At 63.7% G+C, this 57,671-nt stretch carries 48 protein-coding genes (1 of these 48 running past the window's edge); 11 read left to right on the forward strand and 37 right to left on the reverse strand.

Annotated elements, in window-relative coordinates; all coding sequences use genetic code 11:
* The 9 genes from XpruCFBP8353_RS19730 to XpruCFBP8353_RS19765 form a co-directional block, all read right to left on the reverse strand.
* On the reverse strand, window positions 1-225 hold a 225-nt coding region (locus XpruCFBP8353_RS19730; RefSeq protein WP_133125681.1), incomplete at its 3' end, for a hypothetical protein.
* A gap of 161 nt (window positions 226-386) precedes the next feature.
* The gene (locus XpruCFBP8353_RS23535; RefSeq protein ID WP_133126108.1) at window positions 387-740 is read right to left on the reverse strand and encodes a hypothetical protein; all 354 of its coding nucleotides are present in this window, start codon (window positions 738-740) and stop codon (window positions 387-389) included.
* Window positions 737-2,023 (reverse strand): hypothetical protein, encoded by a 1,287-nt coding sequence (locus XpruCFBP8353_RS19735; RefSeq protein ID WP_133125683.1) that lies wholly within the window; start codon window positions 2,021-2,023, stop codon window positions 737-739. Before XpruCFBP8353_RS19735 ends, XpruCFBP8353_RS23535 begins: the two co-directional genes overlap by 4 nt.
* 7 nt (window positions 2,024-2,030) lie before the next feature.
* The gene (locus XpruCFBP8353_RS19740; RefSeq protein WP_101364753.1) at window positions 2,031-2,237 is read right to left on the reverse strand and encodes a hypothetical protein; all 207 of its coding nucleotides are present in this window, start codon (window positions 2,235-2,237) and stop codon (window positions 2,031-2,033) included.
* A 96-nt stretch (window positions 2,238-2,333) separates the two neighbouring features.
* Window positions 2,334-2,729 (reverse strand): hypothetical protein, encoded by a 396-nt coding sequence (locus XpruCFBP8353_RS19745; RefSeq protein ID WP_101364754.1) that lies wholly within the window; start codon window positions 2,727-2,729, stop codon window positions 2,334-2,336.
* The gene (locus XpruCFBP8353_RS19750; protein WP_101364755.1) at window positions 2,729-16,132 is read right to left on the reverse strand and encodes a LysM peptidoglycan-binding domain-containing protein; all 13,404 of its coding nucleotides are present in this window, start codon (window positions 16,130-16,132) and stop codon (window positions 2,729-2,731) included. The genes XpruCFBP8353_RS19745 and XpruCFBP8353_RS19750 overlap by 1 nt, the downstream gene beginning before the upstream one ends.
* A gap of 99 nt (window positions 16,133-16,231) precedes the next feature.
* The gene (locus XpruCFBP8353_RS19755) at window positions 16,232-17,041 is read right to left on the reverse strand and encodes a glycosyltransferase family 9 protein (RefSeq protein ID WP_243391174.1); all 810 of its coding nucleotides are present in this window, start codon (window positions 17,039-17,041) and stop codon (window positions 16,232-16,234) included.
* Window positions 17,038-17,424: a hypothetical protein gene (locus XpruCFBP8353_RS19760; protein WP_101364756.1), complete on the reverse strand. Its 387-nt coding sequence runs from the start codon at window positions 17,422-17,424 to the stop codon at window positions 17,038-17,040. The genes XpruCFBP8353_RS19755 and XpruCFBP8353_RS19760 overlap by 4 nt, the downstream gene beginning before the upstream one ends.
* A gap of 3 nt (window positions 17,425-17,427) precedes the next feature.
* Window positions 17,428-17,988 (reverse strand): tetratricopeptide repeat protein, encoded by a 561-nt coding sequence (locus tag XpruCFBP8353_RS19765; RefSeq protein ID WP_101364757.1) that lies wholly within the window; start codon window positions 17,986-17,988, stop codon window positions 17,428-17,430.
* Between the two features lie 294 nt (window positions 17,989-18,282).
* Between XpruCFBP8353_RS19765 and XpruCFBP8353_RS19770 the strand changes: the two genes are divergently transcribed.
* Window positions 18,283-18,879 (forward strand): OmpO family porin, encoded by a 597-nt coding sequence (locus tag XpruCFBP8353_RS19770; RefSeq protein ID WP_101364758.1) that lies wholly within the window; start codon window positions 18,283-18,285, stop codon window positions 18,877-18,879.
* A gap of 326 nt (window positions 18,880-19,205) precedes the next feature.
* Here the strand turns inward: XpruCFBP8353_RS19770 and XpruCFBP8353_RS19775 are convergent, their stop codons facing one another.
* From XpruCFBP8353_RS19775 to XpruCFBP8353_RS19800, 6 genes are all read right to left on the reverse strand, one after another.
* Window positions 19,206-20,231, reverse strand: coding sequence for an NAD(P)H-dependent glycerol-3-phosphate dehydrogenase (locus XpruCFBP8353_RS19775; RefSeq protein ID WP_101364759.1), 1,026 nt, complete (start codon window positions 20,229-20,231; stop codon window positions 19,206-19,208).
* A 16-nt stretch (window positions 20,232-20,247) separates the two neighbouring features.
* Entirely contained in the window at window positions 20,248-20,763 is a 516-nt protein-coding gene (secB, locus tag XpruCFBP8353_RS19780; protein WP_055853720.1) for a protein-export chaperone SecB, read from the reverse strand.
* 109 nt (window positions 20,764-20,872) lie between these two features.
* Window positions 20,873-21,307 (reverse strand): rhodanese-like domain-containing protein, encoded by a 435-nt coding sequence (locus XpruCFBP8353_RS19785; protein ID WP_101364760.1) that lies wholly within the window; start codon window positions 21,305-21,307, stop codon window positions 20,873-20,875.
* Window positions 21,308-21,382: 75 nt separating this feature from the next.
* The gene (locus tag XpruCFBP8353_RS19790) at window positions 21,383-21,805 is read right to left on the reverse strand and encodes a hypothetical protein (RefSeq protein ID WP_101364761.1); all 423 of its coding nucleotides are present in this window, start codon (window positions 21,803-21,805) and stop codon (window positions 21,383-21,385) included.
* Between the two features lie 28 nt (window positions 21,806-21,833).
* Window positions 21,834-22,304, reverse strand: coding sequence for a YiiD C-terminal domain-containing protein (locus XpruCFBP8353_RS19795; protein ID WP_101364818.1), 471 nt, complete (start codon window positions 22,302-22,304; stop codon window positions 21,834-21,836).
* Between the two features lie 250 nt (window positions 22,305-22,554).
* Complete coding sequence (locus XpruCFBP8353_RS19800; protein ID WP_101364762.1) at window positions 22,555-23,364, reverse strand: glycosyltransferase family 25 protein; 810 nt, start codon at window positions 23,362-23,364, stop codon at window positions 22,555-22,557.
* Between the two features lie 204 nt (window positions 23,365-23,568).
* On the opposite strand from XpruCFBP8353_RS19800, the gene XpruCFBP8353_RS19805 reads away from it, so the two are divergent.
* The 3 genes from XpruCFBP8353_RS19805 (at window position 23,569) to XpruCFBP8353_RS19815 (ending at window position 26,688) form a co-directional block, all read left to right on the forward strand.
* Window positions 23,569-24,345: a uroporphyrinogen-III synthase gene (locus XpruCFBP8353_RS19805; protein WP_243391173.1), complete on the forward strand. Its 777-nt coding sequence runs from the start codon at window positions 23,569-23,571 to the stop codon at window positions 24,343-24,345.
* A gap of 103 nt (window positions 24,346-24,448) precedes the next feature.
* The gene (locus tag XpruCFBP8353_RS19810) at window positions 24,449-25,426 is read left to right on the forward strand and encodes a uroporphyrinogen-III C-methyltransferase (RefSeq protein ID WP_101364764.1); all 978 of its coding nucleotides are present in this window, start codon (window positions 24,449-24,451) and stop codon (window positions 25,424-25,426) included.
* Complete coding sequence (locus XpruCFBP8353_RS19815) at window positions 25,423-26,688, forward strand: heme biosynthesis protein HemY (RefSeq protein ID WP_101364765.1); 1,266 nt, start codon at window positions 25,423-25,425, stop codon at window positions 26,686-26,688. The genes XpruCFBP8353_RS19810 and XpruCFBP8353_RS19815 overlap by 4 nt, the downstream gene beginning before the upstream one ends.
* Window positions 26,689-26,744: 56 nt before the next feature.
* On the opposite strand, the gene XpruCFBP8353_RS19820 is transcribed toward XpruCFBP8353_RS19815, so the two are convergent.
* Both XpruCFBP8353_RS19820 and XpruCFBP8353_RS19825 read right to left on the reverse strand, forming a co-directional pair.
* A complete protein-coding gene (locus XpruCFBP8353_RS19820) occupies window positions 26,745-27,287 on the reverse strand; it encodes a hypothetical protein (RefSeq protein ID WP_162301128.1) in 543 nt (180 codons plus the stop codon).
* A 122-nt stretch (window positions 27,288-27,409) separates the two neighbouring features.
* Complete coding sequence (locus tag XpruCFBP8353_RS19825; protein ID WP_101364767.1) at window positions 27,410-28,705, reverse strand: acetyl-CoA C-acetyltransferase; 1,296 nt, start codon at window positions 28,703-28,705, stop codon at window positions 27,410-27,412.
* An 88-nt stretch (window positions 28,706-28,793) separates the two neighbouring features.
* Here XpruCFBP8353_RS19825 and XpruCFBP8353_RS19830 point away from each other — a divergent pair, with 88 nt between their 5' ends.
* From XpruCFBP8353_RS19830 to XpruCFBP8353_RS19840, 3 genes are all read left to right on the forward strand, one after another.
* Window positions 28,794-29,678 carry a hypothetical protein gene (locus tag XpruCFBP8353_RS19830; protein WP_165786182.1) on the forward strand — a complete coding sequence of 295 codons (885 nt, stop codon included), beginning with the start codon at window positions 28,794-28,796 and terminating at the stop codon, window positions 29,676-29,678.
* Window positions 29,679-29,907: 229 nt separating this feature from the next.
* Window positions 29,908-30,147: an energy transducer TonB family protein gene (locus XpruCFBP8353_RS24670; protein ID WP_407071319.1), complete on the forward strand. Its 240-nt coding sequence runs from the start codon at window positions 29,908-29,910 to the stop codon at window positions 30,145-30,147.
* A gap of 318 nt (window positions 30,148-30,465) precedes the next feature.
* Entirely contained in the window at window positions 30,466-30,837 is a 372-nt protein-coding gene (locus XpruCFBP8353_RS19840; protein WP_101364770.1) for a hypothetical protein, read from the forward strand.
* Between the two features lie 42 nt (window positions 30,838-30,879).
* Here XpruCFBP8353_RS19840 and XpruCFBP8353_RS19845 read toward each other — a convergent pair whose 3' ends face one another.
* The 7 genes from XpruCFBP8353_RS19845 to glnA form a co-directional block, all read right to left on the reverse strand.
* On the reverse strand, window positions 30,880-31,524 hold the full coding sequence (locus tag XpruCFBP8353_RS19845) for a superoxide dismutase family protein (RefSeq protein WP_101364771.1): 645 nt from the start codon (window positions 31,522-31,524) through the stop codon (window positions 30,880-30,882).
* A gap of 48 nt (window positions 31,525-31,572) precedes the next feature.
* A complete protein-coding gene (locus XpruCFBP8353_RS19850) occupies window positions 31,573-32,175 on the reverse strand; it encodes a superoxide dismutase family protein (protein WP_162301130.1) in 603 nt (200 codons plus the stop codon).
* 166 nt (window positions 32,176-32,341) lie between these two features.
* Window positions 32,342-33,769, reverse strand: a complete 1,428-nt coding sequence (gene ntrC / locus XpruCFBP8353_RS19855) for a nitrogen regulation protein NR(I) (RefSeq protein ID WP_101364772.1) — start codon at window positions 33,767-33,769, stop codon at window positions 32,342-32,344.
* Window positions 33,762-34,817: a two-component system sensor histidine kinase NtrB gene (locus XpruCFBP8353_RS19860; RefSeq protein WP_101364773.1), complete on the reverse strand. Its 1,056-nt coding sequence runs from the start codon at window positions 34,815-34,817 to the stop codon at window positions 33,762-33,764. Before XpruCFBP8353_RS19860 ends, ntrC begins: the two co-directional genes overlap by 8 nt.
* A 267-nt stretch (window positions 34,818-35,084) precedes the next feature.
* The gene (locus tag XpruCFBP8353_RS19865; protein WP_101364774.1) at window positions 35,085-36,527 is read right to left on the reverse strand and encodes an ammonium transporter; all 1,443 of its coding nucleotides are present in this window, start codon (window positions 36,525-36,527) and stop codon (window positions 35,085-35,087) included.
* 22 nt (window positions 36,528-36,549) lie between these two features.
* A complete protein-coding gene (locus tag XpruCFBP8353_RS19870) occupies window positions 36,550-36,888 on the reverse strand; it encodes a P-II family nitrogen regulator (protein ID WP_002808480.1) in 339 nt (112 codons plus the stop codon).
* Between the two features lie 277 nt (window positions 36,889-37,165).
* A complete protein-coding gene (glnA, locus tag XpruCFBP8353_RS19875; protein WP_010379835.1) occupies window positions 37,166-38,575 on the reverse strand; it encodes a type I glutamate--ammonia ligase in 1,410 nt (469 codons plus the stop codon).
* A 222-nt stretch (window positions 38,576-38,797) separates the two neighbouring features.
* Between glnA and XpruCFBP8353_RS19880 the strand changes: the two genes are divergently transcribed.
* Together XpruCFBP8353_RS19880 and XpruCFBP8353_RS19885 are read left to right on the forward strand one after the other, a co-directional pair.
* Window positions 38,798-39,595, forward strand: coding sequence for an undecaprenyl-diphosphate phosphatase (locus XpruCFBP8353_RS19880; protein WP_101364775.1), 798 nt, complete (start codon window positions 38,798-38,800; stop codon window positions 39,593-39,595).
* 136 nt (window positions 39,596-39,731) lie between these two features.
* Window positions 39,732-40,538, forward strand: coding sequence for an META domain-containing protein (locus XpruCFBP8353_RS19885; RefSeq protein ID WP_101364776.1), 807 nt, complete (start codon window positions 39,732-39,734; stop codon window positions 40,536-40,538).
* 56 nt (window positions 40,539-40,594) lie between these two features.
* On the opposite strand, the gene XpruCFBP8353_RS19890 is transcribed toward XpruCFBP8353_RS19885, so the two are convergent.
* The 13 genes from XpruCFBP8353_RS19890 to XpruCFBP8353_RS19950 form a co-directional block, all read right to left on the reverse strand.
* Window positions 40,595-41,605 (reverse strand): zinc-dependent alcohol dehydrogenase family protein, encoded by a 1,011-nt coding sequence (locus tag XpruCFBP8353_RS19890; RefSeq protein WP_101364777.1) that lies wholly within the window; start codon window positions 41,603-41,605, stop codon window positions 40,595-40,597.
* A gap of 83 nt (window positions 41,606-41,688) precedes the next feature.
* On the reverse strand, window positions 41,689-42,300 hold the full coding sequence (locus XpruCFBP8353_RS19895; RefSeq protein WP_101364778.1) for a YbhB/YbcL family Raf kinase inhibitor-like protein: 612 nt from the start codon (window positions 42,298-42,300) through the stop codon (window positions 41,689-41,691).
* Window positions 42,301-42,493: 193 nt separating this feature from the next.
* A complete protein-coding gene (locus XpruCFBP8353_RS19900) occupies window positions 42,494-44,566 on the reverse strand; it encodes a tetratricopeptide repeat protein (protein WP_101364779.1) in 2,073 nt (690 codons plus the stop codon).
* 128 nt (window positions 44,567-44,694) lie between these two features.
* On the reverse strand, window positions 44,695-44,958 hold the full coding sequence (locus XpruCFBP8353_RS19905) for a hypothetical protein (RefSeq protein WP_101364780.1): 264 nt from the start codon (window positions 44,956-44,958) through the stop codon (window positions 44,695-44,697).
* A gap of 14 nt (window positions 44,959-44,972) precedes the next feature.
* Window positions 44,973-45,968 (reverse strand): YheT family hydrolase, encoded by a 996-nt coding sequence (locus tag XpruCFBP8353_RS19910; protein WP_101364781.1) that lies wholly within the window; start codon window positions 45,966-45,968, stop codon window positions 44,973-44,975.
* Window positions 45,969-46,027: 59 nt separating this feature from the next.
* A complete protein-coding gene (locus XpruCFBP8353_RS19915; protein WP_207759694.1) occupies window positions 46,028-46,927 on the reverse strand; it encodes a lysophospholipid acyltransferase family protein in 900 nt (299 codons plus the stop codon).
* Window positions 46,928-46,948: 21 nt separating this feature from the next.
* Window positions 46,949-47,377: a hotdog fold thioesterase gene (locus XpruCFBP8353_RS19920; protein WP_101364820.1), complete on the reverse strand. Its 429-nt coding sequence runs from the start codon at window positions 47,375-47,377 to the stop codon at window positions 46,949-46,951.
* Window positions 47,378-47,639: 262 nt separating this feature from the next.
* Window positions 47,640-49,661 carry a phospholipase D family protein gene (locus XpruCFBP8353_RS19925; protein WP_101364783.1) on the reverse strand — a complete coding sequence of 674 codons (2,022 nt, stop codon included), beginning with the start codon at window positions 49,659-49,661 and terminating at the stop codon, window positions 47,640-47,642.
* Window positions 49,658-50,230: a YceI family protein gene (locus XpruCFBP8353_RS19930; RefSeq protein WP_101364784.1), complete on the reverse strand. Its 573-nt coding sequence runs from the start codon at window positions 50,228-50,230 to the stop codon at window positions 49,658-49,660. The genes XpruCFBP8353_RS19925 and XpruCFBP8353_RS19930 overlap by 4 nt, the downstream gene beginning before the upstream one ends.
* Window positions 50,231-50,233: 3 nt before the next feature.
* Window positions 50,234-50,710 (reverse strand): SixA phosphatase family protein, encoded by a 477-nt coding sequence (locus XpruCFBP8353_RS19935; RefSeq protein WP_003488452.1) that lies wholly within the window; start codon window positions 50,708-50,710, stop codon window positions 50,234-50,236.
* Window positions 50,711-50,725: 15 nt separating this feature from the next.
* Window positions 50,726-51,358, reverse strand: coding sequence for a ParA family protein (locus XpruCFBP8353_RS19940; protein WP_101364785.1), 633 nt, complete (start codon window positions 51,356-51,358; stop codon window positions 50,726-50,728).
* Window positions 51,359-51,706: 348 nt separating this feature from the next.
* Window positions 51,707-52,624, reverse strand: a complete 918-nt coding sequence (locus tag XpruCFBP8353_RS19945) for an AEC family transporter (protein WP_101364821.1) — start codon at window positions 52,622-52,624, stop codon at window positions 51,707-51,709.
* 374 nt (window positions 52,625-52,998) lie between these two features.
* A complete protein-coding gene (locus XpruCFBP8353_RS19950; RefSeq protein WP_101364786.1) occupies window positions 52,999-53,634 on the reverse strand; it encodes a hypothetical protein in 636 nt (211 codons plus the stop codon).
* 195 nt (window positions 53,635-53,829) lie between these two features.
* Between XpruCFBP8353_RS19950 and XpruCFBP8353_RS19955 the strand changes: the two genes are divergently transcribed.
* A complete protein-coding gene (locus XpruCFBP8353_RS19955; protein WP_101364787.1) occupies window positions 53,830-57,537 on the forward strand; it encodes an indolepyruvate ferredoxin oxidoreductase family protein in 3,708 nt (1,235 codons plus the stop codon).
* Between the two features lie 104 nt (window positions 57,538-57,641).
* Window positions 57,642-57,671 carry the 5' portion of a helix-turn-helix domain-containing protein gene (locus XpruCFBP8353_RS19960; RefSeq protein WP_243391172.1) on the forward strand. Its footprint extends 264 nt past the window's final position, so only the first 30 of its 294 coding nucleotides appear in the window; the start codon lies at window positions 57,642-57,644; the stop codon falls past the right edge of the window.

Genomic DNA, 57,671 nt, shown 5'->3' on the forward strand with positions numbered 1-57,671 from the left:
GTTCATCTGCCCCAGCACGTCGGTCTTGCCATCGAAGCGGCCGGCCGCGACGTACTGGCCGTTGGCGAACGCGTACTGCTCGGTGCGCAGGCGCTCGGCATCATCCTGCTCGAACACACCGTTCTTGAACGTGCCCTCGGTGCGGCGCAGGATGTTGCCCTCCGCATCCATCGTGAAATACCGCAGCCGGTCATCGACCTTACCACCCGGCGTGTTCTCGCGCACCGACAGCAGCTTGCCCCAGGCATCGTAGGTGCTGGTGCTGTTGCTGGTTTTGAAGTCCTTGTGCGTGCTGGTGCCGATGACCTGCTGGGTGAGGTAGGTCTCCGCACCCTGGTAGGTGTAGCGGTAGGTGTGGGTGTAGCCCTAAAGAATCGAGCTATTTCTCACTGCAGCGACCAACATTTCAAACGCCCCTCTGCTTCTATTCTTGAAATCAAAGAATCCGAAATGTCAGTTTTCGCACCATCGCCTTGCGGAATTGAAGGTTCGACCATCAATTCAAAGTCATTTGTTTTTTCCTCCCTGAGATCATTCTCTGGAGCGGGAACTCCAAGCAATGCATAGCGGAGACCATCACGCTCAACCACATATGCAGGAAATTCACAATACCGTCCCATGGTGTCTTCGACAAAAATTAAACCACCAAGGACACTACCTAATATTTCCGCTGTCGCGGGCAAATCACCTACCGGCTCTATGCCAACATGTGCAAACTTTTTCATAGAAAAACTCATCATGGCTGGGGCTTAAGAAAGAAAATTTGCGCATCAGGTTTGGCCTGAAGACGCATAATCTCTTGCTGAGTGTATATGCGGAACGTAAACGGTTCTTCGCGAAGGCCTTTAAATGCGGGATTCTGGCGAAGGGAATTATCAATCGAATTCTGAACGCCTGCAACCCCATCAATCTCGGCCCCACTGCGAAAACGCACTCTACTCCCGAATTGGGAAGCCAGCTTGTCGCTCACAATAAAAGCATCAACGTCAAAGTCGCCAGGATTGAATGGCTTTCCGCCCTTGTGCTCACCTTTGAATCCGCGAGCCAAGCTTCCACGGAAGCCAACCAAAGCGTCCGCGTCCAACTTCGAAATAGTCTGGAGATGAGAATCGACTATCTCACCCAGACTACCGACGATACCTTCTCGTGTGACTGCACTTTCCACAACCCTACCAAACCTAACCCCAACACTGCCAGCCTGCGATCGCCCAAGCCCGCTGGCACCAATGTCATCAATCATCACGCCATAGTTGCCGTATCGGTTCATGGCCTTGCCGACCAGCAAGCCGCCGGCAAACTCTCCACCCAAATTCGCGAGAGGACGGTAATCGTTGTCCACAATCGCTGCACCGGCCCCGTTGCCAATCGCGGTGCCCAGACCCACGGTTGCGGCGTACAGCGGATTGTGATCCAGCGCGAACTGGTCCCACGTCTGGCCTGAGCGTTCGTAGTCACGCGACATGCCGCTGTTCATCTCAGGCAGCCAATAGTCACCCTCTTCTCTAAAGAGGTTTGTGGTCACTGCTGCTGCAGCCAGTACCATGTCGCCCACCCGCAGCGGCGTATCGGCAACTTCGCGCCCAACCCCTACAAATGCATTGCCGACGCCCTCAACGAAGGAACCTGCAACTTCCCACCCGCTGATGCTGTTGGGCTCGACCGGAATGGTCTCCCGATTGACCGGCATCGGCGCCACCGGCTGTGCAGTCGCAGGCGCCATGCGTGCGGCGTTGATCGCACCGATATCCAGCGCGTTGCTGCGTTGGAATGCTCCTACGTCAATGGCATTGCTACGGCGACGGTCGGCACGGATGTTCTCCACCGTCTGTGCACCGACCGCAGGCATCAACGCTTGGTCACGGAGTTGCTGATCGCTTGCGCGGATCTCGTTACTGTAGGTAGTGCTGCGTGTGGCCCGCACTTCAACAGTATCCAGCGTTAAATCACCATTACGGTCTCTGACATATCTACCAGGTGCTCCTCCTCCGCTGTTAGATGCGGTTGCGGTGTCAGCATCGAACAAGCCAGTGCTAGGTGTCTGTGTCAGCGAGTTGACCAGCACATTGCTGAAAGCGTCGACTGCCAGATCGGTGTACCTGCCAGCGGCGGCTGCCGTCGGCCTTGCGAGCGTTGTCGGCCCACACCGAGACCACCCGCCCGGCCGCATCCACCTGCTTGAAGGTCAGGGTGCCATCGGCATCGGAGCCGAACGTTTGCCGGCCCCAGGCGTCGTACACGATGGATTCACCGCAGGGGTCTCGGGGCAGCGCCCTGGCCCAAACAAAAAACGCCCGCGCAAGGCGGGCGCTTCTATGACGATGCTTCCCCTGGCGTTACTTCGCCGCAAACAACTGGTAGAACTCCTTGTTCTCCCAGTCATCGTTGAACGCAGCGATGATTTTTTCTAGAGGCCTGCCATTGGCCTTAGGGTTTTCCATTGCGTGAAGCTCAGCTTCCGCCCACCGCCGTACTTCTGGCCATCGCAATTTGTGCATAAGAACCGCGACAGGCTCATCACTCAGCTTTCCACTGGAAAACAATGAGGTGATCAAAGCCACTATTTGTGGGCGCTTGTGCTCTGCATGGCTGATGATTTCCAAGCACCGCACATAGCTAGGCTCCGCTTTTTCAAACGAATATTCCGTATCCAGCACCTTCTCAGCCTTGAGAAGCTCACCTTCAAGCACATCCAGATTTGTCACGACGATTCCTCGCTGATAAGCGTTCATCACCAATTCCGATACTTAAATTTGCCCGCCGCATCCAAGCCGATGCTATTGAAAGCATTCTCTGCTGTTGGCTGCAGGGTCGGACCAAAAGGCCGATAGTGGCCTGAAGAGTTATCGATCCACTTAATGTTGCCGTTGTACAACTGAACTTCGCCGGCCGCTTGAACGTCAGCACCGCCGGTCAGACTAGTGTGCCCGCTCCTGCCCACGACCAGCGAACCGTCCTCTATGACCACGTAGTTGAAGTTACCACTGACTCCAGAGAGTCGATCCTTCGGTACAAACTTGGGGTCTCCAATGGGATCGTTCGGAAACTTGTTGCTAAACAGCACAACATCCTGCTCAGCAGCAGTTACAGCCGGATTGATGCCTGTCGTGTTTGGAACACCCAGATCCTCCCACGAATTAATCCGCGAAGACAAGCCGCCCACGGTCCCTCTCGCCTCAGTCAGCGCACCCAACCGCGAGACCGGTGCCGCCATTCCGACCAGCATGCTGCCGCCGGCCAGGAGCCGCTGCTCATCGGACATGTTCATCCAGCCGTTTGCAGCGCCTCGTATCGTCTCGCCAGGGTGTGTGACCGCATGCGCAGCGCCAAGAATCGCTTGCTTGCGCATCTGCGTGTTGGTCGCGAGACGTACGCCACTCGTGACACCTTCGGTCAGCGCTCCTGCAAGACTCACTACCGCATACGTGCCAGCACCAACTGCGGCCATTGCCGCATTCGGCGCATTGAGGGTGTAGTCCTTGATATCGGCAATCTTGTCCTGCATACCTTCATTGAGCGACCACGGCACCGCATCGATCGCATTGGCAGGGTCAGTGATGGAGAGCACTGACGATTCTTTGCCGTAGATCCATTCCTGCAATTCGTGATTGGCAGACACCCAATCTGCGTACGGTGCATTGACCGATGGCAACAGCACAGGCATGGATATCCCTTGTACTGCCAACCCACGGTTGTATTCCAAGGTATCGAGGATCAGCTGATTGCCGGTGACGTCATCGATGTCGGCATTTGCCGGAACGTAATAGCCAACCGGCCGGCCCTCTGCATCCACTGACTTGGTTGGCAGAAGGCCGCTGCGCTCCCGGACCATACGTTGCATCGCCTCGATTTCCACCAGACCGGCACCAGCGCCTGCTGGGCTGCTTGCAGCCCCATTGCCGTAAAGCCAATCGGCCCGATAATCTGGATCATAGAACGTTGCGCCACTACCACTATCAACGCCACTTGATGCGGTTAGCGCAGAACTGCTGCTTTGCTGCACTCGCGCAGCCTGATCACGCTGCATCAACGAGCCCATCAGCGCATTGCCGAACGCATCAATGGAGACATCGCGATAGTCCACTGCTCCACCAATCAGTCCCTGCCGCACATGCGCGCTGACAACACCGCCCGTAATTCCGGAAACGATGGCCTGCCCGTACTTCATCGTGTCCACACCAATGGACCGCGCAATCGTCGGCGCCAGTTGCTGCGTGATACCCGCAGTCACCGCGCTAGCTGCCACGCTGCGCCAACTGAAGCTCGCCTCGTTACCGACCAATCGATTCGCAAGGTAGTTACTGACATTGCCGACTGCTGCCGTGCTCATCGCACCGACGACGGGGCCCACACTCGCGGACACGGCGGTGCTGAAGCCGGCAGTTGCCGCGCTCGCGATGGAACTTGCCGCCACATTGCGCCAACTGAAACTCGTCTGGCCCATCGCGCTGCCAACGCCCTGACTGGCGATTGATCCTGCTGCACCCGCAACAGCGTAGGTAGCAGCTGAGGCAGCAACTGCACCTGCAGTACTGGATGCCGCGCTGAACGCCGCAGCGAAGTAGCCGCTCGTCGCTCCTGCAGTGAAGTACGTCACCACCACGGCCACAACCACCATGATGATCATCCCCAACGTGCCGCACCCCGCTTCCGGCGGCTTGGGGATGTATGGCAGCGATGGCGTGGTCGAGCCGATCGCCTCGCTGGCATTGAACGGCTTGAACGTACTCGCGTCGTTGGTATTGGCCTTGACGTCCGGCACGTTCAACGTCGCACCGGCCACCAGGCCGCTGTCGTCGTCGATGGCGTTGGCTTCGGCCAGCACGTACCACAGGTTGCTGTTGCCGTAGAGACGTTGCGCCAGCCCGCGCAGCGTGTCGCCGGCCTGCACGGTCACCTTGTAGGTGCCCACATCGGTGCTGGCGTAGGCGCTCATCTGCCCCAGCACGTCGGTCTTGCCGTCGAAGCGGCCGGCCGCCACGTATTGCCCGTTGGCGAACGCATATTGCTCGGTGCGCAGGCGCGCGGCATCGTCCTGGGTGAACTTGCCGCCCTCGAACGTGCCCTCGGTGCGACGCAGGATGTTGCCCTCCGCATCCATCGTGAAATACCGCAGCCGGTCATCGACCTTGCCGCCGGGCGTGTTCTCGCGCACCGACAGCAGCTTGCCCCAGGCATCGTAGGTGCTGGTGCTGTTGCTGGTCTTGAAGGTGGCGTTGGTGCTGGTGCCCACCACCTGCTTGGTCAGGTAGGTCTCCGCGCCCTGGTAGGTGTAGCGGTAGGTGTGGGTGTAGCCCTCCGGCGTGGTCATGCCACTGCCTTGCTCGTTGCGTACCAGCGAGTAGCGATACCCGCGCAGGCGCCCGGCCGCGTCGTAGCCGGTGGCCGCGGTGCCGTCCTGGTAATTGACCACGCTGAGCAGCTGCAGCCCTTCCAGGCCGTCGTCGGGCATCGGCAGCGGGTTGCCTTCCTCGTCCACCGGCTGATACACCCCGCCCATCGGGATGCCGTAGGCGGTCTGGCTGATCAGCCGGCCATCGGCATCGTAGCTGCTGACATCGATGCGCTTGGCAGAGCCGTCATCGGCGTATTGACGCCGCTCCAGCAAGCGCCCGGAGGCATCGTAGCGGCTGGTCTCCAGCAGGCGGGTGACGTTGTCCGGCAGGGTCTGCATGATGCGCACCACCCGGCCCTGGTCGTCGTAGAACACCTGCTGGCGCTTGAGCACCCCGTTGTCGAAGGACTGGCGCAAGGTGACCTTGCCGTCCCTGTCGTAGCTTTGCAGCGAGCTGGTGTCGTCGTTGGTGATGACGATCTGGCCGTTCTGCAACACGCCATTGCTGACCGTGGCGCGGTTTTCCTTGTCGTAGTCGAACCAGTACGCCTTGTCGACCGGCAACTCGTCGATCCCGCTCCGCACCGGCGTATACGTCCACTGGAACTCGTCCACCCACAGCGGGTCGCCGCCGGCGCGCTTATTGGCGCTGGCAGCGATGGACATGAAGGCTGCCCCTGGCGGCGCCGTGGCGGTGACCGAGGACTTGTGCCAGGCACCGCCGGAGCCGCTGTCCACCACGTTGCCGCCGGACCACGATAGATCTTCGCCGCCGGGCAGCATGTTGCCGTCGATGTCGAACCAGACGATCAGCACCCGCGCCGACGCATCGCCGGCGCTGGAGGCGCCCTGCTGCACCATCACGCTGGCGCTGACTTCCTGCCCGGGGACCACCGCAACGCGCTCGCGATTGAGGATGCTCTGGGGGCCTTTGTTGGAGCCGTTGAACTGGGCGCTGTAGCTGCCGGTATAGGCATCGCCGCCAGCGCCTTCCTGACCGATCGTCCAGCCTTCGTCCAGATGCCAGTTGCTGCTGCCTTGCTCCATCCCGGCATTGAGCGGAGCCGGGTTGGGAACGGGACCGATGGTCCATTGGAAGTCGTCCATCCACAGCGAGTTGGAACTGACGCGCTTGTTGGCGTTGCCGGCGATGGCCATGTAGGCCGCGCCGGGGGGCACGGTCGTGGTCAGCTCGGACTTGCCCCAGTTACCCTTCGAACCGCTGTCGACCACATTGCCGCTGGTCCAGGAACGGCCTTCGCCGCCGGTGAGCATATTGCCCGCGGCGTCGTACCAGATGATCAGCACGCACGCAGACGCCTTGCCGGCGCTGGAAGCACCTTGCTGCACCATTGCACTGGCGGTGACGGTCTGCCCTGGGACGACGGCGACCCGCTTGTTGTTGGTGATGCTCTGCGGCCCCTTGTTGGAGCCCTTGAACTCGGCGCCCCAGGTGCCAGTGTTCGCCGCACCACCTGCGCCGCGCTGACTGATCACCCAGCCTTCGCCCGACGTCCAGCCTCGGTTGCCCTCCTCGAAGCTCGCATTGGACGGCTGCTCGCCCGCGGGGTTGAACGCACTGCCCATCTCGACCAGGCGGCGATTACCGACCGCATCATAGGAATAGCGCACGTCCAGCAGACGGCGCTGCGCCACCAGGTCGTCCTGGATCACCCGCTCGATGCGGTTGTGGGCGTCGTAGCTGGTGCGCGTGGCGACCCGCAAAAACTGGTTGTTGGCGTCGTAACTGGCGGTTTCTTCCAGCGTGCGGTTGCCGTTAGCGTCATACTCGTAATAGGTAATGTTGGTCCGTCGCCCGCCACCATCAGAATCGAACGAGCTGCTCGGCTCTTCGATACGCGCGACCAAACCGTCGGCGTTGTAGAAATAATTCCGCTGACTTTCGACATAGCTTGGCGCTGGCGGCGTTGGGTCGCCGGGATCGCTCGGCTCACCTGGCTCGTGTTCCATCTGAGTCGAGCTTTCTAGTGCTCTGAGCAAGCCGCCCGGTCGCTCGCTGATGGAGACAGAGAGCAGCTGGCCCGAGCTCCAATCATACGTGTAGTCATAATCCAGACCACTCAGGTCGTTGTGGTCGATGACGCGGTTGAAGGCGTCGTAGGTCCAGGTCTTTTCGTCGAAGAAGACCTGCTGGCCATCGCGATCGATCTTCCAGTCGCGACCTTCCACCGCAGTGGCGTGGCGCGCGCCCGCCAAGGCATTGCGCTCCAGGATCTTGTTGCCGCGCAAATCATAGGCGTACTCCATCACCACGCCGGTGGCGCTCTCGGAGCGGATCATCCGGCCCTGGCTGTCGTAGCACGCCTTGGTCACCTTGCCGTTGCTGTCGATGCTGACCAGGCGATTGCCATCCTGGTCCAGCACGTAGCTCTCCACCTGCTGCCAGCTACGCTGCCCGTCGGCCTTGTTGCCGTTGTCGGCCCATACCGAGACGACCCGACCGGCAGCATCCACCTGCTTGAAGGTCAAGGTGCCGTCCGCATCAGACGATAGTGTCTGACGGCCCAGTGCGTCGTAGCGGTACCGCTTGATGCCGCCGGTGGCGTCCTCCTCGCTCAGCAGTCGGCCACGGATGTCGTACTGGTAACGACGGCCATTGCCGTTGGCATCTCGCGTGCCCACCAGCTGCCCCATCGCATCGTAGAACCAGCGCATCACCGGACGCTCATACGTCGTCACGCCGCTAGCGGAGACCACCTTGACTTCCGGCGCCGTCTGCGAGATCAGCTGGTTGGTGTCGTTGTAGGCAAAGTCGGTCCTGTTGCCCTTGGCATCGATGACCCAGGTCTGGTTGCCCCAGCGGTCGTACCCATGGCGCGTCACCACATCTTGCGAGATACCGGCAGTCCACGGACCCAACTGCGTGCGTGTGATGACGCGACCAAGAAGATCCAGGTCAAGCGACGTCTCTACATATCGGCCAGCCTGCGACATCCAGTCGGAATTGCCAACATAATGCGATTCGGAAATCTGTCGGTTACCCGCATCGTATCTAAAATTACGTCGCACACCATCGGCGTTGGAAAAGGTGACATTGCCGCGCTCGTCGTAATCGTACTCGATCGAATAATCGACTTCGGATCCGCCGAGGAAGTCTTTGACCGTGATCTCGCCGAAGGCGTTATAGATCACCCGTTCGCTGGCCTCCACCACCTCGCCCAGGCTTTGGCCCCCCGCAAAGCTCTCACGGATTGACTGCTTGCTGAGCTGCTGCCCCTGGTTGTCGTAACTGTAGCGCGTGCTGAGCCACGCCCACTCACCTAGCTCGGCTGCCGCCTGCCAGGTGTAGTTGAACCTGCCGCTTTCCGACTGCGAAAACGTTGCATAGCTGACCCTGCGACGCTCTTCCAGAACGCGGTCGGCGGCATCGAACGTCCGCGTCAACTCGTTGCCGAGTACATCGCGCTGCCAGATATTGCGCCCCTGCCAGTCGTAGCGAAACGTCTGGGTGACCCAACCGGCGCCATCGGCGCCGCTGGATTGTTCCACCAGATTGCCGAATGCGTCGTAACGCATGGTCGTGGTCGGAAGGACGTCTTGATACAGCTTGGCGTCATCGATCCCGGAGACGTCACCGCTCGCTAACAACCCGGACGCTGCGGCACTGACAGCGCCGCGCACAGCTTCTCGCGTCAGCACCATGCGCCCTAGCGCGTCGTAGGCCATATTGACGATCTGATCTTTGATGCGCGACTGGGTGAGGCGACCTTCAGCGTCATAGCTGTAGGTATTGGTCAGCGGGCCGACACTCGCGACCCCGAACCTGTCCTGCGCACGGCGCGTTACCGTTTCTGATGTTTTGCGCCCCAAGGCGTCATAAATGTAGGTGGTGCTGCGATCCCTGTCGGACGGATCGACAGCAGGAATTTTTTCGGCCTCGTCCTCGGGGACCGGGTTGGCATATTCGGTCTGTTTGGAAAGTTGACCGGTGGCGGTGTATTCGTAGGTGGTGACATATCCCTCCGGATCCGTCCGCCGGATCTCGCGGCCATTCGCGTCATACGCGTGGTACGTCAGTGCGTACTTGCCATAGCCGAGATCGGTGTAGTTTCCCCAGTAGTTCCGATCGAGCAGAACCGCTTCTTTCGTCAGATTCCCAAACGCATCGTAGTAGAACGTCGTGCGCGAGGTAGCGCTCCAATCCAGGTCTTGCTCCACCGGCTCTTGGCCCCAGTACGTTGCCTGCACCTGGTCAGATGCTCTTGCCAACGCTGGCACAATCAGATTCATCGTGCCGACGCTGGATTTGCGGCCAGCACGATCATAGAACGTGTAAACCGTTCGATCGCTGGATGAGCCAATCCATTGCAGGTAGCGATCGATCGTTTCCGGATTCTCAGCAGGGCTGTCGGTGGACATGTCCGCCTTGTACGCGTACCGCGTCAATCGCGACTGTTCACCAAAGGCGTTGTACCCATAACCGGTGACATAGCCTTCCGCATCCACATCATAGGTCAGTCGTCCCTCGGGATTGTAGGCCTTGTAACTGTACTTGCCACGCACATCCTTCTGCATGACCGCATTGCCGAACGCGTCATAGGTGACTTCGACGGTTGCGCGCTCGCCGGATGCGACCAGCTGACCTGTGGCATCCAGACGACCGGCATCGGGAAAGATGGTACGGATCTGATTGCCGCGATTATCGTATTCGTAGCTGGTGACACGAGGACGACCACCGTCGGCATCCTCGATCATCGAGGTGACATTGCCCTGCCCGTCGTAGGTATAGCGCGTGACGAGGCTTCGCTGCGTACTGGTCACGACGCCGGATGCATCGGCCGTTGCGACCGTAACGGCTGGACTGAACTGCGCGGTTTTGTTGCCTGCAGCGTCGTAGGTGTAATTCCAGACCGCACCATTGCGGTCCTGATGGCGAATCATACGGCCCGCGCCGTCATAACCGAAGGAGTCGACCTTCCCCAAGCGATCTGTCTGAGAGATTACACGGCCAGCAGCATCGTAACGGAACGATTCGCCTTGGTAACTGGTGGCATTACCTACACTTGCCTCAACCTCGGCCAATGTCGCCGGGGCAGAAGACAGCAACGTTGCGTAGCTACGTTTGTCGATCACGCGCCCCATCGCATCGTACTTCTGCTCCGTCACAGCACCGCTTTCATCGATCGCAAAGCGTTGCCGGCCCGCCGCATCATAATAGTAGCTGCGAGTACGGCTGAGGATTTGCCTGTTTTCGTATTGGGCGGCCTCAGCCAATTTGTCTTTCAGCAGATTCGGGGAATCAGCCCACCAGTTTCCAAGGATCGGCACGCCCGCGTCGCCCGGTGCAAAAATACCCAATCCGTATACCGTCTCGGACGACAGTTCACCAGTTGCGGTGTACACGTATTCTTTTACCGAAAGCTTAGAGCTGTTTCGATAACTATCTCTATCGCTGACGATATACTCGCTGATCGTCTGGACCTCGTAGATGATCCGGCCAGCACTGTCGCGGATATAGCCGACTTCGCGATAGCCATCATCTAGATTTTTCGCCAGACCAAGAGTCGACTGCGTAGAGTTGGTGCCTAGATCGTCTGCTTCATATCCACCACGATCGAGCCGTTGCCGTACGCTTTGATAATTGTCTTGATCTGTGGATTGGTCAAGATCGATTCTTTGCGCATAGTCCCTGCGACCCGAGAGCAGCCCGGATCGGTTATAGAAGAATTCCGTGACCGCGCCGGAGCCGTCCACAGTCGCCGCGACGGCACCACTGGCGTAATACGCTTTCCACTCGACAGAATCGCGCCAGTCCAGTTCCACCTCAACACCGTCTGTGCTCGATTCACCACTCTCGAGTGCCTGTCTCTTGGTGCTATCGAGTGCGATCGGCCATATATGCCTGATTGTCTTTACTTGGCGTCCCTTTGCATCGTACGCATACGAAACCGTTGCACCCGCGCCATCGATCGTAAGCGACACCTGGCCGTCGGCATTGAAAACGACGTACTGTTGTTGATCGCGCGCATCGTTACGCGCAATCAAAGCCTGCAGCTGCGCGCTTGTCGCCTGAAGCGTGGTGTTGCTGAGCGCGACCGGCTGAGCGTACGTCCTCGTCGCCACGACGCGGCCTGCTGCATCGTAATGATGTTCGGTCACAGCGCCGATGCCATCGATCTGGAACCGTAGACGATTAGCTTCGTCGTAGGTGTAGCGCGTCAGACTGCCGCTGGCGTCCTGACGCGCGACAAGATTGCCGTTGGCATCGTAGGTATAGCTCGTTGTCAACGCGAGCTTGGTCGGGTCGACAACCTCTCTGACGCGCCTTCCGGCCGCGTCGTATGTATAGAGCGTGGTCCGTGCAGCCGTGGTGCCTACGCCCTCGACGATTGAGACTTGCCGACCAAGCTCATCCCACGCGTAAGTGGTCTTGATCGCAAGTCCGCTAGGGTCGAGGGTCGATTCGATCAACTGGCCAGACAGATCGTAGCGGAAGTCAGTGATCACCCCCCTGGCATCCACCACGCGAAGCTGACGCCCGAGCGCATCATACGTATAACGGGTCGAAGGGCTGCTCGGCAGGATCTCGACCGCACCGGTTTCTGGGTTGTAGCTCCAGTTTGGTTGGATGCTTGCGGTCTGCCTGCCCGCGTCATCGTAGACGTAGTTGAAGCGTTGCCCGGTCTCGTCGCTGGAGATCAGTCGTCCGGCATCGTCATACTGACGATTCTTATTGACCGCACCATCTCTCCAGGAAACCAGCCTGCCATTTGCGTCGTACGTATAACTCGCCGGCTTGGCTCCTTCCACTTGCCGCAGCTCGCCGAACTTGGTGTAACGCGATCGAGTCACCACACCCAGCGCAGAGGTGGTCTGCACTTCTAGTTCCGTATCGTCGTAGCTGAAACGTGCGGTGTTTCCGGTTGCGTCGGTGATTTCCAGCGCGCGCGCGAATGCGTCATAACGGGTGACCGTGATCTCGTCACGCCCCTCAACACGGCGCGAGGTTTGAATGAGCCGGCCATTATTGTCGTAGGCGAAGGTGCTGATGCCTCCGCGCGCATCGGTCTGGCTGACCGAGCGCCCGAATGCGTCGTAACGTGTGCTTTGGGTCAGGTTGAGCCGTCGCGTGCCTGCATCCTGCACGGTCTGCAACTGCAAGCCGCGACGATCGTAGCTATAGGTCGTGACCGTGCCACGCGGGGTACCGGCGGCACGTTCGACCCGTTCGAGCTGGCCAAATATGTTGTAAGCCTGAAGTGTACGAACGCCGAGCGTGTCAGTCATCGTGATGACCTGCCCGTTCGCGTTGTAGGTGAATTGCTGGCGAGCATCGTTTGCGGCGTTGAACGACAATGTGCCGATCGCATCCTGCAGGCTCTGACGGCTGTCGGGCACCGACAGCTGCAGGCGGCCTACATAGCGGATCTGTTCGGTCTGATCACCAAATGCGTTGTAACGCCACTCAGTGATTTCGGCTTGCGCATTCTTGACGCCTTCTGCGCTGGACATGCCCTGTGCGGTGTAGCGCAGGCGCCCTTCGGCGTCATGGATGAACCAGGTCGCCACTCCGTTGGGATTAGTACTGCGGCTCATTCGACCCAACGCGTCGTACTCGTAGTGCGTTGCGTAACGGGCGATCAACTCCTGGCGTTCCTGATCCGTCTTCGCCTGGAGCAATTTTTCCGACCCGACACCGTCGAGTTCGGAGACAATCTCGCCGAATGCGTTGTAGAAACGCTTGTTTTCCCGGATATCGACCGTTTCCCGGCCCCACTCGTCTTTATGACGGTCTTCTCTGACGGTCTGCGCCAGACGACCCGCCGTGTCGTACGTGTAACGTGTCACCAGCCCACTAGTGGAGATCTCAGTTTCCAGCTGGCCCAGCCAATTGAACTGCCGACGCTGTTGCCGATAGGCGGCCTCATCGGCCACCTCCGCGACCTGCTGGCGAATAACTGTCCAACTGCCTTCGCGCGCCGCAGCCTGCACTTGCTTGTAGTAAGACAAGGTCGCTCGGCTGTTGCCGGCCTCGTCGAACACGTATTCGGTGACGTAGCCTTCCGGATCGAGTTGGCCGATCAAGTTACCGCGGCCATCGTAGAAAAGGCGCGTGGTCTGGTCTGCGTCTGCTGCATTTGGACGCAACTGCTGTAGCGTGCCGGAAGCCCGCAGGCTGGCCGTTGTGGCGGTTGCGTATGCAGTCGTGCGAACCAGACGCCCTGCCTTGTCGTAGCCACGCTCGACCAGAAAGCCTTCTGCGTCCAGCGTGCCCGTTAGCAAGCCAGAGGCATCGTAGAAATTACGCGAGACCCGCGCGATGGTGCCGGTGCCGATGGTCGTGGTGACCAGGCGCCCGGCACCGTCGTACGTGTAGCGGGTGACGGTGCCCACTGCGCTGGTTTCGGTAAGAACACGGCCAGCATCGTCGTAGCTGCGAAGGGTAACGCGGTCGTTAGCGCTATCGAGTTTTAAACCGATTTGGGATACCAATGTCGGGACAACCTGGGCATCGATCAGCCAGCTGGACGTCGTAACGCGATTGGCATACGCGGTTGTGGCGATCACCCGGTCCGCACCATCGTAGCTGTAGCCGATGACCGTACCCGTGGCATCGACCTGCGCCGCCAGCCGGCCCTTTTCGTCGTAAAACTGATAGACGCGCCCACCTAGCGCATCTTCGGATGCGCGCAGCAAGCCGGCAGCGTCATAGATGTAGCGTTGCGTGCGTGCAGCACCGACGGCTGTCGGATCGTCCAACGTTGTGGTGGTCGTGCGCCCGGCGCTGTCGCGCACCTGGATTTGGGTTGCTCCGGCAGTCTGTGCGATGGCAATGCGCCCCAGGCTGTCCAGGTACTGGTAGGTGGTGGTACGCACGGGCACCGGGGTGCCCGGGACGAGAGGAGGATCAACTGGATCCGTAGGATCAACCGGATCTGCGGGGTCTGCGGGATCTGTCGGATCTGTCGGATCTGTCGGATCTGTCGGGTCTGTCGGGTCTGTCGGAACAGGCGAGTCGAGGGGTACGCCTTGACTCTGCACGGTGCCCAGCAGCCGGCCCATGCCATCGTAGGAGTAGTCCACGATTTCGCTCAGCATCGGTGCTTCCACAGTGCCGCGCACGGTAGCCTTGCGCAGCAACAACCCCTGGCCGTCGTAGGTGGACCACGTGGTCAGCGTGGCCTCATCGCGCATGCCCACGCCGTTGGCATCGACCTGGGCGAAGGCAACCGTCAGCGCTAGGCGTCCATTCGGATCGTAGCTGTATTCCACCAGGCCGCTGTCTGCGAGCAATGGCGCCGACCAGGCCTGCAGCGCCGCCTCGGTGTACGCCGTGCCGACGTAGCTTGCATTGGCAAAACTGCGCCGGCTTGCCAGTTGGCCTACGCCTGTGCCGCTGCTTGCGTAGTCCAGAGAGCTCACACGGCCTTCGGCATCGACGATGAAACGCAGCCGATCCTGACTGTCGTAGACGTAACGCGTGCGCAGCGCGCCCGCTACTGGGGGCTCTGCGGTGCTGAAATTGGTGGCGCCGGCAAGGTAACGCGTTTCCGAAAGCACCTGGTTCTGCGCCGAATAAGCGCGAATCGTGACTTCGCCGGCCTTGTTGGTTTCGCGCAGCACATTGCCGCTGGCATCATAGATATAGGTGACCTGCGTCAGTACAGCACTGCCGCGTGCTTGCTTGGTCGAGGTGAGGTTGCCTGCAGCGTCATAGGTGTAGCTGGTGACATCACGCTGGCCGCTCACTGGCGGAGCAAGCACCTCCAGCAGTTGGCCCGCCGTATCGAAGCGGTAGCTCCAGCTGCGCCCCGCTGCATCGGTGATATCGGTCTGGCGCTGATCGGTGGCATAGGTCAGGGTATAGGCCTGCGCTTGAGCGCCTTCGCCATATGCCACGCTGGCCAAACGGCCATCGCTTTGATAGCTGTAACGGGTCACCACCCCGTCACTCTGGCGTACTGAGGCGATCCTCAGGCTGGTCGCATCGACATAGCTGTATTCGGTCCGGAACAAGTGGCCGTCGTTGGCCGCCCGGTCCGCGGTGTTCCAGAGGTTGTCGCTGTCGTCCTGCGGCGTCAGGTCGGTGACCACGGCAGTCAAACGGCCCTGGGTGTCGTACTCGTAGCCGACTTGATGCTGGATGACACCCGCCTGCCGGGTACCAACCAATGCAAGGCGACCTTGAGCATCATAGGAAAACACGATCGCATCGCCATTCGCGCTGCCATCAACCTGGACGACCGCGGCAACGCGGCCATCGATGGTGTAGGTCACATCAAAGGCTGCCGAGGCACCTCCGTCCGTGGTTCCTGCAACGATCTTGAGCAACCGCCCCTGCGCGGTGGCGTCGGCATGATCGGCGAACAGTTCCTGGCGACGCGTACTACCTTCGGTAAGGGTCCAGGTCTTGGACTCGGCATCCCAGGACAGCGTGTCGTGTGCGCCCGCTCCGGCGGTAGATACATACCTGTGGGTGGTCGTGTCGTATTGGAACTCGGTGGTGCTGCCGTCGCCCTGTTGCAACCGTGCGCGCGAACCGGCGGTATTAAGTGTGCCGATCAGGCTGATCTTGCGCTCGAAGCCCGTCAGCCAGCCATCGGCACCCACATCGGAGAGCTGCCCCAGGCTGTTGTAGGTGCGATTCAATCCAACCGACAGGCCACGGAAGTTTAGGTGCTCGTCGGCCGCCTGCAGCACAAGATTGCCCTGAGCCACATTGACGTATTGCCGGTCGCGTCCCTGACCCAGCGAGGCGGTACCACCGGTTGTCGCCCCGAGGGCAGCAAGAGAACTGTCGAACAGTCCCAGTCCATTGCCCGTAAACACTGCCACCATGCCCTTAGCTCCTAATGGATTGTCGGTCGGCGCTCTTTCGCCGTTACCTCCCTACAATCCCGGGGCACAGAAATTAGTTTAGGCCTGGTGGTGAGCCATTTAGGGGCGACCAATGCCAGCCACCCAACGTTCGAAAGAGGCCGTGACCGCATCGACCAATAGTGCGGCCATCCCATTGGCTTCCACGCATAGCGTGTTGTCCCAGTAAGGGCCGGCCTCACTCAGCTGCGTGACACCATGCAATCCGATGACGGGAACGTTCATCGCGTCGCAGAAGTACAGCGGCCCGCTGTCCACCGTGACCACCAGGCAGGCACGTCGCAGCAATGCCGGCCAGTTCTCCGGGGTGTCCATGCCAACCAGATTGACGTGCGTATCACCGGCAATGCCATCGGCCAGCGCTTTCGCCTGGGGTGGACCGACGATCGCCACCTGGAATCCTCGCTGCGTTACATAGCGTGCGAGCGCTCGCCAGCGATCAGGCTCCCAACGTTTTGGAGCAAAATCGGCCCATGGGCTAAACACGACCCAGGACGACCCAGGCATGAGATGCGTCACCCATGGCCCATCTTCGGTAGGAATTTCCATTCTGACCGGAGCTGCATCCTGCGACAGACTCTGTAGCCAAACGTCGGTTGGTTGTAAGTTCGCTCGCCAATGCGGCCTGAGCACGCGCCCACCATCGACGTGAAAGCGAAAATGGATAGGCAATCGTCGTAGCGAGCGGTAGTAGTTCGGACGTAACCCGAGCACAGCGACCGGACCGTTTTGAAGCGCGGCGCCGATTGCGGGAAGCGCCATCACCAGGTCGCCGGTATGTGCACCTTCCATCGGGAAGACAATGCCGTCAGGCGACCATCTCGCGAGCAGGAGTGATGACGATGCATCGCCAATCACGTGGTCTTTCAACTCTTGCGTTGCAGTGAACGCAGCAAGCCCAAGAACGCATGGCCGCCAGGATCCGCGGTGTCGAGCGCTGCTTCGATGCGCTGCGTGATCGGCGTCCATTCGGGATGCTCGCGAAATGCCCGGCCGAACTCCCAGAGCAACACTTGGCGTATCAACAATGGCCGCGCGCGGCGTACCGCTGCCAGATCGTTGCCCGTGACCTCACTGGCGATCTGCGCCAGCTGACGCTCAAGCTGTGCAGTGGAATTGGCCTGCCTCGTACGGGTGCCTTCCGATGTTCGGTTCGTCACGCCTGAGTGGGAAGCCGTCTTGCGCCCACGAGCCGTTTCTCCACGAATCGCCGCGATTAATGCAGCAGTCGGCGATAGAGGGTTTATCTCCATGTTCTAGTTGTAGCGGCTGTAGTTGGACAGCAACATGGACGCACCAGGTAACGTAGCGCCGGTGTCGGCCTGCGTGGACGCGAGCGACCCATTGGTACTCGACAGCAACTGCACGAGGCGTTGCATGTCCGCTTGCAATGCGGCGATCGGCTGCCCCTGAGTCAACCCCATCTGCAGTTGCGAGATGGCAAGATCCACATGGTCATGGGCAATCGAGATCAGAGCGCTTGCATAGCTACCGATCGCGCCTTCGATTGATTCGGCCAATGGTGTCAGCATCTGAACCGCATCGCTGTTGCGGCCTGTGACCAGCAACAGTTGACCCAGTTGAAAGCGCGCCATCGGAAATTCCGCAGACAACTGCAGTGCACGATGGAATGCTTGCTCGGCGAGATCCAGATCGCCCAGCTGAGCACGCTGTGCACCGAGCAGATAGTGCGCCTGTGCGCATTCCGGGTCTTGCGCTAGAAGTGCGCCAAGGATTGCGAGCGATTCTGCATCATTGGCATCCAGCATGGCCTGCGCCGCGCGCGCGAGAAGCTGCTCTGTGCCTTGCTGTGTCATGTCGATCTCTACTCAAAGTATGGACGTTCAATCTCACTATCCCGCCCGGGCGCCAAGAGTTTAGCGTCGTACCGCCGGTCCATGAGCGCCTCGATCGTCGTCACACTTCGCTAGCGCCAGGTGGGTTTCTCGTGCAACACAAGAAAGCGCAGCTGAATCTGGCGCGATGATTCATCAACTGGTCAGTCCAGAATTCATGTCGCGTTCCATCGAATAACGGAGAATTTACATCTCGGCAGCGAACGGCATTCGCCTCAGCGCCGGCCCAATCAAATAAGTACAGGTATCCCGATCATGAAGACTTCTTTGCTGGCCCTCGGCCTTCTCGCAGCTCTGCCGTTTGCGGCTTCGGCTGCTGAAAACCTCTCCTACAACTTCGTCGAAGGCGACTACGTGCGCACTCCGACCGAAGGCCGCGATGCGGACGGCTGGGGCGTGAAGGCATCTTATGCTGTCGCTCCGAACTTCCACGTGTTCGGCGATTACAGCAAGCAGAATGCTGACGACAACAACAACGTGTTCGAAAACACCAACTCCGACTTCCAGCAGTGGGGCGTTGGCGTGGGCTTCAACCACGAAATCGCCACCAGCACGGACTTCGTCGCCCGCGTTGCGTACCGCAAGCTGGACCTGGACACCCCGAACATCAACTTCGACGGCTACAGCGTTGAAGCCGGTCTGCGTAACGCCTTCGGCGAGCACTTCGAAGTCTATGCGCTGGCTGGTTACGAAGACTTCTCCAAGAAGCGTGGCATCGACATCGGTGACAACTTCTACGGCCGCCTTGGCGCCCAGGTGAAGTTGAACCAGAACTGGGGCATCAACGGCGACATCCGTATGGATGGCGACGGCAACAAGGAATGGTCGGTCGGCCCGCGCTTCAGCTGGTAAGCCGCACGTTGAACTGCAACGCGACTCTCTCTCCCGCGTTGCATTGGAAGCCCGGTCCCCCGACCGGGCTTCTTTCTTTTGGGCGATCGGTTGGCGGTGTGTCCGCACACGTTGCCTAACGCGGCGCTTTGCACTGGGGAATCCTCGCCAACGGTGCACCTGCCACGAGGAAGTGGCCGCGTCCGCGTTGGGTGCGTAGCAATGCCTGACGCCTGATCCGCCGAAGCTCGACGTACGCCGTGCAACAGCCAATCAACAAAACGCCCGGCAGTGCCGGGCGTTTTGTTCTGCATCTTCGCAATGGGCACCCAAGTGCCGCTGTGTCGTCAGGTAAACAAGGTCTGCGGATATTCGGGCTTGCGCTCGCGTGCTAGCAATTCCTTCAAGCCTGCTTCCGGAGTGATTTCGCCATGCAATACCGCGCGCACCGCGTTGGAGATGGGTAGCTCGATGCCGTGGTGTTCGGCCTGGCGCATGACCTCGTCGGCCGTCTGCACCGATTCGACCACCTGGCCGATCTCGCGGATCGCATCGTTCAAACTCTGCCCACGGCCTAACGCCAGACCCAGGCGACGGTTGCGCGACAAATCGCCGGTGCAGGTGAGCACCAGATCGCCCAAACCGGCCAGGCCCATCAGGGTTTCCGGACGTGCGCCGATCGCCGCCGCCAGACGCAGCATCTCGTTCAAGCCACGTGTGATCAAACCAGCGCGTGCATTGAGGCCAAGCTGCATGCCATCGGCCACGCCGGTAGCCACGGCCAGCACGTTTTTCATCGCACCGCCCAGTTCGGCGCCCACCATGTCGTCGCCGGTGTAGGCGCGGAAAGTGGGGCCATGCATCGCGTCGGCCACCACTTGGGCAAACGTCGCATCGTCGCCGTGCACGGTGACGGCCGTCGGCAGGCCGAGCGTGACTTCCTTGGCGAAGGAGGGCCCGGTCACCACGGCCAGCGGAACGCTGGGGCCGAGGATGTCGCGTGCCACTTCATGCAGAAACCGCCCGGAACCGGGTTCGAACCCTTTGGTCGCCCAGGCAACGCCCGCGTCCGCTGGGCGCAGCGGTGCGATCAGCCGGATTGTCTCGGTGAACGCATGCGAGGGCACCACCACCAGAATCCAGGTGGCGTCAGCGACGGCCGCCTGCAGGTCGGTGGTGGCACGCAGGCTGTCGGGCAGTGGAATGCCCGGCAGATAACGCGCGTTCTCATGGGTGCGGTCGATGATGTCCACCATCGCCGCATCGCGGCCCCAGAGCACGGTCGAGTAACCGTGTCTGGCGAGCAGCGCGGCCAGGGCCGTGCCCCAGGAACCGGCGCCGAGAACGGCGATCTTGTGGGTCGAATCGCTCATCGGCGCAATCTAAGGCTTAGGCGTTGCCAGCCGGCTCGGAATCGGCCAGCGAGGTGCCTTCGCCCTGCGAACGCTGGCGCAGGGTTTCTGCATACAGGGCTTCGAAATTGATCGGCTGCAGGTAGAACGGCGGGAAGCCACCAGCCTGGATCAGATCGCTGACCAGCGTACGCACGTACGGGAACAGGATGTTCGGGCACTGGGTGCCGAGCAGCACGTCGATCGCCTGCGGCTCCAGGCCGACCAGGCCGAACACGCCGGCCTGCTGCACTTCGGCCACATAGGCAGTCTTGCCACCGGCGGTGCAGGTCAGGGTCACGGCCAACACCACTTCAAAAGCGTTGTCGTTGAGGCGCTGGACCTTCTGGTTGAGGTTTAGCTGGAGCTCCGGCTGGTTGGCGTCATTGAAGACGGCCGGGGCGTTCGGCGATTCGAAGGACACGTCCTTGACGTAAATCTTTTCGATGGTGAAGGCGGGGCCAGCAGCGGCGTCGGCCGGCGCAGCGGCGCCGTTGAGGATTTCGTCGGACATTCCTAACTCCAGAAACGGTTCGGTGGATGCAGCGTTGAGTGATGCAGACGTGAAAGCGCGAGTCTCTCACGCCAGCAATGGGGGCTTGCCGGGCGCCGCACAAGGCGGATCAGCGGCCCTTGATCAGTGGCAGCTCGGCCATCTGCCAGGCAGCGACACCGCCTTCGAGCCAATAGACCTGCTCGAAACCGGCTTTCTTCAGCGTCTTGGCTGCACCAGCGGAGGTGGTGCCACTGCGGCAGACCACCACCACGGGCGAGGCCTTGGCGTTGGCCAGCAGCTTGCCGGCCGGGTCGAACTTGGCCAGTGCCACATTCCGGCTGCCGGCGATGTGGCCTTTTTCGAAATCGGCCGTCGGCGACAGGTCGATCACCAGCGCGTTGTCGCTGTTGATCAGACGGGTCAGCTGGGCCGGCGTGAGCGCGCGATAGCCGCGGAACAGGCGCGCGACCTCGGTGACGATCAGGGCGATGGTCAGGCCCACCAGGGCCAGCGACAACATGGGGTTGCGGCCGACAAAGGCCTGCAGCTCTTCGAAATTCACGGGGTCAGGGTCAGTCGAGCGGGCGGGAATTGTCGCACAGCTGGCGCACGCGACGCCCAGCGCGCAGGGGCCAGGCTATTGGCCTTTCCACAAATCGGGCAGACCGCTGGCCAGCCACCAGCGCTTCTGCTCGGGATTCCAGCGCCAGATCTCGATGCTGCGCACCAGCCGTTCGGCCTGGGTGTTGCGGTTGATCACGCGCAATTCGACCTCGCGGCGCAGGTCGCCATTGGGATCTTCGCCCACGCGCACCTCGCGGTAGCCGGAGATCTGTATCTGCTCGTAGCGCGAACGTTCCAGGTCGCTGAGCGGATGCGCCTGGGCATACGCCGGCTCAACGAAGCCCTGCGCGGCGTCGAAATCGTTCCAGCGCACGGCGGCCGTATAGGCGGCCTGGGTGGTTTCCAGCGCGCGCGCCTGGGCGCGGCTGCCGGCGTTGACGACCCCGCTCAGCATCGCCAGCCCAAGCAGCACGACCGTTGTGATGATTGCACGCATGCGTATTCCCCCTGATCCAGCGCGCATCCTACCGCTTTGGAAACGCCACGAAGCGCCCGCTCAACGTGGCCGCCGCGGCGCCCGAGCCCAGCGCGATCTGCGCACGCATGCCGATGCGCGCCTTGCCGCGCTGCCGGAACGTTGCCAGAAACGCCTCCCAGCTCCCCAGCTCGGACGGCTCGGCATTGGCCACCAGGTCTTCGTACACCGGCGCGACGTAGCGCAGCTGGCTGTCGGCAACGTAGACATCGGCGCTGTGTCCGGCCAACTGCAGTTGCAAGGTCAGCCAGCCCCAGCTGGCCAGTGTCATCAGCGAGGCCAGGCTACCGCCGAATGCATTGGCCTTGTCGTTGACGTTGGCCTGCAGCGGCGCGCGCAAGCGCAGCGCACCATCGTGCAAACCATCGACGGCAATGCCCATCGACAGCACCGGTGGCATGGCGATGAACTGCGACTGCAGCGACTGCAGGGCGGATGCGAGCGTGCACGAAGGAGGCATCGGCAAAGACTGAAAGACGGCGAAGGGCGGCATCATGCCGCAATGTTCTGCAAGCGTCTTGTGCACTCGCGTGACATGCGGCACCGCATGGTGAATGCAGTCATCGCCGCACGCAACGCGCGGGCCGGCTGCGCTTGGTCGTTGCATGCAACAGATCGACCGAAACCGCATGCCAGAGCGGAGGGCACGCAATCAGCACGCCAGGCCGACCGCGTGCCTGCCAGGGCCTTGGCAACCACCGCTCCCTGCGCTAAGGCGAAAACACCACTTTGCGATAGCCCTGCGCCACCCGCAGCAACGCCGTGGCTTTGGCTTTCCAATGCGTGCTGCGCCGCTTTTGCGCTTGCGTCAGCGGCACATCGATCGTGCTGGTGAACACGATGTTTTCCGCCGCCGGATGGAAGAACTTGTCCTGGATACAAGCGGCCGGCGAGAGTTGATACGTGGACAGTTGGTGCGCGACTGGCGACTCATTCCAACCGAACAAAAAAATATCGGCCATGGTGTGCCAGCGCGCCTCCGCAGCCAGCAGCAATCGTGCGGCATCCCTGCTGATGATCAGCGCACCCGCGCACACCGGCCAGCAATGTTGATACGTCGATGGGCGCACCAGGCGCAGTTGCCGCCCGGCGACGTCGGCAACCTTCGCATCGAGCTTGATGCGGTTGTAGGACGGCTCCAGGCGCACGATGCTGTTGCCGCCCGGTAGCCAATCGGTGCTACGCAACAGCGCCGGCAGCGCATCGGACAGATGCATGTCGTCTTCGAAAATCGCGGTGTACGCGTCAGCGGAATCGGCCGCAATGCGCCACGCCGCCTGATGACTGAGAAAGCATCCGATGTTGGACGCTGTCCACTTGCGCGGGCCGGTGCTGAAGGCATCGCCCGATGCTTCCAGTGGACGCTCGCGTACGAAGTCGGCGATCTGCTCGGCCGTCAACGTGGCGCCATCCACGGCAGCAATGCGCTCGAACGGCAGGCCCAGCGCATCGAAGCGCGCCGACATGGCCTGTCGCCGGTCGCTACTGCGCTGCATGTTGATAAGGTAGGACTTGATCACTACGCCACTCCAGCACGGTTGTCGGCCAGGATCGTGACGGGATTCCCCGCGGTTGCAATAGGTTCTGGACTGAGACGAAGGGCGCCAGTCAGGGTGTCCAAACATCGCTCCCGCTGCCGGCACTTCGCCATCGATTCGCACTGGCATCCTTCTAGATGCAGCGACATTGCGCTGCAGGTGGCAGCGCTCTCGCATAATCACGCCATGACCGGCCTTGCCCATCCCGATGCTGCCTGGACCCTGATCTCGCTGCGCCCCAGCGGCGAACATGCGCCGCTAAGGCGGGCAGTTGCGCGGCATGGCGGACGGGTACTTGCGCTGTCGCCGTGGCGCTTGCAGACCAACGACACCGCACAGGCGCACGATGCGCTGCGGCAGGCGCTGGCAGCACCGATTGCGGTGTTCACCAGCCCGGCGGCCGTGCAGGCGGCGCATCGTCTGGTGCCGCTGCAGCGCCCGGCGCAGGCGCACTGGGTGAGCGTGGGCGATGGCACTGCGCGCGCATTGCAGGCCTGCGGCATCGACACCGTGGTGCGCCCGACGCGGATGGATAGCGAAGGACTGCTAGCGCTGCCGCTACTGCAGTCGCCGCTGCAGGCCGTCGGGCTGATCACCGCACCCGGCGGACGCGGCATGCTGGCGCCGACGCTGGAACAGCGCGGTGCGCGCATTGTGCGTGCCGATGTCTATCAACGCGTCCCGCTGCGCTTGCGCGCATCGGCCATGCACGCCTTCTCGCTCGCATTGCCGCGCAGCGTGCTGGCGTTGAGCAGCGCCGAGGCACTGACGCTAATCCTGCAACAGCTGCCTGCCGCCCTGATTGAAAGATGGCAACAGCGGCCGGTGGTCGCGTCCAGCGATCGCATGCTGGATGCCGCGCACGCCGCTGGCTTCATCCATCGCATACGCGCACAAGGCCCGCTGCCAGTACAGCTTGCCGCTGCTGCCGCAGCGATCGTGACACCATCGCGACCTTGCTGAACTGCGAGCTCAAGCACAGCTTGCGGGTCTCCGCCGCTGCACGCCATGCTGTGGCGGATGACTGCGGCGCCTGCGCCGGTTGTGACCGCCCGAGGATGTCCGAATGACCGAAATGCCCGCTCCCACGCGACGCTTTCCCTTGGCATGGCTGCTGCTCGTAGTGGCCGTGGCAGCCGTCGGCGTGGCGCTGTTCCTGGGCTGGCGCGCGTGGCAGAGCTATCAGGGCGCACAGCTGCAGGCCGCACAGGCGCAGCAGCAACGCTGGGACGGTACGCAGCAGATGCTGGAAACGCTGCGCCGCGATCAGCGCCTGGCCAATGACCGCTTGCAGGATGCAGCCGCCACCAACCGCGTGCTGCGCGATGAAATGCTGGGCCTGAGTCAGCGCAGCGCATTGCTCGAAGACACCGTGCAAAAGCTGGCCGACCCCAACCGACACGGCGCGCAAGCACTGCGCCTGGATGAAGTGGAGCTGCTGCTGCGGCTCGGCCAACAACGGCTGAGCATCGCCGGCGATGCCGACGGCGCGCGGCGCGCGTATGCGCTGGCCAATGGCGCGCTCAACGGTATCGACGACCCCGGCTACCTCAATCTGCGGCAGGCACTGGTGCAGGAGCGCGATGCGCTGGATCGCCTCGGCGCCGGCCCACAGGCACAAGTCGGCCAGACCCTGGACAGCTTGGCGGCCGAGGTGCAGCGCCTGCCGGAACAACCCGTCCAGGACAGCGATGCGGCGCAGCCATGGTGGCAAAAGGTGCTGGCGCCGCTGGTGGACATCCGTCCCAGCCGCGGCGATGCCTTGCTCACCGGTGCTGATCGGCATGCCGCGCGCGATGCCTTGCAGATCGAAATCAGCCTGGCCCGCGCGGCTGCGGAACGTGGCGATGCCGCCGGGTTCGCACAGTCGCTGCGCCGCGTGGATACCTGGACCACCAGGCTGTGGCCGGACTCATCGCAACGCCGTCAGCTGCGCGCACGCCTACGCAGCCTGCAACAAGCGCCACTGCGTCCGCGTCTGCCGGAACTGGGCACTACCCTGCTGCAACTGCAGGCCATGCGTGAAGGGAGATCCACCCAATGAAAGTATTACGTACCGTCTTGATTCTGCTGGTTGCCGTGGCGCTGGGCGTGCTTGGCGCGCAGTGGCTGTCGCACCAGAACAGCTACGACCTGGGCAATGTGGTGGTCAGCGTGGGTGGCAACGACTACCACGCCGCGATGCCGCAGGCGCTGCTGATCCTGGTGATCGCCTTGCTGGTGCTCTGGCTGCTATGGACGTTGATCAGCCTGCCGTTTCGCGTGTGGGGCAAATACCGCCGCAGGAAGGGCCGTGCGCGTTTGATCGAAGGCCTGCGCGCTGCCGATCATGGCCAATGGCAGCGTGCCGAGCGGCTGCTGGTCAGTGCCAGCGAAGACGATGAGGTCAGCGGCATTGCCCTGGCCAGCGCAGTGCGCGTGGCCGATGCACGCGGCGATGAAGCCGCGGCCACGGCACTTGCACAGCAACTGGCCGAACGCGACCCCACCGCCTATGCGCTGCTGCAGGGCGAGCGGCATCTGGCACGCCAGCGCCCGGTGGAAGCGATCAATGCATTGGATAGCGCCAATGCGCAGCCATTACCGGCACGCGGCCTGCTGCTGCGCACGCATGCCCTGACCCAGATCGGCCGCGCCGATGAAGCCTACGGCCAGCTCGGCGCCCTGCGTCAGCAGGCGGTGTTGGCGCCCGATGCCTACAGCACGCTGGAAGCGACGCTGGCCGAGCAGACCCTGTTGCAAGCCAGCGACGCCAATGCGCTGGCCGAGCGCTGGGAGGCATTGCCCAAAGCATTGCGCACCACTCCGGCGGTGGTGGGCGCCTACGCGCAGCGCGCGGCGGTGCTGCACTGGGACGACGCGGCCGTGCACAGCCTGGAGCAGGCGCTGGACGCGCAATGGGATGAATCGCTGGTGCGGCTGTACGGCGTGCTGCCGCTGGAAAAATACGATTCGCGCCGGGCCAGCGCGCAGCGCTGGCTCACCCAGTCTCCGGACAGCCCGGGCCTGCTGCTGACACTGGCGCGACTGGCACGTCATCAACAGCAGTGGTCACAGGCCGAGGAATTCCTGCACCGCGCGATCGCGAACGGCGCCGGTAGCGAAGCCTGGGAAGAGCTGGGACACGGTTTTGCCGCGTCAGGCGACGTGCTGTCGGCACAGCATTGCTACGCCAATGCGTTGCGTGCCGCCCGCGGCGAGCCGGTGCATGCGCCCATGCCACAGCAGTCGTTGCGTGGGCCGTTGGTATCGGCAGGCCCGACGCCGGTGTCCGACCCACTCGCGCCGGACGATCGCATCCTCTAATCGATGCGGCCCGTTCGACGTTGCAGCGGCGCACACCCCAGGTGCGCCGCAGTGCATCAGCGCTGGCGCGAGACCTGCGGCGGTGGCGGCAGGTCGCTCAGGAAGGCATCGCAGGCGCCCAGATAGCGCGCCTGCGCATGGTCGACCTGGGTCGGCGACAACACGCGCGCGCCCAGCCGTCCGATCAGTAGCATCGCCGCCATCACGCTGGCACCGATCAGCCAGCGGAACTGGCTGTCGATCGACAACCCGCAGACCAGCAACGCCAAGACCGATGCCATCGCCACCGCGACATAGCGCACGCGGCGGCGCTCGTGTTGCGCGCACAAGGTGAGCACGTGCGCGCTGCGCTTGCGCAACGCGATGGCCAGGATCACGTACGGCAACACGCCCAGCAGCAGCGCTGCGTAGATCACCGGGTGGTGCCAGTGGAAGATGTAGCGACGTGGCGGCATGTCGGCCGGCGCATTGCACTTGACGCACCGCGGCGGCAGATTGGCGCCCGCCGTGCACACCAGCACATCGCCTTCGCGCCACACATCGCCATTGGACGGAGGCAGGTACAGGCTGGGCGGCTCGCGGGATCCATCAGTGAACATCCATGCGTCCTTGCAGGTTTGGGATTGGAGATTGGGAATTGGGGATTCGTAAAATCAGGAGTCCGCGTCTGCTTTTGCGAATCCCCAATCCCGAATTCCCAACCCCACGCTGCGCAGCAGCGTCAGCGCTCCACAATCGCCACCACGCCCATGCCGCCAGCGGTGCAGATCGAAATCAGCGCGCGGCCGCCGCCGCGTTCTTCCAGCTGCTTGGCGGCGGTGGCTACCACGCGTGCACCAGTGGCCGCGAAGGGGTGGCCGGTGGCCAGCGAGGAACCCAGCGGGTTGATCTTGTCGGGGTCGATGCGGCCCAGTGGCGCATCCAGGCCCAGGCGATTGCGGCAGTAATCCTCGCTCTCCCAGGCGCGCAGCGTGCACAGCACCTGCGCGGCAAACGCTTCGTGGATTTCGTAGATGTCGAAGTCCTGCAGGGTCAGGCCCTGGCGCGCCAGCATCTGCGGCACCGCGATGGTCGGCGCCATCAACAGGCCTTCGCCATGCACGAAATCCACTGCCGCCACCTGCGCATCGCGCAGATAGGCCATCGGGGTGTGGCCATGCGCCAGCGCCCAGGCTTCGCTGGACAGCAGCACCGCGGCGGCACCATCGGTGAGCGGGGTGGAATTGGCCGCGGTCAGCGTGCCGCGGCCGGAGGTCTTGTCGAAGGCCGGGCGCAGGGTGGCCAGCTTTTCCAGCGAGGTGTCGGCGCGCAGGATGTTGTCGCGCGAGACGCCGCGGAACGGCGCGATCAGCGAATCGAAGAAGCCGCGCTCATAGGCGGCGGCCAGCTTGTGGTGCGAGGCCACCGCCCATTCGTCCTGCGAGTCGCGCGAGATGTTCCATTCCTTGGCCATGTCCTCGCAGTGGTCACCCATGCTCTTGCCGGTGCGCGGCTCGGCCACGCCGGGAAATTCGGGCTTGAGTTCGCTCAGCTTGAAGCCGCGCAGCAATGCCTTGAGCTTGTCGCCGGTGGCCTTGGCGCGGTTGGCGGCCATCAGCCGCGCGCGCAGCTTCTTGCCGTAGACGATCGGTACCTCCGAGGTGGTATCCGAGCCGCCGCCGATGCCCGAATCGATCTGCCCCAGCGCGATCTTGTTGGCGATGGTGATCACCGAATCCAGGCTGGTGCCGCAGGCGCGTTGCAGGGTGATGCCCGGCGTCAGCGGCGACAGCCCGGACGACAGCGCCGCCTCGCGGGCCAGGTTCCAGTCCGAGGAGTGCTTGATGACCGCGCCCATCGCCACTTCGCCCAGTTGCTGTCCATGCAGGCCGAAGCGTTCGACCAGCGCGCCCAGCGTGCGCACCGACATGCCCAGGTTGCCCACGTCCGCGTATGCGGTGTTCTGACGACAGAACGGGATACGAACGCCGCCCAGAATGGCGACGGGACGGGCTGCGGGCATCGGCTGACCTGGCATGGAGGACTCGGGGACATGGCCTGCACAGGGCCGGCAGGCATAATGGCCGCAGTGTAGCTTCGACCCCGTGATGGGCCAACCGCGAATCATGAGCAAGACCGAACACGGCGTGACCGCCATGGGTGTGATGGCGCTGGAATTGACGGGCGGCACCGCCCCCGAGCGCGGCGCCCTGGCGCCCGAGCAGGCCGGCATGCTGGCCGAACGCATTGGCCGCGATCTGGGGCAATGGATCCCCGAAATCCGCGATCTGGAATTGAGCGTGGCGCTGGCGCATTTCGACCCGGCCGAAGTGTTGCGGCCAGGCTGGCCGCTGCATCGGCGGCTGGAAGAGCTGCAGGCGCGCGCTCCCGGCCGCGACCAGGGACCGCGGGTGCTGGCCTTCGGTGCCGATGCGCAGGGCGAGATTCCGCTGCCGTTCCAGGCCGATGCGCAACTGGTCGGGGGCGGCTTACGCGTGCTGCCGTTCCTGCTTTCCGGCGATCCGCAAACGGTCGCCACCGTGGCCGATGCAATGGAAGAAGTCTTGCTCGCTCAGGGCATGGCGCAGGCTGACACCGCGTTGCTGGCGCAAGAAAGCTTCGGTGCCCGCATCGAACATGCGCGGTATCTCACTGCCAACGATCTGGCGGCGATGATGTCGATGCAGTACGACAATCAGGGCCTGGCGCCGCTGTGGCCGCTGATCGAAGCCGCGCTGCTGGCGCCACAAACCGAAGAGTGGCTGGAACAAGCACCCGAGCCGGTGTTGCGCTACATCGATGGCGAAGTGCGCATTGCCCTGTTCGACCCGGCCGGCTGGTGCGACTACTACGCGCACGACCGCGAAAACTGCGAACGCCTGCGCGGCGTGTACGAGCACTATCTTGCGCGCCAGCGGCAGATGGCCGCTGTGCTGGAGGCGCATGGGTTGCCAGTGCTGTACGTGCATGTGGAACCAGGCCAGGATCCGCGGCAGGCGCTGGCTAGCTAGCCGTTATTAATCCCCCACGGATTATCTGCCGTTTCACGGACGAATAATTGTGAAGCGCAACGAATATTCTCTGCGACTTGGAGCGGTGGTCATCGTTGGGATTTGCGCATGCGGCTTACTCCATGCAGCTGGGCCCACTCCCATCTCGTCCAACTGTACCGTCGACGCTGATTCGATGGCTGCTTCGCCTGTCGCACTCGAATCGTACAATTTGCACGTCGATTACGAGATGACAGTAGAGGTGCTTGCAACCATTGATAAGGACGAACAGGTCAAAGACACCTCCATTGCCAGGTCATCTCGCAACAGACTAGTCGATCGCGCAGCGATGACTGCCGCGAAACGGTGGCGCTACCATTGCAAGGCAACTCCGGGAACAGCATTGCTGACTGTTCGGATTCCCGCGCCGCGCTGCAAACTAGACGGGGATTCGTGGAGACACACCGGCCCGTCTATCCTGAGCAGCTAAGACGCGAGCACGCGAAAGGATCTGTTGAACTCAACCTTCGCCCTTCTGCATCGCCAATGGCAATGCAGACGTCAGTCTGCAAACAGGTAGCGGCTACGCCGATGCTGACAATGCCGTGCTCGATGCCGCGCGCAAATGGCGCTTCTCGTGCGACTCCTCTCCCGCGCCAACGCAAACCGCATTGACGACGGAGCAATTCAACTTTTCAGACCGCCCAAGTCAAGAAGAGCTAGAAAAGTTAGAAAGAGTAGAGAGAGCGAAACGAAAAATCCCCCTTTCAATTCGGATCTAAAGACGACCGTTCGCGACACCCTCCCCATGGAGTACACGCACGCAAAACAGTTTTTCGAGAATCTGCCGAAACACAATGACGTGGAATTGAGCAAAGATCAGCAGGACACACCAGGCTTGAAGGTCTACACGACCAGTCTCAAGAAGGTCATGGAGCAAATCCTCTCATCCGACCAACTCGAACAGCCAAATGTGACGACTTGGCTGATGTTTATGCCCCCGCACCCATGGGCCCCTGCGGTAATCCGCACGCGCAGCGAGACAATCACAGACGAGTCAAGTGTCCAGCGACGTCCGATGACGCGCGTCAACGATGTTTGTGATTCAAACCCTACAAGTTGCGCGCAAATCGAACGTCGCATTCGTCACATGGTTGAGCCAGTGTCAGCGACGCATTGATCTTCCTCGGCCGCACTCAATCGCGGCCGAGGAGATTGGGACTTAACGTGTTGCCGCCTGCGCGTTATCGGTGGTGATCACGCCGCAGGCCAGACGGCCGCCCGCGTTGCCGGTGGGCTGGGTTTTGTAGTCGTCGGCATCGGCGTGCACGATCACCGCGTGGCCCGCGATATCGAACTGGTCTGCCTTGCCGAGATTGACGTTGCTGGACACCGGGCCGTCGATCGTGGCGTTGCCCTGCGCATCGGACTTGATGTTGGGCATGTCGCCGCCGTGGTGCGGTTCGGCGCTGACGTTGCCGTGATCGGACTGCGACGGGTTGAAGTGGCCGCCCGCGCTGCTGCCGTCCGGTGCGCTGCAATCGCCCTTTTCGTGGATGTGGAAGCCATGCTCCGTGTTGGGCTTAAGACCGCTCAGCTGGCCGGTAACGCGCAGTGCGCCGTCGACGGTCTTGAAGGTCACCGTGCCTTTGACGTCATTGCCCTTGGTCGGCTTGAGCTCGGCGGTTGCAGTGGTGGTGGCCGCTTCGGTGACCATGGCGGCGGCATGTTCGCCGCCGTGCGCCGCTTCGGCCGGCGTGCCGGCCTGGGGTGCAGGTGCTGGGTCGGCCGGTGCCGGCTCGTCGCGCTTGCATGCGGTCAGCACCAGGGCAGTGGCCAGAAACAGGGTGGTCGGAAGAATGCGCATGGAGTACTCCTGAAGAAGGGCCGCAGTTGCAGCCAGTGACGCCCTGATTCAGGGCTGCGAAGGGGGCGTGCCCCATTTGGCGACGCGAATGACGCCACAGGCCAGACGCGCGCCGGCATTGCCGCTGGGCTGGCTGCGATAGTCGTCGGCATCGGCATGCACGATCAGCGACCTGCCGACCACGTCGGTCGGAGCGCCGTCGCCCAGGCTGATGCCCGACAGAATCATGTCCAGATGCACCAGGCCTTCGGCGTCGGCACGCAGATTGTCCATGTCGCCCAGATGGTGCGCACCGCTACCGGCACGCCCGTGCGGCGCACCGCTTGGGTTGAAATGTGCGCCCGCGCTACTGGCATCGGCCGCGCTGCAGTCGCCGCGCTCGTGCACATGGAAGCCGGACACACCGCCTGGACGCAAGCCGCCGATGGTGCCGGTGAGACGGATGCCCTGCAATGCAGGCACCAGCACCACCCGGCCGCTGACCAAACTGCCCGAGGCCGATGCCAGCACTGCTTCGGCCTGTTGCACCGGGCGAGTGGGCACCACGCGTGCGGCCGGCGGTGGAGGCGCCTTCGGCGGCGGTGGCGTGCTGCTGCAGGCGGCCAGCATCAGCGCGGTGAGGGCAACGATCGTCGGCGACCGATAACGCATCAAGCAGTTCTCCTGATCAGGCTGAAAACCTATGCGGGTGCGTGTTCACATGTCATGAAATGCGCCCGGCGGCAGGCCGGGAGTTTACGGGGTTGGATCGCGGGCTGGGACATGCGCAAAGGGCGCGCTCACCCCAACCCCTCTCCCGCAAGCGGGAGAGGGGCTATCAGCGCCGTTTGCGCCCTGGCCCGAGTTTGCGGGTGACCGTGTTGCGGCCCAGACCCAAGCGGGCGGCGGCTTCGGCGCGGCGGCCCTGGGTGAGTTGCAGGGCGGCTTCGAGCAAGGTTCGGTCCAGGCGCTCGCGGGCTTCGGCATGCAGGCCCTGGGCGCCTTCGCTCAGGCGTTGCGCGGCCCAGCTGGAGAGCATGTCGTCCCACTGGCCGTCGCTACGGCCGCTGCGGTGACGACGTCCACCACGTGCCAGTGCGGCTTCCACATCCACCACGTCGATGATGTCGGCGGTGGCCAGCGCGGCCAGACGCCAGCACACGTTTTCCAGTTCGCGCACGTTGCCGGGCCAGTCGTATTGGCGCAGGTCTTCCAACGCGGCCGACGACAGCCGCTTGGGCAGCATGTCGAGCTTGCGCCCGGCCATGGCCAGGAAGTTTTCGGCCAGCTGCGCGATGTCGCCGCGACGCTCGCGCAGCGGCGGCAGTTGCAGGCGCACCACATCCAGACGGTGCAGCAGATCGGCGCGGAAGCGGCCTTGTTCGACCAGCGCTTCCAGATCCTGGTGGGTGGCGGCGATCACGCGCACATCGACGCGGATCAATTCGCGCCCACCGACGCGGAAGAATTCGTTCTCTGCCAGCACGCGCAGCAGGCGGGTCTGCAGCGGCAACGGCATGTCGCCGATTTCGTCCAGAAACAGCGTGCCGCCATCGGCTTGTTCGAAGCGGCCGATATGCCGTTTGGTCGCGCCGGTGAAGGCGCCGGTTTCGTGGCCGAACAACTCACTTTCCAGCAATTCGGCAGGAATGGCGGCGGTGTTGAGCGCGACGAAGGGTTTGCGCGCGCGCGGCGATTCGTTGTGCAGCGCGCGGGCGACCAGTTCCTTGCCAGTACCGGTTTCGCCGTTGATCAATACCGATAGCGGCGCCTGCGCCAGGCGCCCGATCGCACGGAACAAGGCCTGCATTGCGGGCGTGTCGCCAATCAACGAGGCCGAGCCCTCGGCCAGGCGGGTGGCGACGATCTCTTCGGCGCCGGCATCGGCGTCCGGCAGCGCGCGTGCGGCCAGGGCCACCGCATCGTCCAGGTCGAACGGCTTGGACAGGAACTCATGCGCGCCGCCGCGGAAGGCGCCGGCAGTGCTGGCGACGTCGGTGTAGGCCGACATCACGATCACCGGCAATTGCGGGTGTTTGGATTTGAGTTTGTCGAGCAAGGTCAGGCCGTCTTCGCCGGGCATGCGCACGTCGGTAAACAGCAGGTCCGGCGTTGGCCGCATGGCAAGCGCCTGCAACGCGGCGGCGGCGCTGTCGAAGCCGTCCACCGCGTAGCCGGCATCGCGCAGGGCGGTGGACAACACGAAGCGGACCGACCGGTCGTCGTCGACCACCCAGATGTGGGATACGGCGGCGGCCTCAGCCATGCAGATGCTCCTTGTCGTGATCGCCGGCCAGCTCGGGCAACAGCAGGGTGAAGACGGTATGGCCCGGGCGCGAGCGGTACGTCAGCGTGCCGTGGTGTTCGCGCGAGACCTGCTGGGCCAGCGCCAGGCCCAGCCCGCTGCCTTCGGCACGGCCGCTGACCAGCGGCAGGAACAGGTGCTCGGCCAGTTCTTCCGGCACGCCGCCGCCGTCGTCGATGATTTCCAGTCGCAGCGACATCGCATGCACGCGGTCGCGGATGCGCTGGCCGTGCTCGACGCGGGTGCGCAAGGTCACGCGGGTGGCGCCGGCCTGGAAGGCGTTGCGCACCAGATTCCACACCGCCTGGGTCAGGCGGTCGCCATCGCCCAAAATGTCGGGAATGCTGGGGTCGTAATCGCGCTGCACCTGCACCGACCAGCCGCCTTCGGCTTCGGCCAGGCGCAGCACGCGTTCGAGCACCACGTGGATGTTGAGACGGTCGTGCGCGCGCGCCGGGGTGGGCGAGAGCAGCCGCTCGAGCAAGGTGTTGAGGCGTTCGATCTCGGTGCCGATCAACTCGATCAGCTCGCGCTCGTCTTCGTCGCGACCGGCCGAGCGGCGCGCCAGCAACTGCGCTGCGCCCTTCAGTCCGGCCAATGGGTTACGCAGCTCGTGCGCCAGACCCTTCAGCGCGGCGCTCAAGGCATTGGGCAAGGCGTGGGTGGGATCCAGCGCGGGGAACTCGTCGACCGGATGGGTTTCCAGCAACCAGCCACCATCGTCCAGCCGCGACAGCCAGCCCTCGGCAAAGCGGGGTGCATCGTTGGGCAGGCCCAGCGCCAATCGGTGCAGACGCAATACATCACGTTCGTCGTTGAGCAGGAAGCGCGCCAGCGCATCGCCCTGCACTTCCAGCGCGGCCAGGGGCTGGTCGACCAATCGCCGTGTGCTGACCCCGAGCCAGCGCGCGAACGCCGGGTTGACCCCCAGCACGCGGCCCTCGCGGTCGGCCCAGGCGACCGGCGTGCCCAGGCTATCCAGCGATGGCATGGAAGAGGACGTCACCATTGCACCAATTTAGTGCAAACAGAATTGGAATGCGCGGATGGCGCGCAAAACGAAGCGTGCGTTGAAATACTGCTGGCCGGGCGGCGACGGGTCGCACCGATCCAGCGTGCATCCGCGCCGGCAGTCACGGGCGTGGGGCTGGTCATGCAGGCACCTCGGCAGTTGTTCCGCGCCCGGCGGGGCGACGGGGGAAAACGGACCCGGCTGGGCACTCCCGGCCGGGTCGTTGCGCCACCCGCGGCAGCGTGGCCGCGGGTGTGCATATGCTCAGGACTCGTACGCGGCTTCGCCGTGCGAGGTGATATCCAGGCCCTCGCGCTCGGCTTCTTCGCTCACGCGCAGGCCGAACACCAGCTTGGCGACCACAAACCCCACCACCGACACCACGCCGATCCAGCCGATGGTGATCCCGACGCCCAGCGCCTGGATGCCGACCTGATGGACGATGTCGTAATCGCCGCCCTTCTGGCCGCCCAGCGAAGCCGCCGAGAACACGCCGGTCAGGATCGCGCCGATGATGCCGCCCAGGCCATGCACGCCGAACACGTCCAGGCTGTCGTCCGCGCCCAGAAGGCGCTTCAGGCCGGTGACGCCCCACACGCACAGCACGCCGGCCGCCAAGCCGATCACGATGGCGCCGAACGGCCCCACGGTGCCGCAAGCCGGAGTGATGCCGACCAGGCCGGCGACCATGCCCGAGGCCACACCCAGGGCGGACGACTTGCCCTTGATGATTTTCTCGGTCAGCGACCAGCCCAGGATGGCGGCGGCGGTCGCCAGCAAGGTGTTGAGGAAGGCCAGCGCCGCACCGGCATTGGCTTCCAGGTTGGAGCCGGCGTTGAAGCCGAACCAGCCCACCCACAGCAGCGAAGCGCCGACGAAGGTCAGGGTCACGTTGTGCGGCTTGATCGCCTCACGCCCCAACCCGGCACGCTTGCCGACGAAGTAGGCGCCGACCAGGCCGGCAACACCGGCGTTGATGTGCACCACGGTACCGCCGGCGAAATCCAGCGCGCCCAAGCCGAACAGATACCCACCGGTAGCCCAGACCATGTGCGCCAGCGGCAGGTAGCCGAAGGTGAACCAGATCACCGAGAACAACAGCACCGCGCCGAACTTGGCGCGTTCGGCAAAGGCGCCGACGATCAGCGCGCCGGTGATGCCGGCAAAGGTCGCCTGGAACGCCACGAACACGTATTCCGGCAGGCTCACGCCCTTGGTGAAGGTGGCCGCCAGGCTTTCGATGGTGACGCCCTTGAGCAGCGCCTTGTCCAGATTGCCGATCCATGGGCCTTCGCCGGAGAACGCCAGGCTATAGCCGTACAGCACCCACAGAATGGTCAGCAGCGAGAACACCACAGCGACCTGGATCAGCACCGACAACACGTTCTTGGCGCGTACCATGCCGCCGTAGAACAGCGCCAGACCCGGCACCACCATCAGCAGCACCAGCAAGGTGGAGGTCAGCATCCAGGCGACATCGCCCTTCTCCACCACTGGTGCAGCTTCGGCAGCGGCGGCCGGCGGGGTGGCCGGCTGCGCCGTCGGCAGCGGTTCGGTGGTGACCGGCTCGGTCGGCAGTGGGGTGACCTGTGGGGTGGACTGCGCATGCGCGCTGCCCATGCCGCCCACCACCAGCGCGCTGAACAGCATCAGCATGCACACGCTATAGAACCGGGCTTTCCACCCGGCAAACAGAGCTGTCTTCATACGACCTCCGGAGGTGGGGGACTCAGAGCGCATCGGCGCCGATCTCGCCGGTGCGGATCCGCACCACCTGCTCGATCGCAGTCACAAAGATCTTGCCGTCGCCGATCTTGCCGGTGCCGGCCGCGTTCTGGATCGCTTCGACCACGGCGTCCAGACGGTCGTCGGTCACCACCGTCTCGATCTTGATCTTGGGCAGGAAGTCGACGACGTACTCGGCGCCGCGGTACAGCTCGGTATGGCCTTTCTGGCGCCCGAAGCCCTTGACCTCGGTCACGGTGATGCCCGACACGCCCGCTGCGGACAGGGCCTCGCGGACCTCGTCGAGCTTGAACGGCCGGATGATGGCGGTGATCAATTTCATGCGCATACCCCGAATGGTGGAAAGAACCGGCCGGCATTGCGCCGCCCGGCGGTGTCAGTCACCTGGATGCCAACCCCGGCATCCGATCGTTCGCGATTACGCGGACCCCGGCCGATGCCATGCATCCGCCTCGTGGGAGAGGTCAGGCCCGCGCGCCGCGAACTGTGTGCTCTCTCAATACCCCTGCAATCCACGGCCGGTGCCATGGATCGCCCGAACAAATGTGCGGCGATGGCGGAGGTGGGAGGGGGGGCCTCCGCCATCGTCGCGGTGGAACTCAGTTGCCGTAGTACAGCTGGTACTCCAACGGGTGAGTCGCAGCACGGAACTTGGTGACTTCCTGCATCTTCAGCGCGATGTAGCCGTCGATGAAGTCGTCGCTCATCACGCCGCCGGCCTTGAGGAACTCGCGGTCCTTGTCCAGCGCTTCCAGGGCCTGATCCAGGCTGGAGCAGACCTGCGGAATCAGCTTCTCTTCTTCCGGCGGCAGGTCGTACAGGTCCTTGTCGCTCGGTGCGCCCGGGTCGATCTGGTTCTTGATGCCGTCCAGGCCGGCCATCATCAGCGCGGTGAAGGTCAGGTAGCCGGACTGCAACGGATCGGGGAAGCGCATTTCGATGCGGCGCGCCTTCGGGTTGGTGACCCACGGAATGCGGCATGAGGCCGAGCGGTTACGCGCCGAATAGGCCAGCATCACCGGCGCTTCAAAGCCCGGTACCAGGCGCTTGTAGCTGTTGGTGCCGGAGTTGGCGAAGGCATTGATCGCGCGGGCATGCTTGAAGATGCCGCCGATGTACCACAGCGCCATCTGCGACAGGCCGCCGTAGCCGTCGCCGGTGAACAGGTTGACGCCGCCCTTGGCCAGCGACTGGTGCACGTGCATACCCGAGCCGTTGTCGCCCACGATGGGCTTGGGCATGAAGGTGGCCGTCTTGCCGTTACGGTAGGCGACGTTCTTGATGATGTACTTCATCGTCAGCAGTTCGTCGGCCTTCTGCACCAGCGAGCTGAACTTGGTGCCGATTTCGCACTGGCCGGCGGTGGCCACTTCGTGGTGGTGCACTTCGGTTTCGATACCGACCTGTTCCAGCGTCTTGATCATTTCCGCGCGCAGGTCGTGCAGGGTGTCGGTCGGCGGAACCGGGAAGTAGCCGCCCTTCACGCCCGGACGGTAGCCGCTATTGCCGCCGTCGTACTTTTCACCGGTGTTCCAGGCCGCTTCTTCCGAACCCACCTGGAAGAAGGTGTGGCCCATGTCGTTGGCAAAGCGCACCGAATCGAAGATGAAGAATTCCGGCTCCGGGCCGAAGAACGCCTGGTCGGCGGTGCCGGACGACTTCAGATAGGCCTCGGCACGCTTGGCGATGCCGCGCGGATCGCGCTCATAGCTCTGCATGGTGGCCGGGTCGAGGATGTCGCAGGTCAGCACGATGGTCGGATCGGCGAAGAACGGATCCAGATACGCGGTGCCTGCGTCCGGCAACAGCACCATGTCCGACTCGTTGATGCCCTTCCAACCCGCGATCGAACTGCCGTCGAACATCTTGCCTTCTTCAAACAGCGCCGGCTCGATGATATTGGCCGGAAAGGTGATGTGCTGCTGTACACCACGCATATCGACGAAGCGCAGGTCGACGAACTCGACCTTGTTGTCCTTGATCAGCTTTTCAACATTTTCCACGGACATCGGAAGAAACCTCAGGCAGGAGTTAAGTTGCTGGTGGGCGGTACTACAGCAGGGACCGTGCCAAGCATTGGCGCTTCACAACTCCTTGATTTTGCTTACATCGCTCGCGACCGCTAGACTTGATTAGCACCTTAACAGTGCAAAGCGCCATACTCGAAGCACCAATATGGTGCGTGCCGCAATGCACTATCCTGACGCCTCCCCCAACCCCTCTCCCGTCCGATGTCCGATCTGATTTCCGCCCTGCTGTTGGGCATTCTCGAAGGCCTTACCGAATTCCTGCCGATCTCCAGTACCGGCCACCTGCTGATCGCCGAACAATGGCTCGGACGCCGTTCTGACTTCTTCAATATCGTCATCCAGGCTGGCGCGATCCTGGCCATCTGTTTGGCGCTGCGGCAGCGGTTGTGGACCCTGGCCACTGGCCTGGTCGAGCGCGACAACCGCGACTATGTGCTCAAGGTCAGCGTGGCCTTCCTGGTCACCGCGGTGGTCGGCCTGATCGTGCGCAAGGCTGGCTGGCAATTGCCCGAAACCCTGCAGCCCGTCGCCTGGGCGCTGCTGATTGGCGGGGTGTGGATGCTGGTGGCCGAACACTTCGCGGGCAAGTTGCCCGAGCGCGACGTGGTGACCTGGAAGGTGGCCATCGCGGTGGGTCTGGCGCAGGTCGTGGCCGGTGTGTTCCCCGGCACCTCGCGCTCGGCCTCGACGATCTTCATCGCCATGTTGCTGGGCCTGAGCAGACGCTCGGCAGCGGCGGATTTCGTCTTCATGGTGGGCATTCCGACCATGTTTGCGGCCAGCGGCTACGCGTTGCTGGAGATGTACAAGGAAGGCGGTTTCGGCACCGAAAACTGGGCCGATGTGGCGGTGGCCTTCGTGGCGGCGACCATTACCGGTTTTGTGGTGGTGAAGTGGCTGCTGGGCTATATCAAGAAGCACCGTTTTACGGTGTTTGCGGTGTACCGCATCGTGCTCGGGGCGGCCCTGCTGCTTTGGCTGCCGGCTGCGGCCGGCTGACACACAACGGCAACCGCCGGGGCTGCACATCGCGATCGCCGCGGGGCGCAGTCCCGGCGTCCACGTCGTGACGCCGGTCATTGCCCCGGGCGCACGCTGGCGGTATCACTGACCCATCGATCACCGGGAGCTGCGCATGCGTGCCGTGTTCTTCGCCCCTGCACTGCTGGCGGCGGGCGTGACGGCCTGCGGATCGGGCGCCTCGCCGGACCTGCCCGGCTCCAAACACGCCGCTACCCAGGCGCCGGTCATGGCGACCCCTGACACGGATAACCTGCCATTGCACACCGCCCTGCGCGCCCAGCACTGGCACTTGCAGCAGGCCAGCGATGCGCATGGCACCGCGTTGCGCAGCCTGTTCGTCGACGGCTTGCCACCCGTGCAACTGGACTTCAACGATCAGCGCATCCAGGTCAGCCAGACCTGCAACGCCTTGGGCGCCAACTACAGCGTGGCCCACGCGCACGTGCAGATCGGCCGGGTGGTCTCCAGCAGGCGGATGTGCGCCGACGCACGCCGCATGGCGCAGGAGCGCGCTGCCAGCGACCTGCTGTCCGGCCGCTTCGCAGTGGTCATGGACAACGCCGCGGCCGCGCCCCGGCTGACCCTGACCCGCAGTGATGGCACCCGGCTGATCTTCGGTGGCATCCCCACGGCAGACACCCGCTACGGCGGGCCGGGACAGACGCTGTTGCTCGATGTGGCCGCAGACACCGTGCCCTGCGTGTCCGACCCGACGCGGCGTTGCCTGCAAGTACGCGAGCAGCCTCAGGCCGACCAACCGGCCACACAAGACTGGCAGCCGTTCGAGGGCACGATCGAGGGTTTCGAGCACGAAGACGGAATCCGCACCCTGCTGCGTGTGACCCGCTACCCGGCCGGCACGGACCCGGACGCCAGGCAGGTGTATGTGCTCGACCAGATGATCGAAGCCGGCAGCTAGCCCGGCGCCGGCCCAGCATCGGGCCCGGCATCGGCACCGCGCTGCGATGCCGGGCGTCAGAACCGGATCAGGACTTTGCCCACGTGTTGCGCCTTGGCGAAGTAGTCAAAGGCCTGGGGCGCCTCATCGAACCGGAACGTTTTGCTGTGCAGGGTCTTGATGCAGTGCTGCTCGATCGCGCGCAGCAGGTCCACGAACATCGCCCGGCTTCCATTGGCGATGCCGCGAATGGTCACGTTTTTGCGGATCAACGACACATAGTCGGGAATCGGCGAAGACGCGCCGGGAGTGACGCCGATCACCACGATGGTCGCGTTGGCAGCTGCTGCCTTGATCGACTGCCCCAAGGTGTCCTGCCCGCCGGTCTCGATGATGACGTCCGCGCCACCGCCGGACAGCTGCATCACTGCCTCGGCCCAATCAGGCTGGGTGCGATAGTTGACGGTGATGTCGGCGCCCAGGCGGCGCGCGAGCGCAAGCTTCTCGTCGCTGGATGAGGTGATCGCGACGCGGGCACCGTGGAGCTTGGCGAGTTCGAGCGCGGCCATCGAGACGCCACCGGTTCCCAGACACAGCACCAGATCGCCAGCCTTGATCCTGGCCACTTCCACCAAGGCGTGCCAGGCGGTAACGGCAGCCGATGCCAGCGCAGCGACATCCTCGTCGTCCAACGACGCAGGCACTTTGATCAACGCAGATGCAGGCAGCACCACCTTCTCCGCCAGCCAGCCATCGTGGGTGACGCCAAGATCGTGGGCGAACATCTCGGCGCGAAACCTGCCCTCCAGCCAGGTGGGAAAGTGCCCGCTGACGACACGGTCGCCCGGCGCGACTTCGCTGACGCCTGCGCCGACGGATGTCACGATGCCCACACCTTCGGCAACGGGAACGCGCGTGGGTGCAAGCTTGCCGGCGTAGGTGCCTTTGAGAATCTGGAGGTCGCGGTTGATCAGGCCGACCAGTCGCGGAGCGACGATGACCTGGCCCGGTCCTGCAACTGGCTCGGGCATCTCGGCCGCGAGCAGGCTCTCAAGGCCGGTTTGATTGCCAATCTGGAATGCTTTCATGGGGGATTACCTGTACTGGGACGCCGGCCCAACGTGGCTGGCGTCTTGGGGGATGAAGCGATCGACGCCAGCGTCGCGATGACTCAGCGCAGCGATGGGTTCAGCGTGTAGGTGCCGTGCAAGGCCGCCTCCGCCAGCACATGACCCTGAAGCGCCGACAGCAGATCGGCGGCGGTGAAGCTGTCGGGCAGGCTGAGCTTGGCCACGTCCAGTGCGAACACCCGGAAGAAGTAGCGGTGCAGACGCAGGTCGTTGAACGGCGGGTACGGGCCGTCGTAGCCGCGGTAGTCGCCGGCCATGTCGGCATTGCCGGCGAACCACTGCGTGTAGGAATTCAGGCCCTGCCGGGTACCCGCCGGGCCGGGCGGTTGCTGCTTGCCCTTGACCACGAAACCGTCGCTGCAGCTGCCCGCGGCAATCTCATGCACATCGGCGGGGATATCGGCCATCGCCCAATGCACGAAATCGGTGCGTGGCTGCTCCACCGGAATCTGCAGATCGTCGCGGCCGACGGTGTCGGGCACGGTCGGTACGTCCGGGTCCAGGCACAGCAGCGCGAATGACTGCGTACCGGCCGGCACCTCGCTCCAGGCCAGGTGCGGGTTGCGGTTGGGCGCAAAGCCATCCGGCGTACCGGCGGCAAATTCCACTGCGATGGGCTTGCCGTTTTCGATGCTGTTGCTGGTCAGACGCATGGAAGGTCTCCGAGGGAAGCGATACGGATCAGGGTGCCTGGGTCCGTGCCGCAGCGGAAGACGTCGCCATGGAACCCTCTGATGCGCTCGGTCGGGTTTACCATTGCCGCACAGTGCGCCTGCAACCAATGCGACAACACGACACTGCGGCCACACCCACCCTGGCGGGGAGCGCGACCGCTCTGATCGCGCCTCAGTCCTGCGGGTAACCGAAGCGCACGGCGATCAGCGTGAGCAGGTCGAACTGCGGGCCGAGCACGCCGCGGTAATTGCGCCAGCGGCCGGAGGCCAACCGCGCCGGGCCGCGTGGCGCGACCAGCGGGAAGCTGAGCCCGAACGCCTGTTCCAGGGCAGTGGAAATGCCCTGCGGGTCGTTCTCGATACCGTCCAGCCGGATGATCCGGTGCGGGTACAGATCGCGTTCGTGCAGCACGGCCAGCTGTTCCAGTGCGATCAGCAGCCAGTCAGTGGCCTGCTGTGGCGACTGCAGTGCCAGCGGCGCGGACGCACCGGCCGACAGCCAGTCCAGCAGCATGTCGCGCGGGTCACGCAATGCGATCGCCAGCCGCCCCTCAGGCAGGTGCGGGCGCAGCGCGGTCAGCAAGGTGTTGTCCCACCACAGCAGCCAGTCGATGACATTGCCATCGTCGATGCCGCGGCGCGGCAGTTGCGCCTTCCACCCTTCCACCAGCGCGGTCGGTGCCAGTTCGCCGGAGGCCAACTGGTCGAGCGTGCGGTAGCTCTGCAGCGCATCCGACGGCGGCGTGGTGCCGTAACGGTCGCCGCGCACCAGTGGGGTGGCTGCGTCCATCACCGCGATCAGGCGTTCGACATGCGAGCCGGGCGTGCCCCACACGAACAGCGGGCGCGCGGTGACCGTGTCGGGAATGCTACCCAGCGCGGGCCACTGCGTCGGCTGTTTGGCTGCCTGCGGCGGCAACGGCAACCGGTGCTGGGCTTGCTCGCGGTGGAACTGCATCCAGGTGCCCACGGCGGCATCGGGCTGGCCGGCGCGGTCTTGCACATTGCCTAGCCACGGCCGCAGCACGGTCTGCTGTGGCGCCGGCAGCGATTCGATCAACGATTCGACACAGGCGATCGCCGCTGGCGGGTCGCGTTCCAGCAAGGCTTCGACAATGCGCTGCTCGCCGCTGATGCGGCCCGGTTCCACCGCCACGATCTGGCGCGCCACCATCTCCGCGTCGTCGGCATGGCCCTGCATGTCGTGCACGCGCATCAGCGCTTCCAGCGCCGGCAGGTGCTCAGGCATGGCCAGCAGCCAGCGCTCGATCACGGCCTGTGCCTGCGGCCCACCGACCGGCTCCACCGCCAAGCGGGCCAGCCACAGGTCGTGCGCAGTGGCCGACGTGGCCAGCGCCGCATCCAGGGTGTCGCGCGCATCGTCCACCGCGCCCAGCCGCTCCCAGGCGGTGAGCAGCGCGTGCAGCGTGCGGCGATCGGCCGGCCAGTGCGCCAGCGCCAGGCGTAGATGCGCGGCGGCCTGATCGGGACGACCGGCCTGTAACTCCATCTCGCCGGCGAGCCGGCGCATGGCCGGCAGGTCGCCGCCGGGCTGGTCGAGCACGCCTTGCATCGCCGCCAGCGCATCGTCCAGACGGCCCTGGCGCTGCGCCAGCTGGGCGATGAAGGCGCGCAACGCGGTGCCGGGCGGATTGAGCTCGATCACGCGCTCGAAGGCACGCTCGGCGAACGCAAAATGCTCTTTCTGCAGATACGCAAAGCCCAGCGAAAACAGCACGCGTGCATCGTCGGGTAGTTGCTCGGCTGCGCGGGTGAGCAGCGACAGCGCGCGGTCGCTTTGGCCACGGCGCATCTCCACCACGCCATCGACCGCCAGCAATTGCGGATGCTCCGGCGCCAAGCGCGCGGCGGTGCGGCTGAGCCGCTCGGCCTCGTCCAGATCGCCACGTGCCACCGCCAGATGCGCCTGCATCACGTAAGCATTGAACTGATTCGGATCCAGCGCGGTAGTGCGCGACAGCGCCGCATCGGCGGCAGACAGATCGCGTGTGGCCAGCAACGCGCCGGCGCGCAGCAGATGCAGGTCGGCATCTTCGGGCGTCAGCATCAGCGCGGTGTCGATGCTGTCCAGCGCCAGCGCGGGCTGCCCTTGCTGCTGCAGCGCAACCGCCAGCCAGCGGTGCGCGGCGGCGACGTCGGGCGCGGAGGTTGCCCACTCGCGGGCCAGCGCCACCGCATCGTCGGCCGCATTGCGGCGCAGGGCTTGAAGAATGGCGTCTTGCATGGCGGCGGTGCGTCCCGGACAAACCGCTATTGTAACGATGCGCGGTGTGGGGGCTCGCTGTGCGAGGGACGCTGGCGTTTATCGCGACGCGGGCGTCTGGTGCAAGGCGTGCGTCACCGCCCTTGAACTCACATCGACCGATCGCGCCGGTTAGGCGTTTGAACGCTTACCAACATTCGACGCAGCACGCTTGCGCCATAGGCCACACAGAGCACCCCAAACACCAACTGGCCCATGTGCCAGAGCACAGCTTGCGCGCCGACGGAAACCGATCCTGCGCGTAAGCGGAACACAATCTCTCCAGTCTGCAGATAGGTGTAGAGGCTGATCGCGCTGAAGTGGACCATCACGCAACCGACAACCACTGCTAGAACGGCGACGACTGCATCCATAGACGGATGTCGTCTCAGCATCGTTCGCGAGCTGACGTCAGCCGCTCGGCCACCCAGCGTTCGGCAAAGCCGTCGCCGCGGGCGTTTTCCAGAAAGCCGCAGTGGCCGCCCCAGCGCGCGATTTCCAGCTGCGCATGCGCCGGCAACTGCCAGGCAGCGAAATCGGCGAATGGAATCACCGGGTCGTCTTCGGCCATCAGGATGTCGACCGGCACCTGCAGGTTGGCCAGGCGTTCGCCGGCGATCGAATAGCTGTCGAAATACGCTTCCAGCGAGCCATGCCCGGTGTGTTTGACCGCCAGCCAGGCCATCAGACCGCGCATGTCCAGCGCCAGGGTGGCGTCGTCGTAGCCGTGCTGGTCGGGGAACAACTGACGCTTGCGCAGCAGCGATTCGCGCCATTTACGGCGGAAATACCAGTCGTAGAACTGCGGGCCTTTTTCCAGTTGCGTCATGGTGGCGGCCGGGTCCAGCAACGGACACACCGCCGCCACGCGCGCCAGCGGCAGGCCGGCGGCGGGCGCACGCAGCGCCAGCCGCAGCGCGAAATTGCCGCCCAGCGAATACCCTGCGACCAGCAACTGCGGCGCAGGAAACCGCCGCCACAGATCGCCTGCGGCATTGACCACTTCTTCGATGCGATCGGAGTGGAACAGGTCCACATTGAGATGGTGGGTGCCGCCGTGGTCGCGGAAATTCAGCCGGAACACTTGGTAGCCCAGGCCAAGCAGGCGCGCGGCGGTCAGGCGCATGTAATTGGAATCGGCGCTGCCCTCCCAGCCATGCAGCAACAGCACGGTGCCGCGCGGCGGCGCATCGCCGGGCGGGATGCTCATCCAGCCCTGAAGGCGCACACCGTCGCCGCCATCGAGAATGTGTTCGCTGGTGACTGCGCCGCTGGCGGCGAGCAACTGGCGGCTGCGGATGCGCCGCAAGGCGCTGCTACCCAGCACCGATTGCACATGCGGGTTGCGTAGCCAGCGCGGCGGGAGATAGTCGGAGGCGTTCATGCGTGCGTCGCACCGGCGTCGCGGCTGGCCGCAGGGGAGAGGTGCGTGCGCATCGTCAACTAGGACTCCATCGCTGCAACGATCCGTTGGCGCGAGGTGTCGGCCAGTCGGCGACGGCCTTCGATGTCCAGCGCGCGAATCGGCTCGAGAAAATGCACTTCTGCCAGCCGTGACGGCTCGCCCAGCAGGCGCACGATATTGGCGAAGAAACTCTCGCGCTCACCGAACGCCACTACCGCCTGCGCATTGCCACGCACGCCATAACGCAGCGCCACCGGCTGTACCGGCACCCCGGCTTCCACCGCCGCCTGGAAGATGCGCGCATGGAACGGGCCGACCTCGGTGCCGCCGCGGGTGCGCCCTTCCGGGAAAACACCGACCGGCTTGCCGCTTTGCAGGCGCAGCAGCATTTCCTGCAGCACCCCGCCCAGCGATTCGGTATTGCCGCGCTGATGGAAGATGGTCTGGCCCTTGGTCGCCAACCAGCCCACCAGCGGCCAGCCGGCGATTTCGCGCTTGGCCACAAACCCCATCACCTGCTGGCTGTGCAGCATGGAAATGTCCACCCAGCTGACGTGGTTGGCCACGAACAGGGTCGCGCCCGGCAGCGGCGTACCGAAGCGGCGCAGCCGGAAGCCGAAGATGCGCATCAGGTTGCCCTGCCACCAGCGGATCATCAGCTCGTCCAGGGTGTCCGCAGGGCCGGTACGGATCCGCGCCAGCGGCGGCGCCACCACGCACAGCATGGTGACCGGCAGGCACAGGCACAGATGCAGCAACAGCAACGGCACCCGATACAGGTAACGCAGCAAACGCAGCGCGCCGCCAGCCTCGCGCGTGGCGTCCAGGGATGACTCGCTCATTCGACGAACGGAACCGGTAACGGGGGAAGGAAGCGCAACCATTGTGACAGCAGCGTGGCTGCCGCGCAGTGCCGGTAGCGGGCAACGCTGTTCCATGCATGCCACTGCCGGGCGAGCTCAGCCATTGCCACGCGCAACGACCGCCAGGGTCAACCGCGACACGCAAACGCGTTTGCCCGCCGGGTTTTCGATGATGATGTCCCAGACATGCGTGCTGCGCCCCACATGCACCGCGTGCGCGGTTCCGGTCACCAGTCCCTGCGTGGCAGCGCGCAGGTGATTGGCATTGATCTCCAGCCCCACGCACATCTGGGCCGTCATATCCACGCACAGGTTGCCGGCGCTGCTGCCCAACGTTTCGGCCAGCACCACCGAGGCGCCACCGTGCAACAGGCCATAGGGCTGCTTGGTACGCGCATCCACCGGCATGGTCGCGCGTAGCCAATCGTCACCGGCTTCGGTAAACACGATGCCGAGATGTTCGATCAAGGTGTCACGGCTGGCGGCGTTGAGGGCGGCTAGATCGACGGGTTCGCGGAAGGTCATGGGCATGGAATCGGGAATCGGGAATCGCAAGAGCATCCAGGTGCCTGGAATGCGATGCAACATTGCAGTGCGGCTGGCTGCCAACAGCGGTCAGAGATGCTGCGACTGCGTCCAACGCATCAGCCTGCTACGGGTGCAGCCTCTCACGCTCCCACTTTTGCGTGCGATGATTAGCAACCTGCGCACATCTACGGCAATCTACCGAAAATACAGCGCAACATCTTGCATCGACTCGTCTTCATCACTGCAACGCGTCATCCGATCAAAGAATCGGCACCAGCCCGGCACCGAAGGCGGTCAGCATGCGTACCAGCAACCACTTCGGGCCGACATTGACCTCCGGGAAGTCGCCTACTGCCACGTAGCACTGGCGGAACTGCGGGTCCTGTCGCTTGAGCGGGAATGGGCAATCCGGGCCGGGCTGGAACTCGTAATTGGTGGCGTAGCGCCATGGCCAGAAGTCCAGCACCGGCAAGGCCTCAGAGACCTTGCCCACGCTGTAGTTCAACCCGCTCAGCACCGGCGGCTTTTCGCGCGGAGCCACCGTCCAGGCATTTTCCGGAGCCATATCGCGTTCGATGCTGGCGGCCAGCGCCTGCGCAAAGCGCGCGTCGTCGATCACCACGGCCGCTTCGGTGTTGTAGTTCTCGCTGCGCGGGTCGAAGTTGTGGGTGCCGATCACGCCGATGCGGCGATCCACCACCAGCGACTTGGCATGCAAGCCCATGCGTGCACCGGCGCGCGTCACCGGCAGCGGCTTGTTGACCGCGCGCGTCCCCAGGAACGAGGGCCGCGTTTCGGTACGCAACACGCGCCGGTCGACCTCGCTGCCGCCCGGTGCACGACCACGGCCACTGCTGCCGCGTAACACGCTGCCAGCACTGGCGCTTGTGTTCCCCTCTGCACCGCTGCTGCCGCGCATCGCGTTGCCAGCCGCACTGCCGCCGATCAGGCGATTGGTGCGGCTGTCTTGGTTGATTTCGGAGGCCGGATTGAGTGGATCCGGCACCAGGTTGGCGTACTCCACCGGGGCATCCAGCGGGAACGGCTTGAATTCGTACACGTTGAAGCCCAGCTCGCGCATGTTGCGGCGTTTGAACTTGTACGACAGCGCATACACGATGGGATTGTCGGTGGCGGCCAGGCTGTTGGTCGACACCACGATGCGCGGCGGCTGCAGGTGTGTGCGCAACGTGCGGAAGATCGCCTGCGCCTGGTCGGACAACACCAGATACGGCGTTTGCAGCAACACTTCCTGCTGCGCGCCGGCAATCAGGCCATCCAGTTCCGGCGCCGTGGAAACCGCCTTGGCGGCATGTTCCCTGCGGTGTTTTTGCGGCAGATCGGCGACATACAACACGCGCTGCACCGGCATGGCTGGGGTCACGAAGGCATCGCGCACGAACTGCGGGTCGCGCGCTTCGCGATCCACCCGCGCCACCCGGTCGGGCCGGCGGAAGTTCGCCGGCGGCATCTGCGGTACGCCCTGCTCCAGCAGCAGGCGCCCGACATCGTTCAAACGCTCGGCCGGCACACTGCGCCGGGCACGCCAGAACGCATCGAAATTAGCGGCCATCGCACGAACTTCCGGGCCGGCCAGAATCACATCGCGGTCGCGAAAGTTGTACTCGCTGTCCCAGTCGTAATAGTCGTCCTGGTAATTGCGCCCGCCGACCACACCAAGCACGTCGTCCACCACCAGCAGCTTGTTGTGCATGCGCTGATTGAAGCGGCGGAAGCAGCACAGAACGCTGCCGGCATAGTCGAAGTAGTTGAGTTTGACCTTGCCGAAGGTCGGGTTGTAGATGCGCAGCTGCAGGTTTTCGTGGCTGCTGGCCAGCGCACCGAGAATCTGCAGATCGGCGATCGCCGACAGCTGATCGATCAGGATGCGCACCTTGACGCCGCGTTGCGCGGCATCCATCAGCGCGTCCATGATCATGCGCGCGCTGTCGTCCTTGTCGAAGATGTAGGTCTGCAGGTCGACGCTGCGGGTGGCGCTGCGGATCAGATTGAGCCGGGCCACCAGCGATTCTTCGCCATGGTCGACGATGGTGGCGTAATGCCGCGGCGCCGCCGGTGTGGAGGCAGTGATCGCCTCACCGCCCAGCGCACGTAACGGCGAAGGCTGCGCGCAGCGATTGGCCTGCGTGCAGTTCACCACGGTGCTGCGTGCCGCAGCGGCGACGCCGGCAGCACGGTTGCGCTCGGTTTGCGACAGGCTGGCGCATCCGGTGCCGAGCAACAACGTTGCCAGCACGAGAACCCTCAACAGGCACTTCACGGGCGCCGCGCCTCCTGCAAGCGCCCACGCAGAACGAATGTCACCCTGTCGCCCAGGGCCATCTGCCACGCATTCATTCCGTAACGTCCACGCAGGACCGTACCTCGACTGATCACGTCGCAATCATAGCCCGGCCGGGTGCATTCGGCCGGGACCACATGCAGGGTCTCGGTATGGGTGATTCCGCGGATGGTCAGGTTGCCGGTGATGTCTCCCCCGCCCTTGATCACCTCCTCGGTGTACGGCAGCGACTCGAACTCCACCACCGGATAGCGCGCCACATCGAAGAAATCCTCACCCCGCATCCAGCCGGTATAGCGGTCCTTGCCCGGAATCTCCACCTGGGTGGCGTCCAGCCGGAATCGTACCTGCTGGCGTTTGTCGGGCAGTTCCACCACTTCACCGCGAAAACGCGGGAAAAACCCCTCGATCTTCATCCCGAAGCGGGTTTTGATCTCGAACCCGAAACGCGATTGCGCCGGGTCGATGGAATGCATCTTCTGCTGCGCCAGACAGGGCAAGGTGACCCAGAGCGCGAGCCAAGCGAACCAGCGCAGCGACGATGACACGGATCAGGGCCACCAGAAGGCGGTCAGGCGGGCGATACCCGGCTCGATGGTGGCGTCCAGCGGCAGGGCCAGCAACGCAATCGAGGCGGTGGGCATGCCACGGTAATCGCCGGTCTGGCCGCTGTGCATCAACGCCGCCAGCCGTTCCAGACCAGGGTTGTGGCCGACCAGCAGCAGGCGCTCGGCCTCGCGATGTTCATCCACCAGGCTGGCCAGAGTGCCCGGCGTGGCCTCGTAGATGCGTTCGTCCAGTCGTTGTTCGATATAGCCGGTGAGCTCGAGCACCGCTTCGAGGGTTTCGCGGGCGCGCCGGGCCGGCGAGCACAGCACCCGGTCAGGCACCAGCCGTTGCTCGCGCAGCCAGCGCCCTGCCGCTTCGGCCTCGGCGATGCCGTGCGGCGACAGCGGGCGATCGAAATCGGCCTGGCCGGTATCGGCCGGTTCGGCATGGGCGTGTCGCAACAAGATCAATTCGCGCATAGGAACTTCCCGGTTCTAGGACTTCTTGAGCCACTTGAACAGCGGCTCCCAGTCCTGTTGATGGTCGCGCACTTGCGCCGAGCGGTAGTCGAACAAGCTGCGTCCCAGCCCGGCCATCACCACATAGGCCTGGGTGTCGCGCAGTTGGGTCACTAGCGGGTACGGCCAGCTGCCGATCATGTCGGCGGCCTGTTGCGAGGTCTGGGTCCAGGGACGGGCACGATTGAGCACCAAACCCACCGGCAGTTTGCGCTGGTGCACGCGTGGCACCTTGGCCAGCGTGTTGAGAAAGCCGACCACCGCTTCGATATCCAGCGCCGAGGACAACACCGGCACCACGATGGCATCGACGTGGTCAAGGAATCCGCCCAGGTCGTCGGCCATCGCTCCGGCCGGCGCGTCGATGATCAAGGTATCGGTGCCATCCGGCACGGCCGCCTGCCAGTTGCGGCGCTTGGTGGCGTCAATCGGCAGTACCGCACTTTCCAGGCTGGCGCGGCGCTCCGCCCAGCGGGTGGACGAGCCTTGCGGATCGGCATCTGCCAGCACCGTGCGCTGGCCTTGCAACGCCGCATGTGCGGCCAGGTTGGTGGCGATCGTGGTCTTGCCGACGCCGCCTTTGGAGGCGGCCACCAGGACTGTCTTCATGCACGCCTCGCTTCCGGGAGCAGGCCGGCAGCGTACACCGCGGCAAGGTGAGGAAGTAGTCGAAACGCGTTAAACGCGTTGATGGCGTACAGGCAAAGGCAGCGCAGACCTCCAGCCGATGGATGCAAACGCCTTGCGCCGCAAGTGAGCGCGGCAAGGGCTGCACACTTCTCACCCAGCGCAAGATCATCTGCACGTGTTGCCCCGATGCAGGTGTGCATTGCATGAGCAGTGGCCTCGTCGCAATGCAGCATGGCAGCGACATTGGACCTTGGCATGGGCCCGAGCGACCGGGCGCAAGCGCATGCCGGCAGCACTGCTGCCGGCATGCTGCCGCTAGCGGAGGCCTTACGCTACCAATCGCGCCAGCAGCCAGGCCCACGCAGGCAGCGTCAGCAACGACAACAGAATGCTGTAGCCAACCATTGCTGCCGCCAGACGTGGCGCCAGGCGGTGCGAAATGGCCAGCGCCGCAGCGGTAATCATGGTGGGCATTGCCGATTCGAGCACATTGGTCTGCAGCATCTGCCCGTGCAGGCCAAGCACCCAGGACAGCGGCAAGGCCAGGACCGGCATCAGCACCAGCTTGAACACCAGGCCCACGGCCAGCGGCTTGAGTTCGTCGGCAGGCAGGCGCAGCTGCAGCGAAAAACCCACCGACAGCATCACCAGCGGCAACATCGCATCGGAAAGGTTCTTGAGGCCGGAGCCGATCCAGTTCGGCGGTTGCTCGGGCATCAGTGTCAAGGCGAACAGCAGCGCCCACAACGGCGGAAACTGCAGCACCCGCATCAGGATCAGCCGCCCAGTCGGCGGGGTATCGCCGCTATACCGGGCCAGCACGTACAGCCCGAACGTGGACAGCAGCACGAAGGTGCCGAACTGGTCGTAGACCACTGCATACGGCAGCGCGTGATCGCCGATCAGTGCGCGCACCATGGGGAAGCCGATAAAGCTGGAATTGGTGAACACCACGCACATCAGCAGCGCGGCGTATTCGGCGCGGCCGAAGCGCAGCAGGCGGCTGCAGCCCCACAGCAACGGCACGATGATGGCGGTGAGCAACCACGGCGTTGCAATCACCCCACCCAGCGAGGCATCCAGGTGCAGGCGCGGGACATAGGTCAGCACCGACGCCGGCAGGCAGATGTAGAGCACGAGACGGTTGAGCACATCGGCACTGTTGTCCGGCAACACCCGCAGGCGGGCGAACAGCAGGCCCAGCCCCAACATGGCCAGAATCAAGGCAAATGCATCTACCGCCATGCGCGATCGTGTCCGTTGGAAAGCGATGCACAGGATCGCATGGCGCGCGGGGCGCGCATCGAAGGATGCGTTGGCGTGGTTGGTGCGAAGCACACGCCACCAAGCTCCGATCACTGCGAAGCCTCGGTTACGGCATCTCACACAGCGACCTCGCAACGTCAGCAAGCCAACGTTCTCAGCCGTGATTGCGATCCGGTACAGACCTGATCAGCCTTTCACTGAGCCAGCGGAATCGACGTTACGCGTCCTCGTCTCAAGTCAGCGGCAGGCCGACGCACCAGATCGCACCTGGTTAATCGGCAAACATGCCCGGCCCAGCGTCGGCCCAGTACACAACCCGCGTTGCAGGAAATCCCCGCAGCGCGGCCAGGCGTTTACGGAAACGCCGGCGGCTTGGCCTGCCAGGCCGCAAAGACCTCGGCCAGAGTGGCGCGCTCTGCCTCGCGCCATTCCGGCAACAGGCTGGCGTAGCTGGCGGTGCTGCTCCAACGGTCCGGCCAGGTGCGCACGGCGGCCGCATACCACTCGACCGCCTCTTGCTTGCGCCCTGCGCGCCAGAGCGCGAGTGCAGCCGTCGTCGGCAACCATTCCGGCGTGGCCGGGCGGCCGTTGGCCAGGTTGGCCCATTGCTGCAGCGCCTTGTCGGGCTGATCGGCACGCAGCAGATCCCATCCGTAGTTCCAGGTGATGGCGCGGTATTGCTGGCTGCCGTTGGACACCAGCGCCAGCGCGCCCTGATAGAGCTCATCGCCTAACTGAGTGCGCCCACCGGCGTAGGCCAGCGACGCCAACTGCGCACGCGGATCGGCCGCACGGGCATCACGCTGCACCATCGCCGCAAGCCGGTCGACAACTGCATCGCCCTGGCCTTGTACGGCGACCACGGCCTTGGTTGTGCTGCGGTCTTCGTCGAAATAGAACTCTTTGGGCTTGGGCAGACTCTGCGCCTGCGCCAACGACCACACCCCTCCGAGCAGGGCCAGAGCGGCCCACGCGTATTTCCTTTTCACTGTGTTTTCCCCTGACAGCAAACGACCCCTTCCCGTCCCCATCCTACCCGCAGCGCGTCGGCTGCGCATCCGCACGGGGACAGGTGCGCGAAAACTGACTGTTACACTTTGTGCCGCCGTTTTGGAATCCGTCGGGTGCGTCAGATAGTTTCAGATGACACGCACCGGGGCCCAGCCACCCTTTCCGGGCACGCCATGACCAGTACCGCTGCACTTTCTTCTCCCGACTCTGCCAACACGCCGGAGCTCGGCAAGGTGGATGCGGATTACACGCTGGACCACAAGTACACGCGGACCGATGGGCGCATCTATCTTTCCGGGGTGCAGGCGCTGGTGCGGCTCCCGCTGCTGCAGCGCCTGCGCGATGACGCCGCCGGCCTGCAGACCGCCGGCTTCATCAGTGGCTATCGCGGCAGCCCGCTCGGCGGACTGGACCTGGAACTGTGGCGTGCGCGCAAGCACCTGGACGCGGCCAAGGTCACCTTCACTCCCGGCCTCAACGAGGACCTGGCCGCCACCATGGTGTGGGGTACCCAGCAGACCAACCTGTTCCCCGGCGCAAAGGTGCAGGGTGTGTACGGCATGTGGTACGGCAAGGGCCCGGGCGTGGACCGCAGCGGCGACGTGTTCAAACACGGCAATGCCGCCGGTACTTCTCCTTTTGGCGGGGTGCTGGCGCTGGCCGCCGACGACCATGCCTGCCGCAGCTCGACCTTGCCGCACGGGTCGGAAGACGAATTCGTCAGCGCGATGATGCCTATCCTCAATCCGGCCGGGGTGCAGGACATCCTGGACATGGGACTGCTGGGCTGGGCGATGAGCCGCTACACCGGGCGCTGGATCGGCTTCAAGACGATTGCCGAAACCGTGGAATCGTCCGCTTCGGTGGACATCCATCCGTTCGCACGCACGATCGTGCTGCCGGAGGATTTCGCACTGCCGCCAGGCGGTTTGAGCATCCGTTGGCCAGACCCGCCGGTGGATCAGGAGATGCGCCTGCACCGGTATGCGATTGCCGCGGCGCAGGCCTTCGCGCGCGCAAACCACATCGACAAGGTGGTGCTGGATGCGCCGCACGCGCGGCTGGGCATCGTGACCACCGGCAAGAGCTATCTGGACGTGTTGCAGGCGCTGGAATACCTGGGCCTGGATGCGCAGACCTGCGCCCACATCGGTATCCGCGTGTACAAGGTCGGCATGACCTGGCCGCTGGAACCGGTGGGTATCAGCGCGTTTGCGCAGGGTCTGCAAGACATCGTCGTCGTGGAAGAGAAAAAGGCCTTCATCGAGCGCCAGATGAAGGAGCTGTTCTACAACTGGCCGGCCAGCGCCGGCGCGCGGCCGAGCATTGTTGGCAAGTACGATGAGCAGGGCGCGTGGATCCTGCCCTCCACCGGCGAGCTGACGCCGGCCACCATCGCGGCGGTGATCGGCAGGCGCATCCTGCGCCTGCTGCAATCGAGCACGATCAATACCGATTCGATCCAGCAGCGTCTGCGCTGGATGGATGCCAAGGAAGCGGAAATGGCCCTGCCGCGCGCGCAATTTCCGCGCGTGCCGCATTACTGCTCGGGCTGCCCGCACAACACCTCCACCGCAGTGCCGGAAGGATCGCGCGCGCTGGGCGGTATCGGTTGCCACTACATGGTGACCTGGATGAATCGCGCCACCGACACCTTCACCCACATGGGCGGGGAAGGCGTGACGTGGTCGGGGCAAGCGCCGTTCACCGATACCCCGCATGTGTTCCAGAATCTGGGCGACGGCACCTACTTCCACAGCGGCTCGTTGGCGATTCGGCAATCGGTCGCCACCGGGGTCAACATCACCTACAAGATTCTCTACAACGATGCGGTGGCGATGACCGGCGGCCAGCCGGTAGACGGCACGCTCACGGTGCCGGATATCGCGCATCAACTGCGGTCCGAAGGCATCCATGAGATTGCGATAGTGAGCGACGACATCGGCAAGTGGACGCGGCGACGCGACCTGTTTCCTGCCGAGGTCGCGTTTCATGATCGCGGCGAGCTGGATGCGGTGCAGCAGCATTTGCGCACGGTCAAAGGCGTGTCGATCCTGATCTTCGACCAGACCTGCGCCACCGAAAAGCGCCGCCGTCGCAAGCGCGGCAAGCTGATCGATCCGCCCAAGCGGGTGATGATCAATTCGCTGGTCTGCGAAGGTTGCGGCGATTGTGGCGAGAAAAGTTTTTGCGTGTCTGTGCTGCCGAAAGAGACCGAGTTCGGGCGCAAGCGCCAGATCGATCAGTCCAACTGCAACAAGGATTATTCCTGCGTCTCTGGCTTTTGCCCGAGCTTTGTCACCGTGCATGGCGGCGCACCGCGCAAGGGTAAGAAGCGCGATGCCAGTACGCTGCTGGACACGCTTCCCGAGCCGCCCAAGCGCACCTCGCTGGAGCGGCCCTGGAATATCCTGATCACCGGCGTCGGCGGCACCGGCGTAGTGACCATCGGTGCGCTGCTGGGCATGGCCGGGCATCTGGAAGGCAAGGGCGCGACGGTGCTGGACCAAACCGGCCTGGCGCAAAAGGGCGGCGCGGTGACCACGCATATCCGCATCGCCCGCCAGCCCGACGACATCCACGCCGTGCGCATCGCTGCAGGCGAAGCCGACTTGGTGCTGGGTTGCGACATGGTGGTGGTCAACGATTATTGGGCGCTGTCCAAGGTGCGCGACGGCCGCACCCAGGTCGTACTCAATACCTACGAAGCAATGCCGGGCAGCTTCACCACGCAACCGGATCTGCAGTTTCCCGCTGCCGAGATCATCGCCGGTGTGCGCACCGCGCTCGGTGGCCAGGAGCCGTTGTTGCTCGATGCCACGCAGCTGGCAACTGCGTTGCTGGGCGATGCCATCGCCAGCAATCTGTTCGTGCTTGGCTACGCCTGGCAACACGGGTTGGTGCCGGTGTCGCATGCGGCGCTGATGCGCGCAATCGAACTCAATGGCGCGGCCGTTGCGATGAATCAGCAGGCATTTGCCTGGGGCCGCCTGGCTGCGATCGATCTGGCGGCGGTGCAACGCGCTGCGGGTCTGGCCGGCAACGCCGCGCCGGCACACCTGCGCGGCGACACACCGCAAGCGCATGGCCCGGGCAGCTGGGAAGAGCACGACCTTGGCGGCCAAGGCGCACCGCGTGCGCTGGCGCAGACCGATGGCAGCACACTGCATGGCGCTGTCGCTGCACCGGCCGATCTGCTCGACGACGAGCAGCTGACGCAATCGCTAGACGAAGCCATCGCGCGCCGCATCGCGTTCTTGACCGAGTACCAAGATGCGGCCTACGCGCAGCGTTATCGCAGTCTGGTCGAGCGCGTGCGCGCACACGAGCTGCAGCGTGTGCCCGGCAGTAGCGCACTCACCGAGGCGGTGGCGCGTTACGCCTTCAAGCTCATGGCCTACAAGGACGAGTACGAAGTGGCGCGCCTCTATACGCGGGGCGACTTCCAGCGCCGGTTGCAGCAACAGTTCGAAGGCCACTACACGCTGCGCTTCCATCTGGCGCCGCCGTTGCTTGCAAAGAAAGACGCGCATGGCAACTTGATCAAACGCGAGTACGGGCCGTGGATGTTCACTGCCTTCAAGTTGCTGGCGCGGTTGAAGTTCCTGCGTGGCGGCAAGCTCGACGTGTTCGGCTACAGCGAAGAACGGCGTGGCGAGCGCCAGCTGATTGCCGATTACAGTGCAACGGTGGACATGCTGTTGGAACGGTTGGATGCCGATAACGTCGGCCTGGCCGCGCGGATCGCCAGCATTCCGGAGCACATTCGCGGCTATGGCCACGTCAAACATGCGCATCTGCAGGAAGCCAAGGCGCGCGAAACCGCGCTGCTGGCGCAGTGGCGCAATCCGAAGGCGTTGCATGTGGTGCAGACGGCTTGATCAGGATGTAAATGCTAGTCCGTGATCTCCCTAGATAGGCAACTCATAGATTGCATTTATGAATAGCAACTTATAGCTTGCATTTCAACAAAGAAAGCCATAGCTTGCGTAATTCGACGATCAATACGCCAGCA

The sequence above is a fragment of the Xanthomonas prunicola genome (genome assembly GCF_002846205.1).
Taxonomy (GTDB): Bacteria; Pseudomonadota; Gammaproteobacteria; order Xanthomonadales; family Xanthomonadaceae; genus Xanthomonas; species Xanthomonas prunicola.

What these genes read in the sequence shown, in the direction of transcription:
- XpruCFBP8353_RS23535 (WP_133126108.1), bottom strand. Translation starts at nt 740, where the DNA reads ATGATGAGTTTTTCTATGAAAAAGTTTGCACATGTTGGCATAGAGCCG.
- XpruCFBP8353_RS19745 (WP_101364754.1), bottom strand. Translation starts at nt 2,729, where the DNA reads ATGAACGCTTATCAGCGAGGAATCGTCGTGACAAATCTGGATGTGCTT.
- XpruCFBP8353_RS19750 (WP_101364755.1), bottom strand. Translation starts at nt 16,132, where the DNA reads ATGGTGGCAGTGTTTACGGGCAATGGACTGGGACTGTTCGACAGTTCT.
- XpruCFBP8353_RS19760 (WP_101364756.1), bottom strand. Translation starts at nt 17,424, where the DNA reads ATGGAGATAAACCCTCTATCGCCGACTGCTGCATTAATCGCGGCGATT.
- XpruCFBP8353_RS19765 (WP_101364757.1), bottom strand. Translation starts at nt 17,988, where the DNA reads ATGACACAGCAAGGCACAGAGCAGCTTCTCGCGCGCGCGGCGCAGGCC.
- XpruCFBP8353_RS19770 (WP_101364758.1), top strand. Translation starts at nt 18,283, where the DNA reads ATGAAGACTTCTTTGCTGGCCCTCGGCCTTCTCGCAGCTCTGCCGTTT.
- XpruCFBP8353_RS19775 (WP_101364759.1), bottom strand. Translation starts at nt 20,231, where the DNA reads ATGAGCGATTCGACCCACAAGATCGCCGTTCTCGGCGCCGGTTCCTGG.
- secB (WP_055853720.1), bottom strand. Translation starts at nt 20,763, where the DNA reads ATGTCCGACGAAATCCTCAACGGCGCCGCTGCGCCGGCCGACGCCGCT.
- XpruCFBP8353_RS19790 (WP_101364761.1), bottom strand. Translation starts at nt 21,805, where the DNA reads ATGCGTGCAATCATCACAACGGTCGTGCTGCTTGGGCTGGCGATGCTG.
- XpruCFBP8353_RS19795 (WP_101364818.1), bottom strand. Translation starts at nt 22,304, where the DNA reads ATGCCTCCTTCGTGCACGCTCGCATCCGCCCTGCAGTCGCTGCAGTCG.
- XpruCFBP8353_RS19805 (WP_243391173.1), top strand. Translation starts at nt 23,569, where the DNA reads ATGACCGGCCTTGCCCATCCCGATGCTGCCTGGACCCTGATCTCGCTG.
- XpruCFBP8353_RS19810 (WP_101364764.1), top strand. Translation starts at nt 24,449, where the DNA reads ATGACCGAAATGCCCGCTCCCACGCGACGCTTTCCCTTGGCATGGCTG.
- XpruCFBP8353_RS19815 (WP_101364765.1), top strand. Translation starts at nt 25,423, where the DNA reads ATGAAAGTATTACGTACCGTCTTGATTCTGCTGGTTGCCGTGGCGCTG.
- XpruCFBP8353_RS19820 (WP_162301128.1), bottom strand. Translation starts at nt 27,287, where the DNA reads ATGTTCACTGATGGATCCCGCGAGCCGCCCAGCCTGTACCTGCCTCCG.
- XpruCFBP8353_RS19825 (WP_101364767.1), bottom strand. Translation starts at nt 28,705, where the DNA reads ATGCCAGGTCAGCCGATGCCCGCAGCCCGTCCCGTCGCCATTCTGGGC.
- XpruCFBP8353_RS19830 (WP_165786182.1), top strand. Translation starts at nt 28,794, where the DNA reads ATGAGCAAGACCGAACACGGCGTGACCGCCATGGGTGTGATGGCGCTG.
- XpruCFBP8353_RS24670 (WP_407071319.1), top strand. Translation starts at nt 29,908, where the DNA reads ATGACAGTAGAGGTGCTTGCAACCATTGATAAGGACGAACAGGTCAAA.
- XpruCFBP8353_RS19840 (WP_101364770.1), top strand. Translation starts at nt 30,466, where the DNA reads ATGGAGTACACGCACGCAAAACAGTTTTTCGAGAATCTGCCGAAACAC.
- XpruCFBP8353_RS19845 (WP_101364771.1), bottom strand. Translation starts at nt 31,524, where the DNA reads ATGCGCATTCTTCCGACCACCCTGTTTCTGGCCACTGCCCTGGTGCTG.
- XpruCFBP8353_RS19850 (WP_162301130.1), bottom strand. Translation starts at nt 32,175, where the DNA reads ATGCGTTATCGGTCGCCGACGATCGTTGCCCTCACCGCGCTGATGCTG.
- ntrC (WP_101364772.1), bottom strand. Translation starts at nt 33,769, where the DNA reads ATGGCTGAGGCCGCCGCCGTATCCCACATCTGGGTGGTCGACGACGAC.
- XpruCFBP8353_RS19860 (WP_101364773.1), bottom strand. Translation starts at nt 34,817, where the DNA reads ATGGTGACGTCCTCTTCCATGCCATCGCTGGATAGCCTGGGCACGCCG.
- XpruCFBP8353_RS19865 (WP_101364774.1), bottom strand. Translation starts at nt 36,527, where the DNA reads ATGAAGACAGCTCTGTTTGCCGGGTGGAAAGCCCGGTTCTATAGCGTG.
- XpruCFBP8353_RS19870 (WP_002808480.1), bottom strand. Translation starts at nt 36,888, where the DNA reads ATGAAATTGATCACCGCCATCATCCGGCCGTTCAAGCTCGACGAGGTC.
- glnA (WP_010379835.1), bottom strand. Translation starts at nt 38,575, where the DNA reads ATGTCCGTGGAAAATGTTGAAAAGCTGATCAAGGACAACAAGGTCGAG.
- XpruCFBP8353_RS19880 (WP_101364775.1), top strand. Translation starts at nt 38,798, where the DNA reads ATGTCCGATCTGATTTCCGCCCTGCTGTTGGGCATTCTCGAAGGCCTT.
- XpruCFBP8353_RS19885 (WP_101364776.1), top strand. Translation starts at nt 39,732, where the DNA reads ATGCGTGCCGTGTTCTTCGCCCCTGCACTGCTGGCGGCGGGCGTGACG.
- XpruCFBP8353_RS19890 (WP_101364777.1), bottom strand. Translation starts at nt 41,605, where the DNA reads ATGAAAGCATTCCAGATTGGCAATCAAACCGGCCTTGAGAGCCTGCTC.
- XpruCFBP8353_RS19895 (WP_101364778.1), bottom strand. Translation starts at nt 42,300, where the DNA reads ATGCGTCTGACCAGCAACAGCATCGAAAACGGCAAGCCCATCGCAGTG.
- XpruCFBP8353_RS19900 (WP_101364779.1), bottom strand. Translation starts at nt 44,566, where the DNA reads ATGCAAGACGCCATTCTTCAAGCCCTGCGCCGCAATGCGGCCGACGAT.
- XpruCFBP8353_RS19905 (WP_101364780.1), bottom strand. Translation starts at nt 44,958, where the DNA reads ATGGATGCAGTCGTCGCCGTTCTAGCAGTGGTTGTCGGTTGCGTGATG.
- XpruCFBP8353_RS19910 (WP_101364781.1), bottom strand. Translation starts at nt 45,968, where the DNA reads ATGAACGCCTCCGACTATCTCCCGCCGCGCTGGCTACGCAACCCGCAT.
- XpruCFBP8353_RS19915 (WP_207759694.1), bottom strand. Translation starts at nt 46,927, where the DNA reads ATGGAACAGCGTTGCCCGCTACCGGCACTGCGCGGCAGCCACGCTGCT.
- XpruCFBP8353_RS19920 (WP_101364820.1), bottom strand. Translation starts at nt 47,377, where the DNA reads ATGACCTTCCGCGAACCCGTCGATCTAGCCGCCCTCAACGCCGCCAGC.
- XpruCFBP8353_RS19935 (WP_003488452.1), bottom strand. Translation starts at nt 50,710, where the DNA reads ATGCGCGAATTGATCTTGTTGCGACACGCCCATGCCGAACCGGCCGAT.
- XpruCFBP8353_RS19940 (WP_101364785.1), bottom strand. Translation starts at nt 51,358, where the DNA reads ATGAAGACAGTCCTGGTGGCCGCCTCCAAAGGCGGCGTCGGCAAGACC.
- XpruCFBP8353_RS19945 (WP_101364821.1), bottom strand. Translation starts at nt 52,624, where the DNA reads ATGGCGGTAGATGCATTTGCCTTGATTCTGGCCATGTTGGGGCTGGGC.
- XpruCFBP8353_RS19955 (WP_101364787.1), top strand. Translation starts at nt 53,830, where the DNA reads ATGACCAGTACCGCTGCACTTTCTTCTCCCGACTCTGCCAACACGCCG.